General features: G+C 65.0%; 52 protein-coding genes, 2 tRNA genes and 1 pseudogene (1 of these 55 running past the window's edge). 27 read left to right on the top strand and 28 right to left on the bottom strand.

All coding sequences use genetic code 11. The features are described 5' to 3' along the window. Positions 1-1,699: the 3' portion of an IlvD/Edd family dehydratase gene (locus V6M50_RS12835; protein ID WP_443030510.1), read on the top strand. The gene continues 101 nt to the left of window position 1, outside the view; the window shows 1,699 of its 1,800 coding nt (coding positions 102-1,800); its start codon lies beyond the left edge, outside the window; it ends in the stop codon at positions 1,697-1,699. Positions 1,700-1,770: 71 nt separating this feature from the next. Here the strand turns inward: V6M50_RS12835 and V6M50_RS12840 are convergent, their stop codons facing one another. After that, a complete protein-coding gene (locus V6M50_RS12840; protein ID WP_332818962.1) occupies positions 1,771-2,529 on the bottom strand; it encodes a FadR/GntR family transcriptional regulator in 759 nt (252 codons plus the stop codon). A 126-nt stretch (positions 2,530-2,655) separates the two neighbouring features. Between V6M50_RS12840 and V6M50_RS12845 the strand changes: the two genes are divergently transcribed. After that, positions 2,656-5,433 carry a DUF5695 domain-containing protein gene (locus tag V6M50_RS12845; protein WP_332818963.1) on the top strand — a complete coding sequence of 926 codons (2,778 nt, stop codon included), beginning with the start codon at positions 2,656-2,658 and terminating at the stop codon, positions 5,431-5,433. 28 nt (positions 5,434-5,461) lie between these two features. Then, on the top strand, positions 5,462-7,351 hold the full coding sequence (locus tag V6M50_RS12850; RefSeq protein ID WP_332818964.1) for an Svx/AvrXca family virulence/avirulence protein: 1,890 nt from the start codon (positions 5,462-5,464) through the stop codon (positions 7,349-7,351). A 108-nt stretch (positions 7,352-7,459) separates the two neighbouring features. Here V6M50_RS12850 and V6M50_RS12855 read toward each other — a convergent pair whose 3' ends face one another. From V6M50_RS12855 to traA, 3 genes are all read right to left on the bottom strand, one after another. Continuing rightward, positions 7,460-10,126: a TonB-dependent receptor gene (locus tag V6M50_RS12855; protein WP_332818965.1), complete on the bottom strand. Its 2,667-nt coding sequence runs from the start codon at positions 10,124-10,126 to the stop codon at positions 7,460-7,462. Positions 10,127-10,449: 323 nt separating this feature from the next. Next, entirely contained in the window at positions 10,450-10,902 is a 453-nt protein-coding gene (locus V6M50_RS12860; RefSeq protein WP_332818966.1) for a hypothetical protein, read from the bottom strand. A 10-nt stretch (positions 10,903-10,912) separates the two neighbouring features. Continuing rightward, positions 10,913-13,825 (bottom strand): Ti-type conjugative transfer relaxase TraA, encoded by a 2,913-nt coding sequence (traA, locus tag V6M50_RS12865; RefSeq protein ID WP_332818967.1) that lies wholly within the window; start codon positions 13,823-13,825, stop codon positions 10,913-10,915. 172 nt (positions 13,826-13,997) lie between these two features. Between traA and V6M50_RS12870 the strand changes: the two genes are divergently transcribed. Together V6M50_RS12870 and V6M50_RS12875 are read left to right on the top strand one after the other, a co-directional pair. Beyond that, positions 13,998-14,321: a conjugal transfer protein TraD gene (locus tag V6M50_RS12870; RefSeq protein WP_332818968.1), complete on the top strand. Its 324-nt coding sequence runs from the start codon at positions 13,998-14,000 to the stop codon at positions 14,319-14,321. Between the two features lie 16 nt (positions 14,322-14,337). Beyond that, positions 14,338-14,550, top strand: coding sequence for a conjugal transfer protein TraD (locus V6M50_RS12875; RefSeq protein ID WP_332818969.1), 213 nt, complete (start codon positions 14,338-14,340; stop codon positions 14,548-14,550). 236 nt (positions 14,551-14,786) lie between these two features. Here the strand turns inward: V6M50_RS12875 and V6M50_RS12880 are convergent, their stop codons facing one another. From V6M50_RS12880 to V6M50_RS12895, 4 genes are all read right to left on the bottom strand, one after another. Continuing rightward, complete coding sequence (locus tag V6M50_RS12880) at positions 14,787-15,227, bottom strand: MucR family transcriptional regulator (RefSeq protein ID WP_332818970.1); 441 nt, start codon at positions 15,225-15,227, stop codon at positions 14,787-14,789. 12 nt (positions 15,228-15,239) lie between these two features. Beyond that, positions 15,240-16,169, bottom strand: coding sequence for a HEPN domain-containing protein (locus V6M50_RS12885; RefSeq protein ID WP_332819060.1), 930 nt, complete (start codon positions 16,167-16,169; stop codon positions 15,240-15,242). 62 nt (positions 16,170-16,231) lie between these two features. Further along, positions 16,232-16,486 carry a sigma factor-like helix-turn-helix DNA-binding protein gene (locus V6M50_RS12890; RefSeq protein ID WP_332818971.1) on the bottom strand — a complete coding sequence of 85 codons (255 nt, stop codon included), beginning with the start codon at positions 16,484-16,486 and terminating at the stop codon, positions 16,232-16,234. Continuing rightward, the gene (locus V6M50_RS12895; protein WP_332818972.1) at positions 16,483-17,376 is read right to left on the bottom strand and encodes an ArdC family protein; all 894 of its coding nucleotides are present in this window, start codon (positions 17,374-17,376) and stop codon (positions 16,483-16,485) included. Before V6M50_RS12895 ends, V6M50_RS12890 begins: the two co-directional genes overlap by 4 nt. A gap of 569 nt (positions 17,377-17,945) precedes the next feature. On the opposite strand from V6M50_RS12895, the gene V6M50_RS12900 reads away from it, so the two are divergent. Next, on the top strand, positions 17,946-18,167 hold the full coding sequence (locus V6M50_RS12900) for a helix-turn-helix transcriptional regulator (RefSeq protein WP_332818973.1): 222 nt from the start codon (positions 17,946-17,948) through the stop codon (positions 18,165-18,167). Positions 18,168-18,224: 57 nt separating this feature from the next. On the opposite strand, the gene V6M50_RS12905 is transcribed toward V6M50_RS12900, so the two are convergent. The 3 genes from V6M50_RS12905 to V6M50_RS12915 form a co-directional block, all read right to left on the bottom strand. After that, a complete protein-coding gene (locus V6M50_RS12905; RefSeq protein ID WP_332818974.1) occupies positions 18,225-18,548 on the bottom strand; it encodes a DUF736 domain-containing protein in 324 nt (107 codons plus the stop codon). Positions 18,549-18,936: 388 nt separating this feature from the next. Further along, on the bottom strand, positions 18,937-20,130 hold the full coding sequence (locus V6M50_RS12910; RefSeq protein WP_332818975.1) for a tyrosine-type recombinase/integrase: 1,194 nt from the start codon (positions 20,128-20,130) through the stop codon (positions 18,937-18,939). Positions 20,131-20,327: 197 nt separating this feature from the next. Beyond that, a tRNA-Tyr gene (locus V6M50_RS12915) sits at positions 20,328-20,414 on the bottom strand. A gap of 79 nt (positions 20,415-20,493) precedes the next feature. Here V6M50_RS12915 and rlmB point away from each other — a divergent pair. Further along, positions 20,494-21,264 carry a 23S rRNA (guanosine(2251)-2'-O)-methyltransferase RlmB gene (gene rlmB, locus V6M50_RS12920; RefSeq protein ID WP_332818976.1) on the top strand — a complete coding sequence of 257 codons (771 nt, stop codon included), beginning with the start codon at positions 20,494-20,496 and terminating at the stop codon, positions 21,262-21,264. A gap of 132 nt (positions 21,265-21,396) precedes the next feature. Here rlmB and V6M50_RS12925 read toward each other — a convergent pair whose 3' ends face one another. Beyond that, on the bottom strand, positions 21,397-21,714 hold the full coding sequence (locus tag V6M50_RS12925) for a 2Fe-2S iron-sulfur cluster-binding protein (RefSeq protein ID WP_332818977.1): 318 nt from the start codon (positions 21,712-21,714) through the stop codon (positions 21,397-21,399). A 101-nt stretch (positions 21,715-21,815) separates the two neighbouring features. Between V6M50_RS12925 and V6M50_RS12930 the strand changes: the two genes are divergently transcribed. Continuing rightward, complete coding sequence (locus V6M50_RS12930; protein ID WP_332818978.1) at positions 21,816-22,433, top strand: DNA-3-methyladenine glycosylase family protein; 618 nt, start codon at positions 21,816-21,818, stop codon at positions 22,431-22,433. Between the two features lie 142 nt (positions 22,434-22,575). On the opposite strand, the gene tig is transcribed toward V6M50_RS12930, so the two are convergent. Together tig and V6M50_RS12940 are read right to left on the bottom strand one after the other, a co-directional pair. Further along, a complete protein-coding gene (gene tig / locus V6M50_RS12935) occupies positions 22,576-24,165 on the bottom strand; it encodes a trigger factor (RefSeq protein WP_332818979.1) in 1,590 nt (529 codons plus the stop codon). Between the two features lie 99 nt (positions 24,166-24,264). Beyond that, positions 24,265-24,349 (bottom strand) — tRNA-Leu (locus V6M50_RS12940). Positions 24,350-24,530: 181 nt separating this feature from the next. Between V6M50_RS12940 and V6M50_RS12945 the strand changes: the two genes are divergently transcribed. Together V6M50_RS12945 and V6M50_RS12950 are read left to right on the top strand one after the other, a co-directional pair. Continuing rightward, a complete protein-coding gene (locus V6M50_RS12945; RefSeq protein WP_332818980.1) occupies positions 24,531-24,728 on the top strand; it encodes a hypothetical protein in 198 nt (65 codons plus the stop codon). A 114-nt stretch (positions 24,729-24,842) separates the two neighbouring features. Continuing rightward, positions 24,843-25,109, top strand: a complete 267-nt coding sequence (locus tag V6M50_RS12950; protein WP_332818981.1) for a hypothetical protein — start codon at positions 24,843-24,845, stop codon at positions 25,107-25,109. A 136-nt stretch (positions 25,110-25,245) separates the two neighbouring features. Here the strand turns inward: V6M50_RS12950 and V6M50_RS12955 are convergent, their stop codons facing one another. The 6 genes and pseudogenes from V6M50_RS12955 to V6M50_RS20335 all read right to left on the bottom strand — a co-directional run. Then, the gene (locus V6M50_RS12955) at positions 25,246-25,749 is read right to left on the bottom strand and encodes a hypothetical protein (RefSeq protein ID WP_332818982.1); all 504 of its coding nucleotides are present in this window, start codon (positions 25,747-25,749) and stop codon (positions 25,246-25,248) included. A 72-nt stretch (positions 25,750-25,821) separates the two neighbouring features. Continuing rightward, positions 25,822-27,288, bottom strand: coding sequence for an Asp-tRNA(Asn)/Glu-tRNA(Gln) amidotransferase subunit GatB (gatB, locus tag V6M50_RS12960; RefSeq protein ID WP_332818983.1), 1,467 nt, complete (start codon positions 27,286-27,288; stop codon positions 25,822-25,824). 1 nt (position 27,289) lies between these two features. Beyond that, positions 27,290-28,771: an Asp-tRNA(Asn)/Glu-tRNA(Gln) amidotransferase subunit GatA gene (gatA, locus tag V6M50_RS12965; RefSeq protein WP_332818984.1), complete on the bottom strand. Its 1,482-nt coding sequence runs from the start codon at positions 28,769-28,771 to the stop codon at positions 27,290-27,292. A gap of 124 nt (positions 28,772-28,895) precedes the next feature. After that, a complete protein-coding gene (gene gatC, locus V6M50_RS12970; RefSeq protein ID WP_332818985.1) occupies positions 28,896-29,198 on the bottom strand; it encodes an Asp-tRNA(Asn)/Glu-tRNA(Gln) amidotransferase subunit GatC in 303 nt (100 codons plus the stop codon). A 182-nt stretch (positions 29,199-29,380) separates the two neighbouring features. Beyond that, on the bottom strand, positions 29,381-31,144 hold the full coding sequence (locus V6M50_RS12975; protein ID WP_332818986.1) for a DUF4153 domain-containing protein: 1,764 nt from the start codon (positions 31,142-31,144) through the stop codon (positions 29,381-29,383). Between the two features lie 68 nt (positions 31,145-31,212). Next, positions 31,213-31,266, bottom strand: a pseudogene (locus tag V6M50_RS20335) (hypothetical protein); the annotation flags it as partial. Positions 31,267-31,330: 64 nt separating this feature from the next. Here V6M50_RS20335 and V6M50_RS12980 point away from each other — a divergent pair. From V6M50_RS12980 to V6M50_RS12995, 4 genes are all read left to right on the top strand, one after another. Further along, positions 31,331-32,614, top strand: coding sequence for a DUF3089 domain-containing protein (locus V6M50_RS12980; RefSeq protein ID WP_332818987.1), 1,284 nt, complete (start codon positions 31,331-31,333; stop codon positions 32,612-32,614). A gap of 88 nt (positions 32,615-32,702) precedes the next feature. Further along, positions 32,703-33,161, top strand: a complete 459-nt coding sequence (ruvX, locus tag V6M50_RS12985) for a Holliday junction resolvase RuvX (protein ID WP_332818988.1) — start codon at positions 32,703-32,705, stop codon at positions 33,159-33,161. A gap of 174 nt (positions 33,162-33,335) precedes the next feature. Beyond that, positions 33,336-34,331: an aspartate carbamoyltransferase catalytic subunit gene (locus V6M50_RS12990; RefSeq protein ID WP_332818989.1), complete on the top strand. Its 996-nt coding sequence runs from the start codon at positions 33,336-33,338 to the stop codon at positions 34,329-34,331. After that, the gene (locus tag V6M50_RS12995; RefSeq protein WP_332818990.1) at positions 34,322-35,536 is read left to right on the top strand and encodes a dihydroorotase; all 1,215 of its coding nucleotides are present in this window, start codon (positions 34,322-34,324) and stop codon (positions 35,534-35,536) included. The genes V6M50_RS12990 and V6M50_RS12995 overlap by 10 nt, the downstream gene beginning before the upstream one ends. An 8-nt stretch (positions 35,537-35,544) precedes the next feature. Here the strand turns inward: V6M50_RS12995 and V6M50_RS13000 are convergent, their stop codons facing one another. The 4 genes from V6M50_RS13000 to V6M50_RS13015 all read right to left on the bottom strand — a co-directional run bounded on the left by V6M50_RS13000 (position 35,545) and on the right by V6M50_RS13015 (position 39,971). Next, positions 35,545-36,846 (bottom strand): Hsp70 family protein, encoded by a 1,302-nt coding sequence (locus V6M50_RS13000; RefSeq protein WP_332818991.1) that lies wholly within the window; start codon positions 36,844-36,846, stop codon positions 35,545-35,547. Between the two features lie 256 nt (positions 36,847-37,102). Beyond that, positions 37,103-38,506: an SPOR domain-containing protein gene (locus tag V6M50_RS13005; protein ID WP_332818992.1), complete on the bottom strand. Its 1,404-nt coding sequence runs from the start codon at positions 38,504-38,506 to the stop codon at positions 37,103-37,105. A 23-nt stretch (positions 38,507-38,529) separates the two neighbouring features. After that, positions 38,530-39,231 carry a hypothetical protein gene (locus tag V6M50_RS13010; protein ID WP_332818993.1) on the bottom strand — a complete coding sequence of 234 codons (702 nt, stop codon included), beginning with the start codon at positions 39,229-39,231 and terminating at the stop codon, positions 38,530-38,532. 17 nt (positions 39,232-39,248) lie between these two features. Next, positions 39,249-39,971, bottom strand: a complete 723-nt coding sequence (locus V6M50_RS13015; protein WP_088443538.1) for a ParA family protein — start codon at positions 39,969-39,971, stop codon at positions 39,249-39,251. A 244-nt stretch (positions 39,972-40,215) separates the two neighbouring features. Between V6M50_RS13015 and V6M50_RS13020 the strand changes: the two genes are divergently transcribed. Further along, positions 40,216-41,499 (top strand): SPOR domain-containing protein, encoded by a 1,284-nt coding sequence (locus tag V6M50_RS13020; protein WP_332818994.1) that lies wholly within the window; start codon positions 40,216-40,218, stop codon positions 41,497-41,499. Between the two features lie 13 nt (positions 41,500-41,512). Here V6M50_RS13020 and V6M50_RS13025 read toward each other — a convergent pair whose 3' ends face one another. Further along, positions 41,513-42,616 (bottom strand): TonB family protein, encoded by a 1,104-nt coding sequence (locus tag V6M50_RS13025; RefSeq protein WP_332818995.1) that lies wholly within the window; start codon positions 42,614-42,616, stop codon positions 41,513-41,515. Between the two features lie 79 nt (positions 42,617-42,695). Continuing rightward, the gene (gene bla, locus V6M50_RS13030; RefSeq protein ID WP_332818996.1) at positions 42,696-43,574 is read right to left on the bottom strand and encodes a subclass B3 metallo-beta-lactamase; all 879 of its coding nucleotides are present in this window, start codon (positions 43,572-43,574) and stop codon (positions 42,696-42,698) included. Positions 43,575-43,668: 94 nt separating this feature from the next. Between bla and V6M50_RS13035 the strand changes: the two genes are divergently transcribed. Further along, positions 43,669-44,550 carry a LysR family transcriptional regulator gene (locus tag V6M50_RS13035; RefSeq protein ID WP_332818997.1) on the top strand — a complete coding sequence of 294 codons (882 nt, stop codon included), beginning with the start codon at positions 43,669-43,671 and terminating at the stop codon, positions 44,548-44,550. A gap of 313 nt (positions 44,551-44,863) precedes the next feature. Here the strand turns inward: V6M50_RS13035 and V6M50_RS13040 are convergent, their stop codons facing one another. After that, positions 44,864-45,214, bottom strand: coding sequence for a DUF2200 domain-containing protein (locus tag V6M50_RS13040; protein WP_332818998.1), 351 nt, complete (start codon positions 45,212-45,214; stop codon positions 44,864-44,866). Between the two features lie 317 nt (positions 45,215-45,531). Further along, complete coding sequence (serB, locus tag V6M50_RS13045; RefSeq protein WP_332818999.1) at positions 45,532-46,416, bottom strand: phosphoserine phosphatase SerB; 885 nt, start codon at positions 46,414-46,416, stop codon at positions 45,532-45,534. Between serB and miaA the strand changes: the two genes are divergently transcribed. The 11 genes from miaA (at position 46,415) to V6M50_RS13100 (ending at position 56,495) form a co-directional block, all read left to right on the top strand. Next, complete coding sequence (gene miaA, locus V6M50_RS13050) at positions 46,415-47,389, top strand: tRNA (adenosine(37)-N6)-dimethylallyltransferase MiaA (RefSeq protein ID WP_332819000.1); 975 nt, start codon at positions 46,415-46,417, stop codon at positions 47,387-47,389. The two genes, serB and miaA, sit on opposite strands and share 2 nt — an antisense overlap. Positions 47,390-47,477: 88 nt before the next feature. Further along, entirely contained in the window at positions 47,478-49,232 is a 1,755-nt protein-coding gene (gene ilvB, locus V6M50_RS13055) for a biosynthetic-type acetolactate synthase large subunit (RefSeq protein WP_332819001.1), read from the top strand. 4 nt (positions 49,233-49,236) lie between these two features. After that, positions 49,237-49,752, top strand: coding sequence for an acetolactate synthase small subunit (gene ilvN, locus V6M50_RS13060; protein ID WP_332819002.1), 516 nt, complete (start codon positions 49,237-49,239; stop codon positions 49,750-49,752). Positions 49,753-49,856: 104 nt separating this feature from the next. Beyond that, a complete protein-coding gene (gene ilvC / locus V6M50_RS13065; protein WP_332819003.1) occupies positions 49,857-50,891 on the top strand; it encodes a ketol-acid reductoisomerase in 1,035 nt (344 codons plus the stop codon). A gap of 138 nt (positions 50,892-51,029) precedes the next feature. After that, on the top strand, positions 51,030-52,181 hold the full coding sequence (locus tag V6M50_RS13070; protein ID WP_332819004.1) for an 8-amino-7-oxononanoate synthase: 1,152 nt from the start codon (positions 51,030-51,032) through the stop codon (positions 52,179-52,181). Continuing rightward, positions 52,178-52,786, top strand: a complete 609-nt coding sequence (gene bioD, locus V6M50_RS13075; protein ID WP_332819005.1) for a dethiobiotin synthase — start codon at positions 52,178-52,180, stop codon at positions 52,784-52,786. The genes V6M50_RS13070 and bioD overlap by 4 nt, the downstream gene beginning before the upstream one ends. A gap of 121 nt (positions 52,787-52,907) precedes the next feature. Beyond that, complete coding sequence (locus V6M50_RS13080) at positions 52,908-54,188, top strand: adenosylmethionine--8-amino-7-oxononanoate transaminase (RefSeq protein ID WP_332819006.1); 1,281 nt, start codon at positions 52,908-52,910, stop codon at positions 54,186-54,188. A gap of 55 nt (positions 54,189-54,243) precedes the next feature. Beyond that, positions 54,244-54,645, top strand: coding sequence for a hypothetical protein (locus V6M50_RS13085; protein ID WP_332819007.1), 402 nt, complete (start codon positions 54,244-54,246; stop codon positions 54,643-54,645). A gap of 97 nt (positions 54,646-54,742) precedes the next feature. Continuing rightward, complete coding sequence (locus V6M50_RS13090) at positions 54,743-55,384, top strand: YceI family protein (RefSeq protein WP_332819008.1); 642 nt, start codon at positions 54,743-54,745, stop codon at positions 55,382-55,384. 85 nt (positions 55,385-55,469) lie between these two features. Then, a complete protein-coding gene (locus V6M50_RS13095) occupies positions 55,470-55,826 on the top strand; it encodes a hypothetical protein (RefSeq protein ID WP_332819009.1) in 357 nt (118 codons plus the stop codon). 171 nt (positions 55,827-55,997) lie between these two features. Next, entirely contained in the window at positions 55,998-56,495 is a 498-nt protein-coding gene (locus tag V6M50_RS13100) for a rhodanese-like domain-containing protein (protein WP_332819010.1), read from the top strand. The last annotated feature ends 140 nt before the right edge of the window (positions 56,496-56,635 follow it).

Consider the following 56,635-nt stretch of genomic DNA (forward strand, 5'->3'; position numbering starts at 1 on the left):
CTTCGGGCTCAGCCTCGAAGAGTTACGCTCGGGCAAACCGATCATCGGCATCGCGCAAACCGGATCGGACCTGTCGCCGTGCAACCGGCACCATCTGATACTCGCTGAGCGCGTGCGCGAGGGAATTCGCGAAGCCGGAGGGATCGCGCTGGAATTCCCCGTCCACCCGATTCAGGAGACGGGCAAACGCCCCACCGCCGGACTCGACCGCAATTTGGCGTATTTGGGCCTCGTCGAAGCGCTCTATGGCTATCCGCTCGACGCCGTGGTGCTGACAACGGGATGCGACAAGACGACGCCGGCCTGCCTGATGGCCGCGGCGACGGTGAACCTGCCCGCCATCGCGCTATCGGTCGGCCCGATGCTCAACGGATGGCACAAGGGAGAGCGGACTGGATCGGGCACCATCGTGTGGAAGGGCCGCCAGATGCTGGCGGCGGGCGAAATCGACGAGGAGGGCTTTATCAAGCTCGTCGCCTCGTCGGCGCCGTCGACCGGTTATTGCAACACCATGGGCACCGCGACGACGATGAACTCGCTGGCCGAGGCGCTGGGTATGATGCTCCCCGGATCGGCGGCGATTCCGGCGCCCTATCGCGATCGTCAGGAAGTCGCTTACCGCACGGGCAAGCGCATCGTCGAAATGGTCGCCGAGGACCTGAAGCCCTCGGACATCATGACGCGAGAGGCCTTCCTGAATGCGATCGTCGTCAACAGTGCGATCGGAGGATCGACCAATGCGCCGATTCATCTGGCCGCGATCGCCCGGCATATCGGCGCCGAGCTGACCATGAACGATTGGCAGGACCATGGGCACAAGATCCCGCTGCTCGTCAATTTGCAGCCCGCCGGAGAATATCTGGGCGAGGATTATTATCGCGCAGGCGGCGTGCCGGCGGTGATCGCGCAACTGATCGGCCAGGGCCTGATTCACGAAAACACAATGACGGTGAATGGTCGCACCATCGGCGAAAATTGCCGAGGCGCCGAAATCGAAGACGAAAAGGTTATTCGCCGGTTCGAACAGCCGCTGATCGAGGACGCCGGCTTCATCGTGCTCAAGGGCAATTTGTTCGATGTCGCGATCATGAAGACGAGCGTCATCAGCGACGAGTTTCGCACTCGCTATCTGTCAAACCCCGAGGACCCTGACGCCTTTGAGGGCTCGGCCATGGTGTTCGACGGGCCCGAGGATTATCATCGCCGCATCGACGACCCCGCACTCGGCATTACCGACAACACCGTGCTGTTCATGCGCGGCGCCGGTCCGATCGGATATCCCGGGGCGGCGGAAGTCGTGAACATGCGCCCGCCGGCCTATTTGATCCGCGAAGGCATCAGCGCCCTGCCCTGCATCGGCGACGGCCGCCAATCGGGCACGTCGGGTTCCCCGTCGATCCTGAACGCATCACCTGAAGCAGCGGCGGGCGGTGGCCTCGCCATCCTGCGCACCGGCGACCGGGTGCGGATCGACCTACGCAACGGAACCGCCGATATGCTGATCGACGCCGGGGAGATTGCGCAGCGCCGGCAGAATCTCGCGGATGCGGGCGGTTTCGCCTATCCAGCATCACAGACGCCGTGGCAGGAAATCCAGCGCCAGCTGGTCGGGCAGATGGACAGCGGCGCCATTCTTGAGGGCGCGGAGAAATATCAGCGCATCGCCCAGACCGCCGGACTGCCTCGCGACAATCATTGATATCGCTCCGCCAGCGCTGCAGCGCAATCAATCGACGGGATTATCGATGCGAATTCAGCTCCCCGTCTCTGTCAATCGGGCTGCAAAGAAATTTCCGTATCAATGAGAGCGAGGCGAATGAGTTCCGCCATTGCCGCGTGGGCGGCGCGCGGATCGCTCGCAGCCACCGCGTCGAACAGCGCGCGGTGATCGGGGATCGGGTCGCGTGGCAGCTCGCGCTTCCGCTGCTTGTAGATGGTGGTCCAGGCGATCGCGGCCATGATCGAGCTGGCCAGCGCAATCACGGCATCGTTCCGGCTCGCCTCAAGCATGACCATGTGGAATTGCTGGTCGGCGAGGCGTCCGGCTTCGGTCGCCAGCCCGTGATGCGCCATGGCCTCAAGCGCATCATGCATTGCCTGCACCTGCTCTTCGGTACGGCGCTCGGCTGCCAGTTCGGCGGCGTTGGGTTCGACGATCATCCGCAATTCGAACAGGTCGTGCAGAAATTTCAAGCTTGGCTCCGCCTCGAACTGCCAGGCGAGCAGGTCGGGATCGAGGAGGCTCCACTGGCGCCGCAGACTGACTCGTGTGCCGGCCTTCGGACGGCTGTCCACCAACCCCTTCGCCGACAAGGTGCGGAACGCCTCGCGCAAGGCAGAACGCGAAATGCCAATCTGTTCGGCATATTCGATTTCGCCGGGGAAAAGATGCCCCTCGGGCAGTTCGCCGGTCAGGATCTGAACAGCCAATTGCTGCGCCAGCGAGCCCCGAAGCCGCTTGCCATTGCCCTGCTGGATGAGCGCCCCCGCGCCTGGCTTAAGGGAAAAGTTCTTGATCTGTCTGTTCATAGTCACTTCTTCTAGCTCCCCGCGCATCCTGTCCAGCATCATTTTTGCGATAAAGTCCTACAATATACTGTATATTGTTTGGAAAAATGCCGCTATCCTGCCCTTCAGACGAAGCGGAGAGAAGCAATGAACCAAAATGCAGTGACAAAATGGCGCCGCGGCAAGGCGGCATTTTCGACGGCGCTGCTCGCGAGCGGGGCTATTGCGCTGGTCGCGGCGACCCCCGTGCTGGTGGCGCAAGAGCCGCCAAAACCGCAGTACAAGCCAATCGCGACGAGCGAATATCGGGTCGGCGATCTTGTCGTCGCACTGCGTGCCGACACGCAGACGCTGGCGCGGCTCTCGCCGGGGACCGAACCCGGATTCAGCTTTGTTCCCACCGCGCGCGAGGCCGAACGGGCCGGCGACGGCTATAACCATATCGGCGACCTCAACCTGCGCGTGCGGGCGTCCGGCGGCGAATGGCGCGATTTCGCGTCGGCGCACGCGCGCCGCGCCATACGCCCGTTGCCCGCTGGCGGAGCGGCGATCGCGGCTGCCGATATCACCGCGAGCATGGGCAGTGACGCGCCGTTCACCGTCGAGCGGCGGTGGTTCGACCAGAAGGGCCAGCTGGCCCTATCCTTCCGCATCGCGAACAAGTCCGATCAGCCGCTGGAAATCGGCGTGCTCGGCATGCCGATGGTCTTCGACAACATCATCACCGACCGCAATCTCGATCAGGCGCACAGCGAAGCCAGCTTCGTCGACCCCAATATCGGCCGCGACGCCGGATATCTGCAAGTGACGCGCCTGAACGGCAAGGGTCCTGCGCTGCTCGTCTTGCCGCAAAAAAACAGCCCGCTCGAAGCCTATCAGCCGCTCAAAAATCCGCGAGAAGCCGAGGTCGGCTCGATCTTTACGGACAAAAGTCAGCGCGGACAGACCTCCGAGGGTTTTTACGACTGGACCGTCCATTCGGCAGGCTATGCCGATCGCGAATGGAAAAAGGCCGGTGAGCAATGGAATGCGCCGACAAGCCGCACGCTACAGCCGGGCGAAAGCATCGACGTCGGGGTCCGCTTTGCCCAAGCGCCATCCATCCGCGCGATCGAGCCGACATTGATCGCGAACAAGCGCCCCGTCGCCGTCGGCATTCCGGGCTATGTCGTTCCGATGGATCAGCAGGCGAGCCTGTTCGTCAAGGCGCCCAGCCGCATCACATCCATCGAAAGCTATCCCGCGGGCGCGATCGAGGCGGTGCGGGCAAGCGACGCCAAGGATTGGACGCGGTTGTCGGTCCGCGGGCGGCAATGGGGCCGAGTGCGGCTGACGCTCGGCTATGCCAATGGTGAGAAGCAGACGGTCAGCTATTTCGTGACCAAGCCGCTCGAACAGACGATGGCCGATCTGGGCCGCTTTTCCACAACGCGTCAATGGTATGAAGGCAAAGACGATCCTTTCGGCCGGTCGCCAGCCATCCTGACCTATGACAATGAGGCGAAAAAGATCGTCGACGTCGAACCGCGCGCATGGATCGCGGGGATGAGCGACGAGGGCGGCGGCGGCAGCTGGGTTGCGGCGACGATGAAGCAGCTCGACAATCCCGATCCCGCCGAAGTTGCCAAGATCGAGCGATTGGTGAACGAAACCGTCGTCGGCCGCCTGCAAGTCGCCGAAGGCCCGCACGAAGGCGCGGTGAAGAAGAGCCTCTTCTACTACGATCCGGCAAAATTTCCGGGCGCCTATGGCGGGTTCGACGCCGACGACTGGAAATCCTGGACGGCCTGGAACGAAAAGGCCGCCGGGGATCTGGGCCGCGCTTATAATTACCCCCATGTCGCGATCGGGCATTGGGTCCTCTATCGCACCGCGCGCAATCACCCGAGCCTCGTCAAGCGTCACGATTGGCGCTGGTATCTGGGCAAAGCCTATCAGACGACCGTCGCGATGATGCGCGATGCCCCCTATTATGCGGAATTCGGGCTGATGGAGGGCGACGTCTTCGTCGACATATTGAAGGATCTGAAGCGCGAGGGGCTGACCGCCGAGGCGACCGAGATGGAGCGGCTGATGAAAGGCCGCGCCGACCATTGGCGCACGCTCCAATATCCCTTCGGGTCGGAAATGCCCTGGGATTCGACCGGGCAGCCCGAGGTTTATGCCTGGATGCGCTATTTCGGCTACGAACCGCAGGCCGACGTCACGCGCGAGGTCATCTTGGGCTATGACCCGACCATCCCGAGCTGGGCCTATAACGGCAACGCCCGCCGCTATTGGGATTTCCTTTATGGCGGGAAATATTCGCGGATCGAACGGCAGATCCACCATTATGGATCGACGCTCAACGCGGTGCCGCTGTTCGATGCCTTCCGGCGCAACCCCGCCGACCTTCACCTGCTGCGCGTCGCCTATGGCGGCATGATGGGGGGCATCACCAACATCGATCAGGACGGTTTTTCCTCGGCCGCCTTCCATGCCTGGCCCGACATGATGAAATGGGATCCCTATAGCGGCGATTACGGGATGGGTTTTTACGGCCATGCGATCGCGGCGGCGACCTATGTCGTCGACGACCCGACGCTCGGCTGGCTGGGCTTCGGCGGCGACGTCGGTGCGGCGAAGGGCAAGATATCGATCACGCCAAGGGACGGCGCACGCGCGCGCCTGTTCATCGCACCCGCCGGCCAGTGGATCACGATGGAAGCAGGCAAAATCGCCAGTGCGACCTACGCCCCGGCGACCGGGCGGATCGAATTGACGCTCGACCCCGCCGACGCGCACACGCCGCACGCGCGCCTGTTCGTCGAGGCCACGACCCCGACAGCGCGGCAAATGACCGTGATCGGTGCGAATACGGAACGCGGCGGCTTCACCGTCCCGCTCGGTACGAAGCCCGTCACCGTCACATTGACCCCGCGCTGATCGCCTTCGCGGCGGAAGGGAACCATTGATGGCCGACATTCGCGCAATCCAAGCGCTGTGGCTCTTCGCGCTCGCCGGGTGCAGCGGGGGTCCGGGTGTCGGCCCCGTGACCCCGCCCGCCTCGAACCCGGCAGCACCATCCGCTCGCGCCGGCGAGACTATGTGCATCGCCGGCGCTTGGTCCGTGGCGGTGACCGACCCGAACGACAAGGTCAACGGCGCGCTGCCCGTGCGTTATGAAACGACGCATTTTGCATTCCGCTGGCAGGGCGATCTCGTGCCGATGGCCGATGCCCGCACCGCCGGCGAGCATCTGGAGTTCGTCTGGGGCGAATTCATCGATCGGATCGGCTTTCCCGAACCCGATTGCCGCGATACCGAAAAGCGGAAGGCCAATATTTATGTGGCGGCAGATTATGGGCTGTCGGGCGGGGCCGACGAGCTTGGTCAGATGGGGATGTGGATCGGCCCCGGCGGCGTGCGCGATCGCTTCGGTCTCGCGCACGAATTCGCCCACGCGTTGCAGGCAAAAACCGGCGCCTATCGCGCCTCGCCCTATTCGCAATGGCTTTGGGAAAGCCACGCGAACTGGATGGCGCTTCAACTGCCCGAGTTTAGAAGCAACACCCATTGTTCGGTTCTGTCGGTCAATTATCCGCACCTCTATTACGGCTCGTCGCGGGTCCGCTACTGCAACTGGCAGTTCCTCGAATATATCAAGAACCGCTTCGGCTATCCGGCGGTCAATGCGCTGTGGTCGGACGCGCCGAAGGACATGGATGCCGAAGGGACGAGCGCCGATCCTATCGCGGTGCTGATGCGCAGCCGCGGCTGGACGCTCGCGCAGCTCAACGACGCCTTCGGCGACTGGGCGATGCGCAACGCCAGCTGGGACTATGTCAATCCCGACGGCACCGATCAGGGCGCGGTCTATCGCCGCGAATATGGCGGCTATGAGGCCCAAGCCGGCGACCGGCTGCGACGCACGACGATTCTCGATCCGATTGACCTCGACCGGCGCCGCTTTGCGGTACCCGCGGCGTGGGCGCCGCAGCGCTGGGGTTATAATATCGTCCGCCTGCACCCCGACGCCGACGCGAGCAGCGTGACCGTCACGTTCCGCGGCGTCACCCAAGACGCATCGGCGACGGCGGCGCTGCCGGGACTGGCCAATGAACCGGCGGCGATCCCCCCTCCCTCCTCCGGCTGGCGCTGGGGGATCGTGGCGGTCGGCGGATCCGGCCGCGCACGTTATTCGCCGCTTGAGCGCGGTGCCGACGGACAGGCGACGCTGCCGCTGCTGCACGGCGACCAGGGCCTCTACCTGATCGTTATGGGCGCCCCCGACAGCTTTCACCATATCGGCGCCGAGCAGCCCTATTATTCGATCTACCGCTATCCCTGGATGGCCGCATTCGAAGGCGCACTGCCCGAGGGATTCCAGCCGGGCGCTTCGGCGCCGGCATCGGGCGGTCATCGCCATCCGAACGGCGGCGGCTGGGTTGCGGCGGGTGCGACGGTGGACCCAACCGCCTATGTCGGCCCCTGGGCGCGCGTTCTGTCGGGGTCCGTACGCGACCATGCCCGCGTAGAGGATCATGCCGTCGTCGATGGCGGCCAGCTCCTCGGCAATGCCCGCGTCAGTGGCCTGTCGGTGATCCGCGGCAACACGATCGTCAAGGAGCGCGCGCGCGTCGACACCGCATTCGTCGGCCTTGGCGAGTTTGAACGGGATATCGTCCTGTCGGGCACCGCCCAGAATGTCGGCGACGTCGAACAGCGCGGCGCGTCGTTCACAAAGGGTGTCTATTATGGCTTCGTCGATCAGGCGGCGGCGGACGATCCCGCGCGCGGCGCCAGGCTGGCGGCGTCCGTCGCCGAAATCACGGCAAAGCCGGTCTATATCTGGCGGCCGTAACGGCGGCGATCTCGACCGGATCGAACGGCGCCCAACCTCTTCAAAACGGCAAATGGCCGCGACATGGACATGTCGCGGCCACTACAACCAATCGAAGACGCGCCGCGATCAGAAGCGGAAACGAACGCTGCCCTGCACGGTACGCCCAAGCGTGCGAACGCCAAGCGGCAGCAGGTTTTCCTTCCCGAAATAGCGATAGACGTCGTGTCCGAGGATATTGCCGCCCTCGAGCGAGAGCGTCATCCACTTCACCGGCGTGTAGTTGATCGCCGCGTCGAGGCGGTAGGTATCGTCATTATACCAGGAGTAGTCGGGATTCTGCGTCCAGACGAACAGGCGATAGGATGAGCGGTAATTGAGCGCGACGCGGGCGCTGAACTTTGGCGTGTCATAAAAGAGCGCCGCATTCGCCGTCCATTTCGACGTGTTGGGCGAATCGAACGCACCAGGGAATTCCTCGGGATAGGGATATTCGACCCGCGCCTTCAGGACATGGCTGGCGTTGAGGCTGATCCCGAAATTCTTCGCAAAACCGGGAAGGAAATCGAAAAAGCTCTGAACCGACCCTTCGATGCCCGCGAAGGTGCCATCACCCGCGTTGCGCAATTGCTCGACAAAGCCTGTCTCGCCTGGAAATCCGTACATGTCGAGCGGCTGGTCACCCTCGCGGCTATAATAGAAGAAGTTCGTCGCCTTCTTGTAATAGCCTGCCAGCGAAACCAGCCCGCCGCGGCCGAAATAATATTCGGCGCTGATGTCGAACGCGCGTTCGCGCTGCGCCTCCAACGCCGGATTGCCCGCAAAGATGATTTTCGGATCGGCCCGCGTTTCGGCGAAATAGAAGGGACGCGTGTCATAGAAGCTCGGGCGCTGGACATTCGTCGTGTACGACAAGCGCAGTTGCAGCTTCGGCGTAAAATGGAGCAGCGCGGTAAAGCTCGGCAGGATGTCGGTATAATTGCCGCGGCCCGGCGATTCCTCGACGATGTCCTGGAAACCGTTCGATGCGTCGCCGGGACGGAAGTTGAAGCTGTTCGAACTGCCCCATGTATTGACGTAACGCACGCCCGCCGACCCGTCGATCGGGAAGCCCAGCGCATCGAAGCCATAGTTGAGCTGGCCATAGAAGGCGAAATTATTCTCGGTCGACCGGAAGGTCTGACCGCGATCGCTCGGCGGGAATTCGCTTGAGAAACGTTCGGCGTTGCCAGGATCATATTGCTGAATATAGCCGCGTATGGCGTCGATGTTCCGGAGGGCACTGGCCCCGGGAATACGGTACCAGGTCAGGCTGTCGATACCACCGATGGTCGGTCCGGTCAGGCTGGCGTCACCGCCGCCGGGAAAATCGGTGAGCGGCGTTCGCGCCCCGCCGATGCGAGGGAAACCGTCGCGATAGCCATAATAGCGACTCGTCAGGCGGCGGTTGTAACGAAAGCCCACTTGGAGGTTGCGCAGGAAATGCGCGTCGCTGAGTCGCAGCGTCAGGTCTGCTTGCGCTGCGAATTCCTTATTCTTCGACCCGCCCCGATTGTCCTGGAAACGGTCGACGACATATGAGCTGACATCGTCAAGATCGACGCCGTTGAAGGTGATCGCCGGCACCCCGCCCTTGTACTGGTCCGACATGAAGTCGACGCTCGCCGAGGTCAGCGCGCCGGGACGCAAAATCTGTTCGACGAAATAATTGCCTTCGTTGCTCCAGTTATACTGGACGCTGGCATTGATCTGGGCGCGATCGCCGCGCCAGTGCGTCTCGAAATTGGTCGTGTAAAGGTTCGAGTGGAACGAATTGTAGAGCGAGTCGATCCCCCCGGCAATCCCGTTCGGGTTGGAGACGGTGAGCGACTTTACTGTCGTGCCGTCGGGCATGAGCACGACGTCGCTGTAGCTGCCCGCCGGCATGAAGGGCATGTCCTGCACATACAGCCGTTCGACCGAGCGCTTTTCGCGCGATCCGAGATAGCCGCCTTCCAGCACGAAATCGAGATTGTCGCTCGGCTTCCACTGGAGCACCGCGTTGATCGATGGACGCGTCACATGACCTTCCTCAAGGCCATATTGGGCGCGATAGGGGATCACCACCGTCGAACCGTCGATCGTCGTGTCGAAGGGCGATTCACTCTCGATAAAATTTTCGTCGTAGAAATTTTTGGCCCACGACGCATTGATCAGAAAGCCGATCTCTCCATCGCCTGCGTTCATCCGGTTGGCGACGAGCAGGCTGCCATAGGGGCTCGTCTTCTTGGCGATGTCGTCATACACGCCGCGCGCACTGCCCGCGATCGTCCAGCCACGATTGAGGTCCATCGGGCGGCGCAGTTCGACGTTGACGGTGCCCGCGATCCCGCCCTCGACCTGGTCCGCCGTGCGCGTCTTGTAGACGTCGACCTGCTTCAGCAGTTCGGCCGGAATGTCGGCGAGATTGAGCGAGCGACCATCGCCAAGATTGGTCTGATTGCCGTTGATCGTAGTCTGGATTTCGGAAAGGCCGCGGATCGTGACGTCCTGCCCTTGCCCACGCGCGCGGTCGATCTGCACACCGGTCACGCGCGATAGCGCGTCGGGCACATTATTGTCGGGGAGCTTGCCGACGTCTTCGGCGACCACCGAGTCGACGATCTGTTTCGACTTGCGTTTGGTGTCGTTGGCTGCCTCGACACTGCCCCGGATGCCAACGACGATGATCGTCGCATCATCGGGCGTTTCGATCTCGTCCGCAACGGCATCCGATTCCTGCGCCGCCACATCCGTCGGCAGGCACCCAATCGTCATTGCCCCAAACGCCGCCGAACACAGGATCGCCGATTTAATCCGCATAGCCCTACCCTCCCATTTTTGTTTCGATTCGTTAACTCCTACAATATATCGTATACTGTCCGTCATTAAACTGCAAGCCAGCTTGTCTGCGCGAGTACGATTCCTTTTCGACGCAGCGGACGACTGGCTTTCGGGAAGCAGGCGGGTCAGCGCAACGCGCATTCGGGATGAACTTGGTGCGTGACCGCGGCTAACAACTTACGTCCGTGGCACCGAACGGCGGCTTTCGGGCGGGCACGTCTCAAACGGCTACGACCGAGATCAGGCGCAAACCTGCCTCAACCGAACGCCCGCATGATGAGCACGACAAGCGAAGCTCCTACCGCCGCGCCGCCGCCCGCAAAATAATAGTAGCGCATCTGCTGTGCCTCTGCGCCATCGGCCTGCCGGACCAGTTCGCGGAGCTGAGCGTAAATCGTCACGACATTCTGGTGGGCCTGCTGCACGAGCCGACGGTCCTCATCCCGCGCTTGCACGCTACACCGAACCATCTCGGCGGCAAAATCCGTCGGCGTTGTTGCAAGTGCGGGCTTTCCTTCGATCTCGGTCAGACGGCGATCGAGACCGCCAAGATATTCGACGATGCGGCGAAGCTCGTCGGTATAGTCCGGCATCTTCTCTCGCGCGGCGGTCAGTCCTTCAAGTGCGGTCTGCAGGAGGGCGATTTGACCGCGCAGCGCGTTGAACGCTTCTGCGGGATCGGCGGATTGCGGAAGTATATTTTCAGCCATGGGTTCGGGTCTAGAGCGACAATCCTCTGTCGCGCGAGCGGCCGAGCCATTGCTGGAGGTCATGCGACAGCGATCCTGTCGCAGAAGGTTTCAGGCCCAGCTCGGCGCGTCGAACTCGAAGCAGCGACTCGAGCTGCGGGTCGCGTTGCAGGCTCTTCGCCATTTCGGCAAGACTGGCGCGGACCTTGTTCGATGCCCCGATGTCAGCGCCTTGCCGCAGCTTGCGATAGCGGTCCGCCTCCCTCGACCAATGCTCGACGAACGCATCGGCGCGCTGCGCGATCTCGATACGGGCGCCGCGCTGACGCTCCATCGCCTTGATCGCATCGGCGGTTCGTCCTTTCGAGGCTTCGATCACCAGGCGCTCGTCTGCCAGGAGAGCGGCACGCAGATCCGCCGCGGCGCCGGGCCGCAGTCCATTCAGTTCGCGCGCGGCATCCTGATAAGCCTTCTGCTCGTGCATGAGCGGCTCGCGGTTCGCGCGCGCGACCTCGATCAACTTGCCCGCCGCGCGCGCGAAGCGCTCGATCGCCTTGTCGATCGGCGGACGCGTAGGAGTTGGATCGAGTGCTCGAGCATCGATGCGGATGTTGCTGAAGGTCGGTCGGCGCAGTTCGGGCGGCGGCGCATTGACGCGACCGTCAAGAGCAATCGGGCGCGTCAGCTTCAGGCCATCGAAAATGCTGCGCTTGGGCGTTGCGGTTGGCGCCGTGGGCGCTACCCGATAATCGCTCGCCATATCCTTGCCGCGTTCGCGCGACGCAGCGCGGACAAGCTTGTTCTGGCTCGCAAAATCGTCGCGTCCATAGTATAAATCGACCCGCTCGCGGTGCCTGGATAGCGCGACGTAGGTCGAGTGGCTGTCTACCCCCGGTGTCGCGAGCACCTGCACCCGGTCGACGGTCATGCCTTGGGCTTTGTGAATGGTCGCGGCATAGCCGTGATCGACATGGGCATAGTCCTTCAGGTCGAACGCGACAGCGCGCCCGTCGTCGAGCATCACCGCCATGCGGAACTGGTTCGCGCTCTGGACCGTGCCGAGCGAACCATTCTTTACGCCCATGCCGCGCTCGTTCTTGAGGAACATGATGCGGTCGCCTGATGCAAAGTCGCGTGCGCCGCGTTCGGCCCCGATCCGTGTGTCAGGGCCGAGCGCGCCGCTCGCGCGCATCCGTTCGCGCGCCACCGCGTTGAGCAGGCCGACTTCATCATTGGTGTGCGTGAGGATGATCCGGCTCGCATTTGGGTGCTGCTGACGATCGCGATCCCAGGCATCGACGAGCTCGGCGCGCGTAGCTTCGCGCGTGTCGGCGGCATGAACCTGCCCGGCCTCGGCATAACGCCCGATCGCCTCGCCGGTTCGCCCGGTGGCGAGTTCGCGCGTGGCATCGCGCTGCCATTCTTCATGCTGCCGACGGATGGATGTGATCTCGACTGCGCCGTGGCGCTCGGCGGCGGCGCGGAACGCCGCGCCCGCCTCGATCGCCTGCAACTGTTCGGGATCGCCGACCAGCACCACCTTGGCGCCCTGCTTCTCCGCTTCGGTCACGACACGCTCAAGCTGACGTGTCCCGATCATACCGGCCTCGTCGATGACGAGCACATGTTTGTTGGTGAGCCGCTCACGGTCATTGGCCCATTGATGTTCGAGGCTGGCGAGCGTCCGCGAGGTGATGCCCGAGCCATGTTCCAAGCCCTCGGCGGCGATGCCCGACAGCGCGGCGCCCTGCACCTGATAGCCTGCCGCCTCCCACGCCTCACGCGCAACGCCGAGCATCGCGCTCTTGCCGGTTCCGGCATAGCCAATGACGTTGCTGACACCGCGCGCCGACGTGACATGTTCAAGCGCGCCACGCTGCTCGGTCGACAGATCGAGGCCGCGGCCGCTAGCGCGCGCTAAAGCAAGCTCGCGATACCGGTCGGCGACACCATGGTTGCGGCGCGCGTCGAGCGTCGCGGTCGTGCGTTCGAGCCGCTGCTCGGTCTCGATCATCGCGCGCGACGTGAACCGGTCTTCCCCGCGACCGTCTTTGCCCAGCTCGACCAAATCGGGCAATGTCTTCACGGCCGCCATCACCGCATCGAACTGCTCCTTGCCGTCGCTGTTCCGGTGAACGAACATGGCAAGGTCGCGGTTCGTAAAGGTCGCCTGCCGGTGCGTGATCGCGTCGAGCGCGATCGATGGATTGGCGATGATCTTCTCGCCGTTCGTTCGCGCGATCTCGATATGCTCGCCGTGCCGGTCGGCATCGAGCCCTTCGGCCGCCATGCGCGAGGCCGCGGGGCCGATCTTGTTCTGCGGTTCGAGGTCAACGCCCTGCGCTTCCAGGGTGCGATGATCGACGCGTGCGTCGATGTCGAGCGATGCCAGGCGTTCATTGACATGATCGGCCCACGCCTCGCGCCAATGGGTCAGCAGCTCGGTGCGGTTCCAGTCGCGCACCTTGGCGCCGAACTCGGCCGATCCATCCTCGCCGATGCGGATCTCGCGCATCGTCAGCATGACATGCGCGTGCGGCTTCGCAAGCCCGTCGGCGCCAATGTCCCAATGGACATTGAGGTCAGCGACCATACCGCGCGCGACGAACTCACGTTTGACGAAGTCGCGCGCGAGCGCGATCCCCTGCCCTTCGGTCATCTCGCGCGGGATCGCGAACTCGATTTCGCGGGCGAGCTGGGCATCCTTGCGGACCTCCGCCGCCTCGACATCATTCCAGAGCTTCTCGCGGTCTTGCCATTCCTCGGGCGCGCCTTCGGGCAGCAGCACTTCGCTGTGAACGACACCCGCCTTGTTCGAGAAGTCGTGGCTGCGGCCGAGGCGCTCGTCGTGCAGCCGATCGGCCGAACGATAGGCCGCAGCCGCGACCGCGCTGCTGCCGGCAGCGCGCGAAATGACTTTTGCCGAGAAATGATACAGCGCCATAGCGCCGTACCATTTACAGCAAAACGAGCACGTCGGCACGACGTATAAGCGCGCCCTCACACGATTTCATCGCGCTCGGGATCGCAACATCTCAAGGGATTTCAGCTGCTTGAACGGCGATGAGGCTCGGCATAGCTGGTTCGTCCGACCCTCACCAACGGAAGGACAGACAATGCGCAAACCCCGTGATTTCGATGCCGAACTCCAGGCGCTGACCGACAAGACCAAGGCGCTCAAGACGAAAAAACAAGGCCAGCTCGGCGAGCTGGTGATCGCAACAGGCGCCGACGCGCTGTCGATCGAGGAGCTGGCGGGCGCGCTGATCGAAGCCGCTGGATCGGACGGGGCGCGGAAGGAGGCGTGGCGCAAAAGCGGCGCAGCCTTCTTTCGCAATGACGGCGCCCGTGCTCGCAAAGGCGCTGGCCGCAACGCGAGCAGCGCATCGGCGATCCGTGCAGGCGCGGAACCGTCTTCAGGCGAAGCGGGCGCGGCATGACACGCGGGCGTGGCAGGTGAAGCGTCGCGAGCGGACGCGCCAGCTGATCGAGCTCGGCGGACTTGTCGCCAAGGCGGATCTGATAGAGCTGACGGGTGATGATCGCGCGGCCATTCTCGGGCTGCTCGTCGAGGCAGCCGCTACGCTACGCGGCGAACGACGCGAGGAACAGTTGATGTTATGGCGCCGCCGGGGGCGGCGCGCCTTCGACCCGGAAAATTGCCGATAGCATCAGACTGTCAATCGAGCGTTGCTTCGTCCTCCGAAGTGGCATCGACGCCGCTCTGGGCGGACGGCTGATCAACCGGCTTAAAGTCGACCGCACCCGATTCAGCTCCAGGAGCTTCGGCTGGCTCGGGTCCAGCCGAACAACCCGACGCGAGCAGCAGAAGTGTCGCCGCCGCCATCATCTTAAGCGTCACGCGCAGTCCCCATCATTGATGTCGGAGAGATTCCCCGTCAAAACTATTTAGCCTTGGCGCGGCCGCGCGCGGCGGGCTTGCGACCGCCGCCGCGGCCCTTGGTGCCGAGACCGATCTGCTTGGCAAGTTCGCGGCGCTTCTCGGTGTAGTTCGGCGCGGTCATCGGATATTCTTTCGGCAGATTCCATTTCGCGCGATACTCGTCGGGCGTCATGCCGAAATTGGTCATCAGATAGCGGCGCATCATCGTGAGCTTTTTGCCGTCTTCGAGGCAGACGATGTAGTCGGGCTTCACCGACGCGCGCACCGACACGGCGGGCTGCTGCGGTTCGGGTTCCGGCTCGGCGTTCGCGGAAAGACCGGCGAGCGCCTCGTGCACCGATCGGATGACCAGCGGGATATCCGATATGGCGACGCTGTTGTTGCTGACATGGGCAGCAACAATATCGGCGGTCAGCGTGACCAGCATTTCGGTATCTTCCATGGTGTCCTTTCCCTATCCCGCGTCGCGCGCGGTGTTTTCGAGTTCGGCAATGCGCTCATTGCAGATGGTTTCGACGATGGCGGCAAGTTGCTCAACGCGATCGCCAAGCCACGCGAGTTCTTCCTCGGTGATCTTATAATGCTTCGAGTAGCGCGCCTTTACATATGCGTCTTTGAGCTTTTCGAAACGGGCGCGATCGGGGCGATCTTCGCGCGGCCAAGCGTCAATCAGGCGCGGATCGATCTGCTCTGCCTGCGTCCTCAGAAAGCCGAGATTGTGAACGTGGGGCGAGTAAAACCGACAGACCAAGAGGACGCAATTATAAAGGCTCTCTACGGCTTGGTGATATTCGAAAGCCGCGTGCTTCGGTAACTCCTCGACAATTGCATATCGCGCCAACTTTTCGCGACCGCGCGCAGCTGGCAGCCATTCCTCAAAATACTCCCGCGCCATATCGAGCGCGGCATGCGGCATCATCGGCTTCGGCTCGGCCAGCTCGCTGTCATGGTCCTGATAGAGCGCGATGCCATCGCGCGCGACGTCCATGAAGAAATAGCGCCCGCCGAGCAGCCCGTTGTTCACTTCCTGCAAACTGTGAACGATGAAATTGACCGGCGTGCGAAGCGTCTTGGTCACGCCAAACTCACGGATCAGTCGGTCGTCGAGCTTCGCCCAATATTCGACGCGATCGGTAAGCCGCTTGTCGCTGACAATGATGAGCAGGTCATAGTCTGACTGATAGCCCTTGGCGGTGTGGGGTTCGTCGACCCAGCCGCCGCGCGCGTAGCTGCCGTAGAGAATGATCTTCGATATCCGCCCCTTCTTCTTCCAGCCCTGGGTGGCGAGCGCCAGCGCATCCTCGAACTCCTCGAAGATGATCTGCACGACGCGCTCTAGCTCGCGCTGTTTGTGCGGGGGAAGATGATCGATGTCGCTGCGCATGTCGGGTTCAACCTTAGAAAGGCGTTCGACCGGATGGCAAGCGCCATCCGGTCGAACCCAAATTATAGCCACGGCCAGACCAGCAATGGAAAGCGTGCGTGAAGGCAACGCGACCATATGCGAAGCGCGCGGGCAAAGTCGGCGGTGACCTGATCGACGGTGATGCCGTGCCGCGCCGCGAGTTCCTCGTAGGGCGTTTGATCGAAGCGGATCGACAGAAAGATGTCGGCCTGCAGCTTGGTCATCTTGCCGAGCGCGATCACCATCCGACGCTCGGCATCCGCAATGGTCACGGTCGAAAGATCGCGGCGCCTCATTGATCCTCTCCTGCGAACGCGAGCAGATAATCGCTCGCCTTGCTGGCCTGACTGGCGGCGCGGAAGATTGCTTTCTCATCACCGCGCAGCACCGAGAGCCACGACGCGATATAATCCGAATGCCGAACGGTCGGAGCGATACCAAGCGATGCGCAGGTAAAGGCAGCCGCCATCTCGGCGACTAGCTCTTCCTTGGCGTAGGATTCCGAGCCGAACTGGCCCTTCTGGTCGCGGTCCAACCGGCTGCCATGGCCGGTCCAATGCCCCAGCTCGTGCAGCGCGGTGCGATACCAGTTGATCGGCTCATGAAAGGCTGCCTGTGGAGGCACCTGCACAAAGTCATGACTGGGGCTGTAGAAAGCCTCGCCGCCGCTAATCTGGACCCGCGCACCGCTCGCCGCGATCAACGCGTCGGCCTCGGCGATGGTGAGCACCGGATCGGGGCTCACCATCGGCGCGATATAATCGTCGGGCAGTCCCTCGCACTGATCGACATTGAACACGATAAAGCGTTTCAGGAACGCAACCTGCCGCGCCGAGCGATCTTCGCTGCGCGCCTGTTCCTGCTCCGCCTTCGGCGTAAAGCGGTCGGCATAACAGATAACCGTGCCCTTCTCCCCGCGCCGGACATTACCGCCCGCCGCTTCGGCTTGCCGGTAGGTGAGCCAACGCTGCGAGGCGTAACCCTTGGCAACGACCTCGGCCCAAAGGATCAGCACATTGATCCCCGAATAGCGCCGGGCCGTACCGGCGTTCTGCGGCATGGTGCAGCCGCATGCGGCACTATCCCATGGCTGCACCCATGGCAGCCGCCCTTCCTCCAGCTCGGCGATGATCCGGCTCGTGACCTCGGCATAAAGGCTATGCCGTTCGACTTTCCGCTGTTTCATATCCCTTCTCCTTCCAACCGCGGCCCGGCCCGGAAGGGGCGCAGGGGGGCGGCAGGAAGGAGCCGGCAGACCCGCATCATCGGGCGGGCTGCATCCGCAGGATCGCAATGAAATGGAGAACCCGCGTAACGCGGGTTGCGGCCCGGCCGGGCGGGGCTAGAGGCGAGTGACGCCCCCCTGTGCCCCTCCCGTGCCGGGAGCCTGTCACGCCGCCGCGAAGCGGCGACCACCGGCGCACCCGAGGCGCGATCTCGACCCGCGAATCGAACAACGATCGCGCCAGAAGTGGCGCGGCAGTCCGGGCGCGACCGTCGCAGACGGTCTCACTCGCAAGATCGATCTCAATATTTTTCAGTGAATCCAAATATTTTTTGAGGCAGCGGAGCCGAGTCGTTCAGAAAGTCAACTACGGTTGTGAAGCATCCCAACGCAATCTGATGAATCCCACGACATCAAGCTTCGGGTATTCAGCAAGGCTGCCGGTCTCACGATATTGACGGCTGCCATTTCTTTCACATCATCGGTCTCGCTAGCGCCAAGGAGGAACCAGACATTCAAAAGGACATGACATGACATTCAACACGATCGATCCATTTCTTCGCCTACCTCGGGTACTGGCGTGCACCGGCCTCAGCCGTGCGACGCTGTACCGCAAAATCGCCGCCGGAACCTTCCCGCCGCAGCATAAGCTCGCCGAACGCTGCTGCGGATGGCGCGCATCCGAAGTCGATGCATGGCTCCGCAACCCGATGACCTTCACCATCGAGGACCTCGAACGCGAGGACGCCTGATCGGAGCGGCCGAAGAGCCCCGCGCCGCCAGAGCGGCGCGAGGCCTGGATGCCCACCTCAATCGGCGGGATTCCAGATGAGGGCGTAAGCGTCTTCGCTGTCCTGCCCGGCGGCGCGGCCGAGGTTGGCGTAGATGCGGCGCGGCCCGAACTCGGGGGCAGCGAGCGTCAGCGACACGAAGGGCTTGCCCGATGCCTCGCCGATACAGACCCAGCCGGCGCCGATCTCGACGCCTTCGGAATAGACCCGGTAATCGGGCTGGACGTCGCCGTTCTTCGAGGGGTTGGTGCGGATCTCGATCGCGGCGCGGATCGAGAGGGTCTTGAGCTGGCCCACGAAGCCTTTTTCGATGGTGCCGTTCACAAAGCCGATAGCTGCCATTGGTCGTCTCCTTGAATGTGCCGCGGGACCATCCCTGCGGCATGGGCGGACCAGAGACCGGCGCATGAGGCACTTCGCGAACCCGAAGGGCCGCAGCAAAGCGGAGGAGTGCGGCGGTGCGATTATTTGGAGCGCAGCGATCGCGAGTAGCCGGCGCAGCCGGCGGGGAAATAATCGCACCGCCGCACTTTCACGGGGCGCCGCGCCGGTCTAGGTCAACTCGCCCGTCGCCCGGGATGGTCCTGCAGAACAGGGGGGCGACCCCCGCGCTATTGCCCGGAACGATCAATTATCGCAATTTGAGTGAGGTGAGCGATCAGTACGGGGCTTGCCGCCGCCAGTGCGCGCTCATTTGAGGCCGCGCTCATTGTTCCCCGCCGGGACGATATTATTCCGTTTCGGGAACGCCGCCAGCACAATAGCTCCCCCACGCCTCCATCAATTTGACACGCGCGCCGGGCTGATCCTGTGTGCCAAGATAGGTTGTACGCCGATAGGCGGCCTGCACTGCGTCAGGTGTCTTGTGAGCCAGCGCCGCCTCCACCACGGCATCGGCAAAATCTTCGTTGGCTGCCCAATCGGTGAACGTTGAACGAAAACCGTGGACATGGAACGGCTCCTTCATGTCGCGCAGCACCTTTAGCAGCGTCATATCGGACATCGGCTTGCCGATCGCTCCTGGGAAAACCACGTCGACCCCAGAAAGCCGGAAGGCGCTTGCTTTCGTCAGCACAGCCAACGCCGCACCGGACAGCGGAACAACATGAGCCTTGCCCCGCTTCATATGGTCACTGGGTATCGTCCACAGCCGCCCCTCAAAATCAAACTCGTCCCACGTCGCGAGCCGGACCTCCTGGCTGCGCACGCCGGTCAGGATGAGCAGTTCGAGCGCCAGCCTGCCAAATGCCGGCTTTCGCCGCAAAGCTGCGAGGAAGGCGGGCAGCGCGCTATAGGGCATGGCCTTGCGATTCTCCCGCGACTTCACTTGGCGAGGCAATCCGCGTCCCGCTTTCAAGCTGCCATTTCCCGACGGAGCTTCGCTCGAGCGCCAGCCTTTCGCGTGAGCATAGTCCAGGACAACGCAGATCCGGTTGCGCACCTGACGCGCCGTTTCGGGAATTTCCTGCCAGATCGGTAACAGAACGTCGATGATATCGGGCGCTGTAATCCCACCAGTCGGGACATTGCCCAATTTTGGAAAGGCGTGGCTTTCGAGGCTGGCGAGCCATTGGCGCGCATAGATGGCGCTTTTCCAACCTGCGGCATTTTCTCTATGATATTGGCGCGCCGCTTCGCGAAATGTGACCTTCGCGGCAGCTTCACTCTTCCTCTCCGCCAGCACATCACGCCGGTCGATCTTGACTGCCTTGCGCAGTTCGCTGGCTTTCTGGCGAGCCTCCACGAGCGGAAGCAATTTGGCGCTGCCCAAGCCAATGTCTTGGCGCTTACCATCGCGCTGCAGACGCAGAAGCCAATAAGCCCCGCCCCGCTTGTCGACCTTCAGAAACAGCCCGTCGCCGTCCTGATAGGTGCCAGGATTCGCCAAAGCTGCCTTGATCGCCAAAGCTGTGAGCTTTTTCATAGCGTTAACCCATATTTTTACCCCCACACTTGGGAGGCCGATTCTTGAGGGTCAAAAAATTTACCCCCACATTCCCCCCACAGTTTTTGCTGAGCTGCAGTGAAACAGCATGGGATGCAGGGGATCGAACCAAGCGATAATACGCTAGGTTTTCCGCCATTTCTAGAGCTTTTGAGGGATGCCCTCGGACCGGAGGGTGGTGGACAGGGCTGGATTCGAACCAGCGTACGGGAAACCCGGGCAGATTTACAGTCTGCTGCCTTTAACCACTCGGCCACCTGTCCATGGGGTCCGCTTTGGGAAGCGGTCCAATGGCGAAACGAGGCTTGCCTGTCAATGGCAGTCGTGGGAAAGGCGCGCGCTATGAGACAAATTTCCCGTCACCGCCGTCCGCAGGGCCCAGGCCAGCGCGGCCAGGCCATCCGTTTCTGGGGCCGCCACGCCGTGCTCGCCGCGCTCGCCAACCCCGAACGCACCGTCAAGCGTATCTGGGGCACGCGCGAAGCGCTGGGTCAGCTCGACCTGCCGCCTGTCATTCCGATCTCCTACGCCGAGGTCACCGACCTCGCGCGACTCGTCGCCCGCGATGCGCCGCACCAGGGTCTGGTGATCGAGGTCGATCCGCTCGAAGGCGTCTATCTTGGCGACCTGTTGCAGCAGGAGGTCGACACCGACAGCAAGCGGCCGCTGGTCGTCCTCGACCAGGTCACCGATCCGCATAATATCGGCGCGGTGCTGCGCTCGGCCGCGGCGTTCGATGCGGCCGCGATCATCACGCAGGACCGCCACAGCCCGCCCGAAAGCGGCGTCATCGCGCGCTCGGCATCGGGCGCGCTCGAAATCGTGCCGTGGGTGCGCGTCGTCAACCTGTCGCGCGCATTGGAGGAAATCGCCGAGGCGCAATATTGGCGCATCGGCCTGATGGGCGACACCGAAACGACGCTCGGCTCGACCCTCGACGGCAGCCGCGTCGCGCTGGTACTCGGGTCCGAGGGCGACGGGATGCGTCACAATGTCATGGAACATTGCGACGTGCTGGCCAAGCTGCCGATCTCGCCGCGCATGGAAAGCCTGAATATTTCGAACGCCGCGGCGATCGCGCTTTATGCGGTGGCGACGGCTGGCAAAGGCTAAACGCAAAATCCGCATCCCCGAGCGAAGACGAGGGGCTCGTTCGAGCGGAGCGAGAACCCGACATGCCTCGACTGCGCTCGGCTTGGCCCCTCGTCTTCGCTCGGGGATGCGGTTATTTGGGCTTTGGGAGGCTCAATCCTCCGCCGCGATCCGCACCTTCAGCCCGTCGAGCGCGTCGCTGAAAGGAATCTGGCACGACAGGCGCGAACCTTCGTCGCGGTCGGTCGTCGAATCAAGCAGGTCGTTCTCGTCCTCGCTCATCGCGGGCAGCTGGTCGGTCGCGCCGGCTTCGACATGAACATGGCAGGTCGCGCACGAACAGCAACCGCCGCACAGCGCGAGCAGCTCGTCGAACCCGGCGTCGCGGATATTTTCCATCACGGTCAGGCTGGTGTCGCCCTCGATCTCATGTTCAATCCCGTCGCGCGTCACGACAATCAGCTTCGCCATGCTAGTCCCCATATCTTCTGTGTCGCTGGCCCTATGTCTCGCGTTGCGCGGCAAATCAAGCGTTGCTATTGGCTACCAAGGGAACAAAAGGAGAATATGAGATGGGCCTCAGCCAGCAGCAGCTGAACGGTGGAATCGACGCGCTGGCGGCGCTCGATCCCAATTTTGCGCGCGCGCTCGGCCATGCGGGTTATCCCGAACCGCGCATCCGCGCCCCCGGCTATACCACCCTGCTCCGCACCATCGTCGGCCAGCAGGTCAGCGTCGCCGCCGCCAACTCGATCTGGAACAAGCTTGAGGCGCAATTCGGCGAAGGCTGCCCCGCCGAGGTGATGGCGGCGGCCGAGTTCGACACGCTGCGCGCGTGCGGCCTGTCGGGCCAGAAACAGGGCTATGCCAAAAGCCTCGCGCAGCTCATCCTCGACGGCGAACTCAAATTCGACGCCCTCCCCGCCGATGACGAGGAAGCGATCGCGCTGCTCACCAAGGTCAAGGGCATCGGCCGCTGGTCGGCCGAAATCTACCTGCTCTTTGCCGAGGGCCGCCCCGACATCTGGCCCGCAGGCGACCTCGCGGTGCAGGAAGCCGTCGGCCGCATCCTACAGCTCGGCGCGCGCCCCAGCGAGAAGCAGGCGCGCGAGCTGGCGGAGGCCTGGCGCCCCCATCGCGGCGCCGCGGCGATCTTCAGCTGGCATTGCTATAATATGGATGTGATCTGAGAGGGTGAACCGCCGAACCCTCCCTCGCTTCGTCATTCCCGCGAAAGCGGGAATGACGAAAGTTTGAGTTCGCAGCGCCCCAAACAAAAAGGCCGGGTGGAGCATCCTCCACCCGGCCTTTTTGTTGATCGTCAGCCGAAGCTTATTTCTTCGCCGCGGCCTTCTTGGCCGGAGCCTTCGCTGCGGGCTTGTCTTCGGCGGCCTTCGCCGGAGCAGCCTTCTTCGCCGCAGCCGGCTTTTCCTCAGCCTTCTTCGCCGGCGCCTTCTTGGCGGGAGCTTCGGCGGCTTCTTCCTTCACGTCGGCCTTCTTGGCCGCGGGCTTCTTCGCCGCCGCCTTCTTGGCCGGCTTGTGGTCGTGATCATGATCATGGCCACAGCCCGGACCGTGGACATGGCCGCTGTCGTCGTCGGCTTCGATCGCGGCTTCGATCTCTTCGCGCGTCACGTCGCGGTCGCTGATTTCGGCCTTTTCGAACAGGAAGTCGACGACCTTGTCCTCATACAGCGGGGCGCGGAGCTGCGCGGCGGCGAGCGCGTCCTGCTGGACATATTCGACGAAGCGCTGGCGATCTTCGGGGCGGTACTGCTGTGCCGCCTGCGCGATCAGCCGCTGCATTTCCTGGTTCGACACCTGGACGCCATGCGCCTGGCCGATTTCCGACAGGAGCAGGCCGAGGCGGACGCGGCGCACCGCGATCGCGTGATAATCGTCACGGTCGTTCTCGAGCTCGGCCTTCGCCGCTTCGGGATCTTCTTCGTGGCTGACTTCATGCTCGAGCTGCTGCCAGATCTGGGCGAACTCGGCCTCGACCATCGTCGGCGGCACGTCGAAATCATGCGCCGCGGCGAGCTGGTCGAGCAGCTTGCGCTTCATATAGGTGCGCGTCAGGCCGTTATGTTCCTGCTCGACCTGATCCTTCATCAGCTCTTTCAGCTTGTCGAGGCTTTCGAGGCCGAGCGATTTCGCGAATTCGTCGTCGATCTTCGACGCCGCCGGGACCTTCACTTCCTTCACCGTGACGGCGAATTCGGCCTTGGCCGCCTTCAGATCCTCGACCGGGTAATCGTCGGGGAAGGTCACCTTGATGGTCTTGTCGTCGCCGACCTTGGCACCGATCAGCTGGTCTTCGAAGCCCGGGATCAGCTGGCCCGAACCGATTTCGACCGCCATGTCCTCGCCGGTGCCGCCGTCAAAGGCGACGCCGTCGACGCTGCCGGCGAAGTCGATGATGACCTGATCGCCAGCGGCCGCCTTCTTGGTCTTCGGTGCCTCTTCGAAGCGCTTCATCTGCGCGGCGAATTCCTCGATCTTGGCCATCACGGCCTTGTCGTCGGCGGGAACGGTCAGGCGCTCGAGCTTGAGGCCTTCGATCGACGGGGTTGCAATGTCGGGCAGGACTTCGAGCGCGACGGTCAGTTCGGCATCCTTGCCGGTTTCATAGCCGTCGGCGAGCGTCACCGCGGGCTGCAGCGCCGGGCGAAGCTTTTCCTTCGCCATCAGGTCGCGAACGCCGGCGTCGATCGCCTTGTTCAGCGCGTCGGCCGACAGCGCCGGGCCGTGCATCTTGCGGATCAGGTTCGGCGGCACCTTGCCGGGGCGGAAACCGGGCATACGCACCGTCGGGGCAATGCTCTTCACCTCGTCGTCGACGCGCGCGTCGATGTCCTTGGCGGTGATGGTCACGCGATATTCGCGCTTCAGGCCTTCGTTCAGCGTTTCGACGGTCTTCATTGCCTTGGTCTTATCCTTGCTCAAAATCTCGTATCGATGAACCCCGGCCAGATGGCGGAGTTCCCCTATCCCGGCCCCATCCCGTCAGAGCGTGCGAACTGGTGCGGGCGAAGGGACTCGAACCCCCACATCTTGCGATACTGGTACCTAAAACCAGCGCGTCTACCAATTCCGCCACGCCCGCTCAGAGCTTCGGCCGGGTGCACGGATAGGCGCGAGATGCCGCGCACGCCCGTGCGGGCCGCGCGGGGCTATAGCAGACGCGCCGCCAAGGGCAAGGGCAGAAAGCCCCAATACTCTAGGCGCATTTGGCGGACCGGAACGTGCATCGCGCCCGTTCGTTGGTTAATCCAAGGAGAGACACAATGACGAATGCTACCGACCCGCTTCCCAAGCCGAAGCCCGACACGATCGAACCGCAGGCGCCGCCCGAACGGCCGGTGCAGCCGACCCCACTCGAAGACCCCGCGGGCCAGCCCTCCGAAATCCCCGGCAGCCCCGGCGGCGGCGACATCGACGAGCCCGGCCGCGGGCCGGATGAGGTGCCGCCGCAGCAGGTATGACACGCCATCCCCCTCGTCGTCATTCCCGCGAAAGCGGGAGTGACGACGTTTAGCTTGCTAACCACTTGACCCGCCCCCGCCCCGCCCGCCACCATCGCGGCGGGGAGAGACGATATGAAAAGACTGACGGCCGCGATCGCGCTGCTTCTGGCCACCACAGCCGCCAACGCACAGGATATAGTTCAGGCCCTCATCCGCGACCATATCGCGCGCATCACGACAAGACCCGGCAGCTGGACGACCGTCTGGCAGTTCGATCAGGAGGTGCTCGCCGAAAAACGCTATATCACCCGCGCCGAGCTCGACGCCGTCGCGCCCGACCGGCCGCGGAAAATACGCTCTCCGCAGGCAGCCGCGCATCCGCGAAAGTTGCCCCATTGACCTTGAAGGGTGTCGTTCCGTCCGGATTGCTCATCGCCAGGAGCTCGAGCGCGACCACTTTTCCTGCCGGCGCATCGAAGGACAGGCGAGCATCAGCCACAGCGTGAGCAGCGCGCGCAGCATCCGCCCGCGCGCGTCAGCCGGTGCAGAAGGCGACAAAGCGCTTGATCACCTGCTTGCCGCTCGCGCTCCCCGCCATGTCCATCGTCCCGCGATCGTCGGTCATGCGCAGCCAGCCATTGGCCGCAAAGGTGCGGATGAAGGCCGATCCGCCGGCAATTTCTTCGGACGAGAAATAGGGCATCACATCCGCGTCGGTGGTCGTGCCGTTCAACCGCAGTTTCTGATCGCCCGAAACCAGCTCGATCGCCTTGAGATCTGGCGAATTGCCCGAGATGCCGGCAAAGATGCGGTTGCCACCTTCTTCGCAGGTAAAGTTCAGCGGCTGGTCGTCGGTGTCGGTGACCTCATAGGCCAGGATCGCGCTTTGCGTGCGCTCTTCGTCGCTGACGCGCATCGCCCAGTCGTACCCGTCGTTCATTGCGGGCGCGTTCGCCGCATTCGCCGCGCCGCTCAGCGCCAGCGCACCGCCAACCAAAACCAGAACCCGCTTCATCATCATCCTGTCCTTCGTCATCATTTCCGCATTGATTTCAATGCCTATGACATCGAAGCGCCTGAATTTGCTGTGAACTGGATCACTCGGCGCTGGTCAACCGAGCGCCTTCTTCAGCAGTTCGTTGACAACCTGCGGGTTCGCCTTGCCCTGCATCGCCTTCATCGTCTGCCCGACGAAGAAGCCGAACAAGGCTTCCTTGCCGCCCTTATACTGCTCGACCTTGTCGGCATTGGCGGCGAGGATCTTGGCGATCTCGGCTTCGATCGCGCCGGTGTCGCTCGTCTGTTTGAGGCCGTCGCGCTCGACGATCACCCCCGCACCGTCGCCGCTTTCGAGCATCTTTTCGAACACCGCCTTGGCGATCGTCCCCGAAATCGTGCCATCGGCGACGAGGCCGAGCAGTTCGGCGGCGTGCTCGGGCGATACCGGCGAATCCGAAATGTCGCGGCCCATGCGGTTCAATGCCCCGAACAGCTCGCTCGTCACCCAGTTCGCCGCCGCAACCGGCTTCGCGCCCGCGTCGAGCAGCGTGTCGAACCAGCGTGCCGCCTCGACCTCGGCGGTGAGCACATCGGCGTTATACGGCGAAATCCCCGCCGCCAGATAGCGCACGCGCTTGGCGTCGGGCAGTTCGGGCAAGCTTGCGCGGCATTCCGCCAGAAACGCATCGTCGAGTTCGAGCGGAAGCAGGTCGGGATCGGGGAAGTAGCGGTAGTCGTGCGCATCTTCCTTCGACCGCATCGAGCGCGTCTCGCCCCGGTCGGGATCGTAAAGCCGCGTTTCCTGCACCACCGTGCCGCCGCTTTCGATCAGTTCGACCTGGCGCTTCGCCTCGCCCTCGATCACCGCCATCACGAAGCGCACCGAATTGACATTCTTCGTCTCGGTGCGCGTCCCGAACTCATCGCCGGGCTTGCGCACGCTGACATTGACGTCGGCGCGCATCGAGCCTTCCTCCATATTGCCGTCGCACGATCCGACATAGCGCAGGATCGAGCGCAGCTTGCGCACATAGGCCCCCGCTTCGGCGGGCGAGCGCATGTCGGGGCGCGACACGATCTCCATCAGCGCGACGCCCGACCGGTTGAGGTCGACGTACGACATCGTCGGATGCTGGTCGTGCATCAGCTTGCCGGCGTCCTGCTCGACATGGATACGCTCGACCCCGATCGCCTTGTCGGCGGGGATTCCGGCCTTCTCATCGGCTGCGATCGTTAGCGAACCTTCGCCGACAAGCGGATGATAAAGCTGCGAAATCTGGTAGCCCTGCGGCAGGTCGGCATAGAAATAATTCTTGCGGTCGAAGCGCGACCAGCGGTTGATCTGCGCCTCGATCGCCATGCCGGTGCGCACCGCCTGGCGGATGCACTCGCGGTTCGGCACCGGCAGCATGCCCGGCATCGCGGCGTCGACGAGCGACACCTGCGTGTTCGGCTCGGCCCCGAACGCCGTCGCAGCGCCCGAAAACAGCTTGGCGTTGGTCGTGATCTGGGCATGGACCTCGAGGCCGATCACGACCTCCCACTCGCCGGTTTCGCCCTTGATGCGATAGTCGCTCATCTTACCACCACTTCTCGGCACGAGCATTGAAGCCCGCCCGCTCTTCAATTGCCAGACCGGCGTTGAGCACGCCCTGCTCGTCGAATGCCTTGCCGATGATCTGCAGCCCCAGCGGCAGCCCTTCGCGGTTGAGCGCCGCGGGAACCGACATCGCGGGCAATCCCGCGAGGCTCGCGGGCACCGCGAACACGTCGTTCAAATACATCGCCAGCGGATCAGCCATCTTCTCGCCCAGCCCGAACGCCGCCGACGGCGCGGTCGGCGCAAGGATCACGTCGCACACCCCGAACGCCGCCTCGAAATCGCGCGCGATCAGCGTCCGCACCTTCTGCGCCTGCGTGTAATAGGCGTCGTAAAAGCCCGCCGACAGCACATAGGTGCCGATCATGATCCGGCGCTTGACCTCGGGCCCGAAGCCGTCGGCGCGCGTCGCGGCATACATGTCCTGCAGCCCCGCACCCTGCGGCAGGTCGCGCAAGCCATAACGCACGCCGTCATAGCGCGCGAGGTTCGACGACGCCTCGGCGGGCGCGATGATATAATAGGCGGGCAGCGCGTACTTCGTGTGCGGCAGGCTGATCTCGACGACCTCGGCCCCCGCATCCTTCAGCATCGCAATGCCGGCATCCCACATCGCGTCGATGTCGGGATCGATGCCCTCAAGCCGATATTCCTTGGGAATACCGATCGCCTTGCCCTTGAGATCACTCGACAAAGCTGCTTCCCAATTGGGCACGGCCATATCGAGGCTCGTCGCATCCTTCGGATCGAAACCCGCCATATTTTCGAGCATGATCGCGCAATCCTTGACGTCGCGCGCCATCGGCCCCGCCTGATCGAGCGAGCTCGCGAACGCCACGATGCCCCAGCGCGAACAGCGGCCATAGGTCGGCTTGATCCCCGAAATGCCCGTGAACGCCGCGGGCTGGCGGATCGAGCCGCCGGTATCGGTCCCGGTCGCCGCGGGGCACAGCCGCGCCGCGATCGCGGTCGAGCTGCCGCCCGACGATCCGCCCGGCGCGAGCGCGGCATTGCCGCCATCGTTGCGCTTCCACGGGCTGATCACATTGCCGAAATAGCTCGTCTCGTTCGACGACCCCATCGCGAACTGGTCGAGGTTCAGCTTGCCCAGCATCCCCGCGCCCGCATCCCACAGCTTCGCCGACACCGTCGATTCATAACGCGGTACGAAACCTTCGAGCATATGGCTCGCTGCGGTCGTCTGCACGCCGTTCGTCGCGAACAGATCCTTCATCCCAATCGGCACGCCCGAAAGCGGCTTCAGCGTCCCCGCCGCGCGATCGGCATCGGCCGCCTTCGCTGCCGCGAGCGCATGCTCGGGCGTCTCGACGATAAACGCATTGAGCGCCTTCGCCCCCGCGACATTGGCGCTGAACGCCTCAGCCACTTCGACGGCGCTGAAATCGCCCGCGCGGTGCCCGTTGCGGATCTGCGCGACGGTCAGGTTGGTCAGTTCGGTCATCTCGTTTCTCACCGTTCCCCGGCGAAAGCCGGGGCCCAGAGCGTCAAAGCGCCCGGGTTTTTGTTTCTGGATCCCGGATCGGTCGCGGCTGTGCCGCTGTCCGGGATGATCGAATAATGTCCCATCATTCGATCACCTTGGGCACGCCAAAGAAGCCGTGCATCGCCGCCGGCGCATTCGCCAGCACATCGTCGCGGCGGCCGCCGCCGGTCAGCGGGTCGGCATCGACGACATCGTCGCGCAGCCGCAGACTGTTGGGGATCACCGCGGTCATCGGCTCGACCCCGGCCACATCGACCTCGCCGAGTTGCTCGACCCAGCCCAAGATGCCGTTCAATTCGCCTTCCATCGCGGCGGCTTCGGCATCGCTGATCGCGATGCGCGCCAGCGACGCGATTTTCCTTACTGTTGCCTGATCGATTGCCATTCTTATCGCCTTTGCGGGAGAAGCTGCGCCGCTAGCATCCCCGCCGGATCGCTTCAAGGCGCCGCTAGCGGGACTGCGCCAAAAACCCTCGTCATCGCCGCGAAAGCGGGGACCCAGCGAGCAACCGCTGCTGCTGGGTTCCCGCTTTCACGGGAATGACGACGAAATAGATATCGCGGCGCCTACTCGAAAGTCCCCGATTCCGGCACGCCATTGATCAAGATGCGGCGTTGCTGCACCGTTTCAACCGTCACCGTCGCCTTCGACAGGTCGACTTCGGGCCGCGCCGGCCGCGTATCGCGCGCCAGATCGCCTTGCACCCAGCGCCCATCCTTGTTCCGCGTCACGAAATCGAAGTTCGTCGCATCGCCCGGCTCGTTCTGCCCCAGCACCCCGATCCGGTCCTCGCCCAGCCACACCGCGACGCACGCCTTCGCGCGGCTGCACATATAGCTGCCCGAAATCCGATCGAGCGCTTCGGCGGGCAATGCCCGCTCCGCCGGGACGACGCGCAGCCGCTCGGCAAAAGGTTTGAGCAATGTCGGTCCCTCGGGGCCCGTCAAATCCCACCGATTCTTCGCCTCCAGCGCGGCCTTTGCTGCATCGGCCCGCGCCTTTTGCGGCGAACGTACCAGCTCTTTGAGCGCGGCGCGGCCGCTCGGTCCGAAATCATAAGCCATTGCCGCCCAGTCGAACTTCTCCACCGGCGTCGCCCCCGACTTCAGCCGCGCCAGCTGGTCGCGCGCCGAAATCGCGCCGAAATCGAGGATCGGCAGCGCAAGGAACAGCGCGAGCAACGCCAGTCCGATCGCGAGCTTCTGCTGCAACGGCCGCAGCATATCGTCGAAATCGCGCCGCCCCTTCACCACCGCCCACACTCCCGCGACGCCATAAGCGAGCGCGATGATCGCCGCGATCACGCCCCAGATGCGTTCGGGGGTCCAGCCATATTGGCCGATACGCAACTGCATCGAATAAAAGGCGATCCCCGCGAGCGGCAGCACCGCAACCGCGAGCACCGGCGCCGCCCAGCGCAGCATCGGATTCGTCGCGCGGTCGTCGGCGCCATTGCCGATCACCGCATTGGCGAGCAGCACCGCAAACGCCGCCGCCGCCATCATCAACGCCGCGGTCGAAAAGCCCGAATCCCAGAGCTTCTGCAGCCCCGTTCCCGCGAGCGAGAGCAGGAAGATCACCAGCGCCGCCGCGAGCACCGGCGCCAGCACCGCAAGCACGATCATTACCAGCCGCTGGAGCGTCGAAACCAATTTGTCGCGCTCGCGCAGCAGCCCGACCGCGCCGCCGAACGCCGCACCCGCGAGCATCCAGCCGAACCATTCGTCGTTGAGCAGATCCTGGATCAGGTCGATCCCGATCAGGTGGAACATCTGCCCGATCAGCACGATCAGCAGGAATGTGATCCCGACGAACGCGAGGCTCGCCGCGCCGATCACCGCATCGGTCCACGCGTGGCTGTGCAATCGCTCGTACGGCATCTGCCACAGCTTCCAGAAGCGCCAGTCGGGCGCGACGTCGCGCCGCGTCTGGAACAGCGGCGTCGCGACGAGCACCGCGAGCATCCCCGACCAGAAGGGCCATTCGACGGGGTTCCCCCGAATATTATACGCCGCGGTCTGCCACGCGATCAGCCCCAGGATCACGCCCCAACCCAGCGCAAAACCGAACGCCCAGTGCCAGCGGCGAAGCTCGACCCCCAGCACGAACACCACGGCCGCAACCGCAACCGCGGTCGCCAGCGCGCTGCGCCAATCGGGCAGCGCATCGTCGTAATGATGATCGATCAGCAGGTGAAAGCTCAGCCCCGCAACGGCGCAGATCGCCGCCATGATCCAGGGGCGCAGCGGCCAGGGCGGATCGCTGTTGTCGAGGCGCTGCGAGGTTTTGGGCGAATCGGGGGCGGAGCCGGTTGCGACTGGTTCGGTCATACATCGAACCTAACCTCTATTTTCGTCATCCTGAACTTGTTTCAGGATCCATGGCCCAAGGCCGCGAGTTAAGACCATGGATACTGAAACAGCGAGGCCATCGCCGCAGCCGGCACGACGAGTTATTTGTCGGGACGCACGCGAGCGGCTAGAGAGGCCCCAATTCCCCTCCCCCATGGAGCCCCAATGGCCCGCAAATTCGTCTATTTCATCGCCGCCATCATCATCCTGATCCTCGCCGCCGGAATCGCCTATCAGCTGTTCCCCGGCTGGATCGCGCGCGTCGCCTTCGTCCCCAGCGCCGAATTCAAGCAACAGGTCGCGGTCGCGCCGAACGCCTATGACGACCCCAAGATGTGGTTCGCGCGGCCGGGGATGGAAAACGACCCGTCGACGTGGCGCCCGATGCCCGAGGGCACCCCCGCGCCCCCGCCCGACAGCGCCGAAGCGCAGGCGGGCGACCAGCTCATCCCGCCCGCCAACGCCGCCGCCCCCGCCACGCCAAAGGGCGACGCCGCGGTCTTCTTCGTCCACCCGACCAGCTATTACAGCCGCTCGAGCTGGAACGCCCCGCTCGAGGACCGCGATTCGGACCACCGCGCCAATTTGTTCGTCCAGGGCATGGCAAGCGCCTTTGCCGACGCCGGTGAAATCTGGGCGCCGCGCTACCGCCAGGCGACGCTCGGCGCCTTCCTCGCCCAGGACCGGGTGACCGCGGGCAAGGCGATCGACGCGGCGTATCAGGACGTCGACGAAGCCTTCGACGCCTTCCTCGCCGCGATCCCCAGGAACAAGCCGATCATCCTCGCCGGCCACAGCCAGGGCGCGCTCCACCTCACCACCCTGCTCAAGAACCGCATCGCCGGCACCCCGCTCGCCAAGCGCATCGTCGCGGCCTATGTGATCGGCTGGCCCATCAGCCTCGACACCGACATCGCCGCGCTCGGCCTGCCCGCCTGCCAGACCCCCGAGCAAAAATCCTGTATCCTCGGCTGGGCGACCTTCGCCGATCCCGCCGATCCCGCGATGGTCACCACCGCCTACGACGGCACGATCGGCTTCGACGGCCGCCCGCGCGCCGAAACGCGGATGCTCTGCACCAACCCGCTCACCGGTATCCCCGATACCGCGGCGGCGCCCGCGGCCAATCTCGGCACGCTCAAACCGACCGAGGGCTTCAAGAGCGGCTCGCTGATCGCGGGCAAGATCGGCGCCAAATGCGACGACACGCGCGGCTTCCTGATGATCGGCGACGCCGGGATCGCGAAGGATTATGTCGTCGCGGGCTATGTGCTGCCCGGTAACAATTATCATGTCTACGACATCACCCTGTTCTGGGCGAACGTCCACGCCGATGCGCTGCGCCGGCTCGCGACCTATGAAGGCAAGCCGTCGCCGGTTCCGCCGCTGGCGCCGCCCCTCACGCCGCCAACCGCGCCCACTCCCCCACCTTCGTCATCCCGGACTTGATCCGGGATCCATGGCCTGACACTGCGGCGTCGGGCCATGGATGCTGAAACAAGTTCAGCATGACGAATTTAGGCGATAAAGGCGGCGCATGATCACTACCGCCGCCCCCGAATTCGCCGCCAACTTCCCAAACGGCGGCCGCCTCGCCGGGCTCGATGTCGGGACCAAGACGATCGGCGTCGCGACCTGCGACGTGAACTGGAGCTTCGCGACCCCCGACAAGACGATCAAGCGCACCAAATTCTCGGCCGATTTCGATGTCCTGAAGACCGTCCTTGCCGCGCATTCGATCGTCGGCCTCGTCGTCGGGCTCCCCCTCAACATGGACGGCACCGACAGCCCGCGCACCCAGAGCACCCGCGCCTTCGCGCGCAACCTCGCGCCGCTCGGCCTGCCACTGCTGCTTTGGGACGAGCGCTGGTCGACCGCCGCGGTCGAGCGCGCGATGATCGCCGCCGACGTCAGCCGCGCCAAACGCGCGGCACGCGTCGACAGCGCCGCCGCGGCGTTCATCCTGCAAGGCGCAATCGACGCGTTGACGCGCTGACCGCTTGCCACATCAGCCGTTCGGCTGAGCTTGTCGAAGCCTCGTCTCGAAGCACCTCACCCCAAGTCCTTCGAGACGCCATTTCGTCAAGCTCAATGGCTCCTCAGGACCCACGGGCGATTGTTGCTTCGATACTTGCGATTTTCGCAACTCCTGCGTAGACGCTCGGCTTTAATGACTAGCACAACCCTCCGACCCGCCAGCGACTATCCGCCCGGCGGCGATGCCTTTCGCCATCGCCATCTGATCGGCATCGCCCAGCTGACCCCGTGGGAGATCAGCTATGTCCTCGACGCCGCCGAACAATGGGTCGACCTGAACCGCAGCGGCGCCGCAAAGCACGATGACAGGCTCGCCGGCCTCACGATCATCAACGCCTTTTTCGAAAACTCGACGCGCACTTTGCTGTCGTTCGAAATCGCCGGAAAACGCCTCGGCGCCGACGTCGTCAACATGCACGCCGCGCAGTCGAGCGTGAAGAAGGGCGAAACGCTCATCGACACCGCGATGACGCTCAATGCGATGCGCGCCGACGCGATGGTGATCCGCCATGGCAGCTCGGGCGCGGTCCAGCTCATCGCCGACAAGGTCGACTGCCCCGTCCTCAACGCCGGCGACGGCCGCCACGAACACCCGACGCAGGCGCTGCTCGACGCGCTCACCATCCGCCGCCGCTTGGGCAAGGTCGAGGGCCTCACCATCGCCATTTGCGGCGACGTCCTCCACAGCCGCGTCGCGCGCTCGAACATCCTCGCGCTCACCTTGCTCGGCAACGAGGTGCGCGTCGTCGCGCCGCCGACGCTCACCCCGCCCGCGATCGAGCGGATGCACGTCACCACCTTCACCGACATGGACGAAGGCATCAAGGACGCCGATGTCGTGATGATGCTTCGCCTCCAGAACGAGCGCATGGACGGCGCCTATCTCCCCAGCGCGCGCGAATATCACGCGCTCTACGGCCTCACGCCCAAACGCATCGAAAATGCCAGGCCCGATGCCATCGTCATGCACCCCGGCCCGATGAACCGCGGGGTCGAAATCGACAGCAGCGTCGCCGATGATCCGCACCGCTCGACGATCACCGAGCAGGTCGAAATGGGAGTCGCCGTCCGCATGGCCTGCCTCGACATCCTGACCCGACGCAAACGGGGAGTGACGGGATGGAACTGAAGCCCCTTCACCTCGCGAACGTGCGCCTGTTGGGCGGCGATGTCGGCGGCTTGCTGGCCGTCGACGGCCGCATTGCCGAAATCGATCCGGTCGAGGTTCCGGGCAGCGCCGAGACGATCGACGCCAAAGGCCAGTGGCTCGCGCCCGGGATCATCGACCTCGGCGTTTTCGCGACCGACAAGCCCGCCTTCCACTTCGGCGGCATCACGCGCGCCGCTCTGATGCCCGACGCAGGGCCGCTCGATAACCCGGGCCTCGTCGAACGCGCCGCGAAGGGCGGCAAGCCCGACCTCTGGGTCCACCCCATCGCCGCCGCCACCAAAGGTCTCGAAGGCCGCGAGCTCGCCGAAATCGGCCTGATGCGCGGCGCGGGCGCGCGCGCCGTCGCCACCGGCCGCGCGCGCATAGCCGATGCCGGCGTGATGCGCCGCATCCTCGCTTACGCCGCCGCGCTCGGCCTCACCGTGATCGCGCACGCCGAGGACGAAGGCCTCACCGCCGGCGCGGTCGCGACCGACGGCGAGATGGCAACCCGCCTCGGCCTCGCCTCCGCCCCCGCGATCGCCGAAGCAATGGCGATCGCGCGCGACCTGATGCTCGTCGAAGAGACCGGCGCGCCGATCCATTTCCGCCAGGTCACCACCGCGCGCGGGCTCGAGCTGATCCGCGCCGCCAAGGCCAAGGGCCTGCCCGTCACCTGCGGCATCACCCCCGCGCATCTCTTCCTCTCCGACACCGCGATCGGCGATTTCCGCACCTTCGCGCGCCTGTCGCCCCCGCTGCGTTCCGAAGACGACCGCCACGCCTGCCTCGCGGGCATAGCCGACGGCACGATCGACGTACTTGCGTCGGGCCACGACCCGCGCGGCCCCGAGGACAAGCGCCTCCCCTTCGCCGAGGCGCAGCCCGGCATGGCCGGCGCCGAGACCTTGCTCGCAATGGGCCTCCAGCTTGTCCGCGACCGCCATATCGGCCCCGCCCGCCTCTTCGACCTGCTCGCCGCGAACCCGGCAAAGCTGCTCGGCGTCGACGCCGGCCGCCTCGAACCCGGAACCGAAGCCGATCTCATCCTGATCGACGAGGGCACCCCCTGGCAAGTCGACGCGAAGAAGATGGCGGCTTACGCGGGCAACACCCCCTTCGACGGCATGCCAGTCCAGGGCCGCGCTACCGCGATCTGGAAGGGTGGATTGCGGATACGGTAGGGCCGCGATCAGGCGGCCCATTCGGCCGGATCGGACTCCTCGCCGATCAGCGCCAAACCATGCGCGATCGATGTCAGCTCGCCGCCCGTGGCGATGCGCTCGGCGCCGAAACGCCGGTCGAAAAGCGCGCGGATCGCGGGGATCAGTGACGATCCGCCGGTCAGGAACACGCGGTCGATGTCCCGCGGCGCGATGCCCGCCCTCGCGAGCGCCGCATCCATCGCGGCCTCGATGCGACGCAGGTCGTCGGCGATCCACTGCTCGAAATCGGCGCGGCGCACCGCGGCATTGATCTCCACCCCATCGCCCGAGAAGTGAAATTCGGCCTGCTCGCTGCTCGACAGCGCGCGCTTGAGCCGTCCGACCGCGTCATAGAGCGGAAAGCCCTGCTCATGCTCGATCAGCGCGATCATCCGGCCGATCGGCTCCGGGTCGACCGCGTCGCGCTGCAGCCGCTGCAGTTCGCCCAGCGTCCGCCGGTTGCGCATCAGCGCGAGCCGCGACCAGTCGGCGAAGTCGGCGAAATAGCCGCCCGGAATCTCGAGCAGCTTGTCGAACGATCGGTAGCTCCCGCCCTTGCCGAGCAAAGGCAGCACCAGCCGGTCGACGATGCGGTAATCGAAGCGGTCGCCCGCGATGCCGATCCCCGACGAGGCGAGCGGGACGCAGCGGCGTGGGCTCCCCGGCGCGGCGACGCGGACGATCGAAAAGTCGGTGGTGCCGCCGCCGAAGTCGGCGACGAGGATCGTCGCGGGTTCGGTCAGCCGCGCGGCATAGCTGTGCGCGGCGCCGAGCGGCTCGTGCACATAATAGATTTCGGTACCGAAGGCCTCGAGCATCAGGTCGTAACGCTGGCGCGCGAGCGCGGCATCGGGCCGTGCGCCGGCATATTCGACCGGCCGCCCGACGATGACGCGGCGCGGGCGCGTGTCGAGCCGGCCGCCGGCGTGCGCGACCAGCCGCTGGAGGAACAGCCGCCCCATATCCTCGAACCGGTACGGCTTGTTGAAGATCAGCGCGCGCTCGAACGACGGGCTCGCGGCGACACTCTTGAACGACTGGACGAAACGGCTGTCGAGCGGCGACTGGAGATATTCGGTGATCGCCCACGGCCCCGCTTCGTGCGCGACCCCCTGCCACGCGCGCTCCTCCTCCCAGAAGCACAGCGCCGACCGGAACACCGCCCCGGTCGCCGCGTCGCCCGCAAATTCGACCAACTCGGACCCGCCCTCGCCGTCCGCCAGCGCAACAACGGTGTTGGTGGTACCGAAATCGAGGCCGAGCGCGCTCGCAGTCGCGTTGCTGGTCATGACGTGCTCCTGAAGGCTGGCCGAGGTCCACCTGGGGGGGTGCCGCGGGGGCGGGCCTATTGCATGTGCCGCATCGAGGAGCAAGACGATCTATGCGCGCGCCGGATGACGCACGCAGGGATGAGATGTCGGCTTTTGGGTGGTGAGCGGACGTCCCTCTATCGGTCGAAGGCGGTCCCAGAAACCCGCCACCCCAAAACGGAAAGAGGCGCGGTCCCCCGACCGCGCCCCTCCCCTTGTTCCGGAGAAAGCCCTTTTAGCGCGAGGCGAGCCACATCGGACTGGCCTTCGCCGCCCACTGGATGCTCTCGCTGCCGCCCATCGCGCGGATGAAGCAGGTCTGGCCGTGCGCCTTCAGCTCGTTGCACAGGCTCGACGCATCGGCGCGCGTCGCAAGGCCGTTGACCGTCAGGCGATAGAAGGTGCGGCCCTTGACCGTCGCGGCATGGCTCGACGCCGGGAAATTCGCCAGCATAGCGCTCCGCTTTTTCAAGCCGCCCCATTTTTCCTTGGCGATGCCGAGGCTGTCATAGGCGCCGAGCTGGACCGCCCAGCCGGCCGGCTTCTTGCTGTCGAACGCCTTGGGAACGATCTTGGTCGCGAGTTCGAGCGCCTGCTGCTGCATCGGACGCAGCCGTTCGCTGTTCTCGCCCGCCACGCGCGGCGCGGCGCGATAAGGGGCGGCGTCGGCCATGATGACCTCGCTCGCGGGCTTCGGCTGCGGCAGTTCGGTGACCGGCACCACGCCATCGGCGTTGCGTTCGGGCATCGGCAGTTCGACGCTGCGAATGGCGCTGCCCGCATCGGCGAGCACTGGGGCGAGCACCGGCGGCGGCGGGGCATAGGCCTCGACCGGCGCGGGGTCGGCGCTCGCCAGCTCCACGGCGGGTTCGGCCGCGGCCATCTGCGTGTCGCCAAAATTGCTGAGCGCGAGGCGAACCGGCATGCCGGCATCCTGCTGCGCCTTGGTGCCGATCAGGCTTGCGACGCGAAATTGCCCGTTCGGCTGTTCGGCCAGCTTCGACCATTCGGCCATCCGGCCCTCGAGCTTCGCGGGCGACAGATCCTGCGAAGCGAGGATGCGCGCCTGCGCCCAGCGGCCCGACAGGGCAAAGGCGAGTGCGAGATTCTGGCGCGTGCGCGCACCGGCACCGGGTGCCCGCGCGGCTTCGCTCAGGACATAGATCGCGCCTTCGCTGTCGCCCGCGAGCGCCAGCGCCAGCCCGGTATCCGAAGCCGGCACCGTATCGCGATACTTCTGGAGCAGCATCACCGCTTCGGCGTTCTTGCCCTGCGCGATCTGCGCGAGCGTCAGCGCGATGATCGTGTTGCTGTCGGCCGTACCCAGTTCCAGCGCCTCGGTCAGCGCCGCGGTGGCCGACGCGAAACGACCGTCGTTCAGATAGGCCTGACCGAGCAGCGCGCGATAGCTGCCGTCGCGCGGGCTCGCGGCGACCGCCGCTTCGGCGAGGCCGACCGCCTTGCTGACCTTGCCGGCTTCGAGCGCGACGCGCGCCTGGTCGGCCGACTTGGCGGCGACCGCGGGCTTTCCGGCGACGCGCGACGGCGCGTCGGCCATCTTGCCCATGCCGCTACATCCCGTGGCAGCGCTCAGGACAAAGCCCGAAACGGCCAGTTTCATCAGCATCTTGCGGTTCATGACTGGGTCCCCCTTGATTGCGCTTAGCGCTGCATCGTCTGGCGCGTCGGGCGTGCCGCCGGCAGGCGGCTCGCCATCGCGTCGATTTCGGGCAGCGACGACAGATATTCGTCGAGCAGGTCGGTCAGGATCACTTGCGACGACCGGTTCGTCACCGCGCTCGCCAGCCGCAGGCGCAGATGGCGTTCGGCGTCGAGCCGCAGCGTGAAGGCCGCCTTTTCGCGGGCCCGGAGCGCGCGCGGCGCCTTTTCCTTCTTCGGCGCCGGCGCGGGACGCACCATATCCTTGGGTGCTTCGGGACGCGCCTCGACCTTGCGCGCCACTGCGGCCACGCGTTCGATCAGCGATTCCTGCTGGCGGACGACCTCGGGAATTTCCGGGGCTTCGGCCTCGAATTCGTCGGCGCCATAGTCGTCGGTCAAGCCGGTCGGTTCGGGGGTCAGTTCGTGGCCCATGCTGTCGTCGACCGCATGTTCGGCCTCGACATTATGCGCCAGAACCGATCCGGTCAGCAGCGGCTTCAGGTCGACCATGTGCGCCGGTTCGCCCGACTGGTCGGGATCGACGTCATAGCCCATGTCGTTCCAGCCGAGGTCGTCATAACCACCGGGGTTGAGCGGCGCGGGGCCGCTGCCCAGCGGCTGGCGACGCATTGCGGGACGCGCGCCACCCTTGCGGGCCAGAAGTCCGGCGCTCAGCGATGCGAGGGGTTTGGGTTCGCCCATGGTTCCTGCGCTCCCCGTCACTGGCCAGCGATGCGGCGGCCGAAGCCACCACCCATCGGGCGGACCGCGCCATAATTGCCCTGCGTCGGAATCGGCGCGGCAAAGATGGTACGGCGGAAATTCTTTTCGAGCCGGTCGCTCATATAGGTCCACAGCTGGCGTATCTCTTCGGCCGATCGCCCGTTCGGATCGACCTCCATCACCGTGCGGCCGTCGATCATCGACGCGGCATAATCGGTGCGATGATGCAGCGTGATCGGGGCGACGGTGCCATGCTGCGACAGCGCGACCGCGGCCTCGCTGGTAATCTTGGCTTTCGGGGTCGCGCCGTTGACGACGAACACCAGCGGCTTGCCCGCGCGTTCGCAAAGGTCGACGGTGGCGCCGACGGCGCGCAGGTCATGCGGGCTCGGCCGGGTCGGGACGACGATCAGCTCGGCGACCGAAATCACGCTCTGGATCGCCATGGTGATCGCCGGGGGCGTGTCGATGACCGCGAGTTTGAAGCCCTGCTGGCGCAGGATTTCGAGGTCGGAGGCAAGCCGCGCAACGGTCGTTTGCGCAAAGGCCGGAAGATCGGTCTCGCGCTCGTTCCACCAGTCGGCGAGCGAGCCTTGCGGATCGATGTCGATCAGGACGACGGGCCCTGCACCGGCAAGCTGTGCCTGCACCGCCAGGTGTCCCGACAATGTCGTTTTACCCGACCCGCCCTTTTGTGAAGCCAATGCCAAAACGCGCACAGCTGTCCCCCTGATAAATCCACGAATTGGCGGTGGAATGCCATGCGGGGCGCTAAAATTGGGTTAACGATGATAAAAAGAAGGTGAACACCTTCCTCGCCATCATGGTAAACAAGCGCCTAAGATGGACTTGTCCCATAACGGATCAAATTTGGAGTCTCGCGCGTGTCGCTAACGCCGTGTTAGCCATTTCGCCCTAAGAAGCGTCCGGGGACTGCAGCGATGCAAGTCATTGGAGAATAAGATGCGTTCATTCCGCACCGCCATTTCGCTGGCCCTGCCGCTGATCGCGGCATCGATGCTGGCCGCGCCGGCGTACGCAGACGTCAAGGATGGCGTCGATGCCTGGCAAAAGGGCGACTATCAAGGCGCGGTCGCGCAGTGGCGGCCGCTCGCGCTCGCCGGCGACGCCGATGCGCAGTTCAACCTCGGCCAGGCCTACAAACTCGGCCGCGGCGTCCCCGCCGACCTTGCGCAGGCCGAAAGCTGGTATCGCCGCGCCGCGAAACAGGGGCATCTGCAGGCGGAGGATAACCTCGGCCTCATCCTCTTCACCGCGAACCGCCGCGACGAAGCGATGCCCTACATCACCCGCTCGGCCGAACGCGGCGAACCGCGCGCGCAATATGTTCTCGGCACCGCGCTCTTCAACGGCGACCTAGCAGCCCAGGACTGGCCGCGCGCCTATGCGCTGACCAAGCGCGCGAGCGACGCCGGGCTTGGCATCGCCTCGGCGCGCCTTGCCCAGCTCGACAATCTCATCCCGCTCGACCAGCGCCAGCACGGCCTTGCGATGATCCCCGAAATCGAAAAGGACGAACAGCGCGCGCGCCTCGCCGCGGTGGGCGCCGCCGCGCCGCCCCCGCCCAAACCGGCCGCCGCCTCGCCGGTGAAGGTCGCCAGCCTGCCCCCGTCGGCGCCCGGCACCCGCTATACGCCGCCGCCGGTCCTCGCGACGCCCGCTCCGCCGCCGCCCGCACCGCGCGCGTCGGTGCCGCAGCCCATCCGCAGCGTGACAGTTCCGCCTTCGCCCGCCGCCAGCGCGGCCGCCGCCGCTGCGGCCGAAGCCACCGCCAATGCTGCGGCTGCCTCAGCGACTGCACAACCGGGCACGACTTACGCGCCGCCGCCCGAAAGCGGTACCCTCGCGCGCGCGCGCGAACCGAGGAAGCCCGTCGCGGTCGAACCGCCTCCGGCCAGCCCGACACCCGTCGCGCCCAAGTCCACGCCCGTCAAAGCAGCACCGGCGCCCGTCACCGCCGCACCAGCCCCCGTCCGCGTTCACAACGGCGCGACCAGTCCCTGGCGCGCGCAGCTTGGCGCCTTCGGCGTCGAGGCGAACGCCCGCAAGCTGTGGCTCGATCTCGAAAAGAAAAATCCCGCCTTCACCAAGCGCCAGCCCTATCTGGTCAAGAACGGCAAGCTCACCCGCCTCCAGGCCGGCGGCTTCGCGAACAAGGGCGAAGCCGAAAGCTTCTGCGCAAGTGTCCGCAAGGGCGGCCAGGCTTGTCTGGTGGTCGACAAATAGGAGGCAGCCGCGCTCAATCGGTCGCGGGGCGCTCATCCTCCTCGACCGCCTGATCGCCGGCCGGCATCATGAATTTCACCGTTTCGACGCATCCCGACGCGCCCTGCGCCGAAGGAGCGACGCGGCCGCTGCGCACGATAAACGTCGCCTGCTGCCCGAAATCGGCCGACGGCTGCGCGTCCAGCACCTTCACATTGCTGACCTCGCCCCACGGCGCGATGTCGAAGGAGACGATCGCCCACCCTTCGATGCCGCGCTTGCGATAGGCAGGCGGATAATAGGTCGTCGGCCGCGTCGCCCATTCGACCTTTGCCGGGCAGACGGCGTTTGCGGGCCGCATCTGCTCCTCGGCGGGCCGCCCCGGCGCCGCAAGCTTCCCCGCGGCGCGCCAATAGGGATAGAGGCACCCGGTCCGCGCGCCGCCAGTGAAGCGTGATGCGCGCACCGCCTCGACCGCGGCCGCGTCCAGTTCGGCATTGCCCGTGCCGTGTGCGATCCGGGCATCGATCGGACGCCCTTCGGCGTCGGTGTCATAAGCGACCAGCGACCAGTCCCGCGCGCCCGGCGTCGACCTTACCTTCGAAAAATCGGGATAGGCGCGCAGCAGCGTCGACGGGCGCGGCTTGTCGCGGCAATTGCCGGGGGTGCCGAAACGGTCCCATCCTTCCTGTGGCAGCTTCTGGCCGGTGGGATGGATCGAATAGGCGACGAGATCGGCGATCGGCGCGCTTCGCAGCGGATCGAATTTCGGCGCATAGCTTATCTGGCAATTCTCGCGCTTCGCGCCCGCCGGAAAACGGCTCGCCGCCAGCGCCGGGCCGACATCCTGCCCAAAGGGCGTGGGCTCGCCATTTTCGCGCACGATCGAACGCGTCCGGCCCGTCGCATCGATTGCGAAGCGATACGACATCGCCTTGCTCCGCTGTGGGTCCAGCACCGCCATTTCGACCGCCGGGCGCCGCACCGCGGTGCCGTCAACCGCAACCCCGTCGCAGCGCATCTCGCCGGGGTTCCACGACAGCATCTGCTGCGACGCGCGCCGGCTCGGAACGACTGGCGGCGCCGGCGGCACGGTCACGACCGGCAGGAAGGAGAAAAGCAACGCCGCGTCCAACATGATCGAGCCCCCGCAATGTCGCGCCGAGACTAGCGACATTGCAGGGGCTTACAAGATTGAAAAGCAACAGGATTGAACGCTACTTCGCCCCCACCCGCTCGTCGGCGAGCCGCTTGGCGAGCAATTTGCGCGAGCGGTCGGCATAGGCGCGGCACGCCCCGGGCTTGTCGTTATAGCGGCCCGCACCGGCATTGTCGGGGTGCGCCGAGATCAGCACATTGCATTTCAGCGCGTCCATCCGCTTGTAACTCGCCTCGAAACCCTTGACGATCGCGGCGCTCGACGGCGCGGTGTAGCGGTACCCGTCGGCCGACACCGGATTGAGGCTCGATGCGAAGACGATCGCCTTGCACGCCTTCCCCTCGCCTTCACCTGCGCACGCCTGCCAGCTCCAGCTCATGCTGCCCATCGTATGCCCCGGCGTCGCATGCGCGGTGATCGCCGCCTTGCCCAGCTTCAGCACCTCGCCGTCCTTCATCACGCGCAGGCGCGTCACGGCGGGCCAGCTGCCGCCATAGGCGAGCTGGGGGTCGTCGGCGGCATGCTTGCCCGACCGCAGCCCTTCGGCGCCGCGCGCGCTCGCGACCACCGTCGCGCCGGTGTCGCGCGCCAGCGCGGCAAGCCCGCCCGCATGGTCGAAATGCGGCTCGGTGCTCAGAATAAATTTGATGTCTTTGGGATCGAACCCCAGCTTGCGGACATTGTCGAGGATCGCCGGCGCCGCCTGCGGCAATGCGCCGTCGACCAGCACCAGCCCCTCGCCCGTGTCGATCAGCGCGACGCTTAGTCCGCCAAAGCCGACGAGATAGGTCTTCCCGAAGATTTTCTCGGGCACCGCGGGCGCCAGCCATTCGGCCGAGCGCGATGTCGCGATGGGCTGGGTCAGCGGATCGACCGCCGGAATCGGCGCCCCGCTCGCAGCGGCAAACCATGCAAACAGGCTGATTGCTTCAATCATTTTCGTCTCCCTTCGACCCCGGGATGCCAATCCGGCGCGCGCTTCACAAAGCATCATTTCTCGACAGAGCCATGAAAATACCTCATGTCGAGCCATGGACCGCGCCCAGCTTCCCCTGAACGCCCTGCGCGCTTTCGAGGCGGCCGCGCGCCACCTCAATTTCACCCGCGCGGCGATCGAGCTTCACGTCAGCCAGGGTGCGGTCAGCCACCAAGTCGCACAGCTCGAACGACGCCTCGGCACCCGTCTGTTTAACCGCCTGCCGCGCGGGCTCGCTCTCACCGACGAGGGTCATGCGCTCGTCCCCGTCGTCGCCGAAGCGTTCGACCGCGTCGCCGCGACGCTCGACCAATATGCGGGCGGCCGTTTCCGCGAGGCGCTGAAGGTCGGCGTCGTCGGCACCTTCGCGACCGGCTGGCTGCTCCCGCGCCTCGACGCCTTCGCACGCGCCCATCCGTCGATCGACCTGCGTATCTCGACCAACAACAACCGCGTCGATCTCGCCGGCGAAGCGCTCGACTATGCGATCCGCTTCGGCGACGGCGCGTGGCACGGTACCCACGCCGAACCGTTGCTCGCCGCCCCGATGGCGCCGCTCTGCGCCCCCGCCATCGCCGCGCGGCTCAAATCGCCCGCCGACCTTGTCCATGAACGCCTGCTGCGCTCGTACCGCGCCGACGAATGGGCGCTGTGGTTCGGCGCCGCGGGCGTGCCCGTCCCGGTCCTCCGCGGCCCCATTTTCGACAGCTCGGCGCTGATGACCTCGGCCGCCGCCGCGGGCTTTGGCGTCGCGCTCGCGCCGCCCGCGATGTTCATCCGCGAACTGGCATCGGAACTGCTTGTCCAGCCCTTCGCGATCCCGATCGACGCCGGCCGCTATTGGCTCACCCGCCTGATGTCGCGGCCCGAAACCGAGACGATGCGGCGCTTTCGAAACTGGCTGATGGAAGAGATCGTGGCGTCGAAAACCCCATAAAATCGGCAAAACATGGCCCGCGCCGCGCCATCCCGGCCCTCAATCCCGGTTTTTGCTGCCAGTGCTAATGCTGTTAACATGGACAGGAACTGCACGGCCACGCGCTCTTGGAGCGGCGCGCGTCAAATCTGCGCCATCTCCAAATCCGTTCGTGCTGAGCTTGTCGAAGCACCGCTCTTCATTCTGCAACGTTCAAAGAAAGAACAGCCCCCTTCGACTGACTTGTCAGTCGCTCAGGGTTGAACGAGGCACGTGACTCGTTCAACGCTTCGACAAGCTCAGGGCGCACGGTTCATATTAAACGCACGATGATCTAGCTTCGCAGGATCTTCTCCATCGCCTTCCCCTTGGCGAGTTCGTCGATCAGCTTGTCGAGATATCGCAGTTCGCGCATCAGCGGCTCTTCGATATTCTCGACCCGGATGCCGCAGATCATGCCCGTGATCAGCGTCCGCGACGGGTTGAGCGCGGGCGCCGCAGCAAAGAAATCCTCGAAAGTTGTGCGCTTCGCCAGCTCAGCCTCGAGCTGCTGCTGACTATATCCCGTCAGCCAGCGAATAATCTCGTCGACCTCGGCCTTGGTGCGCCCCTTCTTCTCCGCCTTGGCGATATAGTGCGGATAAACGCTCGCGACGCTGATCGAATAGATACGATGTTTCGTCATACGATCCTCACTCATTACGCGCCACTACAAACGCTATCGCACGACGCAGGGCTGTCGATCGACTTCATCGCAGGCCGGATAGGCGAAGTTGGCATAAAAAGCGCCCACGCAAAGGATGGCGCATAGGGGCGCCAGGAACAGCCAAGGCGCCACATGAAACCAGAATAGCCAAGGCCTTCCACTGCGGCTTATCGGGACCCGCCCTGAGCTGCGAAGGAAAAAGCTGGCGGGCTGAGCATCGCCCGAGCACAAGCTTTTCCAGACCGCCAGAGACGCAATCCAAGCCGCCAAGGCCAGAACGATCGCGGCAACGATCATCACCCCAGCACCCAGCTCCGCCGCGGATAGCCCTGTGCCCAGAGCAGCGCGGTCAGGTCGTGATGCCGGATCACCGCCGCCGCCGCCTCGGCCGCCGCGGGGTGCGGATAATAGCCGATCCCCAGCCCCGCGCTCGTGATCATCGGGATGTCGTTCGCGCCGTCGCCGACCGCCAGCGTGTCGGCGAGCGGCAAGCCGTGCTTCGCCGCTTCGGCCTTCAGCGTCTCCAGTTTCGCGTCGCTGTCGACGATCGGTTCGAGCACCTTGCCGGTCAGCTTGCCACCCCGGATCTCCAGCTCGTTCGCCAGCACCTTGTCGAACCCGATCGCCTCGCCGACCGGTCCGGCAAAGGGCATGAACCCGCCCGACACCAGCACCGAATGCGCGCCATGCGCCTTCATCGTCTGCACCAGCGTCCGTGCCCCGCGCGTCAGCTTCACCCGCTCCATCCGGCAATCGACCAGCGTCGATTCGGGCATTCCCGCGAGCAATCCGACCCGCTCGATCAGCGCCGCGCGAAAATCGAGTTCGCCGCGCATCGCGCGCTCGGTGATCGCCGCGATTTCGGGCTTCAGCCCGGCATAGTCGGCGAGTTCGTCGATGCACTCGACGGTGATCATCGTCGAATCCATGTCCGCAATGATCAGCTTCTTGGTCCGGTCGCCAAGCGGCTGGACGATCGTGTCAAGTGCGCCATGATCCATCAGCGCCAGTTCCTTGCGCGCGCTGACCAGGCTGCCGTGGAAGACAATATCGGCGGCATCGCCCTCGTCCAGCCAGTGCGGCGCGCCGACATCGTGCCCCGTCGCATCGAGCCGGTCGATGGCTTCGCGCACCACCTCGCCCGTCAGCTTCCCGGCTGCTATCAGCGTCGCTACGAACATGGCTACTCCTTCTTCATCCTTCCGGCGCCAACCGTCACAGGCCAGCCCGCCTCTCGCACTTATTGCTGGCCCCACCGCCAGCGGCAAGAGTGCATTGGCGGTAATGCTCGCAAAAACGCTCGGAAACGGGATTGTCGTCAACGCCGACGCGAGCCAGGTCTATGCCGACCTCGCCATCCTCTCGGCGCGCCCATCCGAAGACGAGATGGAAGGCATCCCGCACCATCTCTTCGGCCATATCGACGGTGCCGAGGCGCACAACGCCGCGCGCTGGGCCGACGAAGCCCGCGCGGTGATCGCCGCCGCGCATGACGCCGGCGACGTCCCGATCCTCGTCGGCGGCACCGGCCTCTATCTGCGCACACTGCTTTACGGCATCGCCCCGGTGCCCGAAATCGATCCGGAGGTGCGCAGTTCGGTTCGCGCAATGGCGGTGGATGCGGCGCACCAGGCGCTGGTGAAGCTCGACCCCGACGCCGCGCACCGCCTCCACCCATCGGACACGACGCGCGTCGCTCGCGCGCTCGAAGTCATCCTCGCAACCGGTCGCCCGCTATCGCGGTGGCAACAGACGCGTGAAGGCGGGATCATCGACGACGTCGCCGTCACCCCGCTGATCCTTCTGCCCCCGCGCGACTGGCTGCGCGATCGCTGCGACCGGCGCCTCGTTCAGATGTTCGAAAATGGCGCGGTCGAAGAGGTGGAAGCGTTGCTCACGCGCCAGATCGATCCGCACATGCCCGCGATGCGCGCGATCGGCGTCCAGCCGATCGCACAATATCTCGCTGGCGGCATCGACCGCGCCGAGGCGCTCACCCTCGCCCAAGCGGCGACCCGCCAATATGCAAAGCGCCAATTTACGTGGTTCCGGCATCAGCCACCTTCCGGTTGGCCGACTCATTCCGAATCACTAAACATCGAATCTGTCAAGGAATTAGCAACAATATTACGTGATAGACTGTTGACAGGATAGAATCATGCACCTATTGCCCGCAACCCTGTTGCAGCGCACAAGCGCGTCCGCTGGCGTGCGTGCACAGGTTTAAGAAAGGGGTTTCGTCGTGACGGAAATGAGTGGTGCCGACATGGTGGTTCAGGCGCTGGTCGACCTCGGGGTCGATACGGTGTTCGGCTATCCGGGCGGCGCGGTCCTTCCCATCTATGACGCGCTCTACAAGCACCCGACGATCCAGCACATCCTCGTCCGCCACGAACAGGCGGCCACCCACGCGGCCGAGGGTTACGCACGCGCGACCGGCAAGCCCGGCGTCGTGCTCGTCACCTCGGGCCCCGGCGCGACCAACGCCGTCACCGGCATCACCGACGCGCTGATGGATTCGATCCCGATGGTCGTCCTGACCGGCCAGGTGTCGACCGCGCTGATCGGCACCGACGCCTTCCAGGAATGCGACACCGTCGGCATCACCCGCCACTGCACCAAGCATAATTATCTGGTGATGGACCCCGAACGCCTCGGCCCGATCATGCACGAGGCTTTCTATATCGCGACCCACGGCCGCCCCGGCCCGGTCGTGATCGACATCCCGAAGAATGTGCAGGTCGCGACCGGCAATTATGTGATCCCCAAAAAGATCGCGCACAAAAGCTATCGTCCGCAGGTCGAACCCGATGCCGACGCGATCGCCGCGGCCGTCGCGATGATCGCCGCGGCCGAGCGCCCGGTCTTCTACACCGGCGGCGGCGTGATCAACGCCGGCCCCGATGCCAGCGCCGCGCTGCGCCAGCTCGTCGCACTCACCGGCGCGCCGATCACCTCGACCTTGATGGGCCTCGGCGCCTTCCCGGCCGACGATCCGAAGTGGCTCGGCATGCTCGGCATGCACGGCACTTACGAAGCGAACATGGCAATGAACCGCGCCGACCTGATCATCGCGGTCGGCGCGCGCTTCGACGACCGCGTCACCGGCCGCCTCGACGCCTTCGCGCCCGATGCGAAGAAGATCCACATCGACATCGACCGCAGCTCGATCAACAAGATCGTTCCCGTCGACCTTGCCGTCGTCGGCGATGCCGGGCGCGCGCTCGACGCGATCATCGCGGGCTGGCAGGACGCGGGCCATGCGCCACGTGACCTTGGCGAATGGTGGCGCCGCGTCGACGGCTGGCGCGCAACGCGCTGCCTCGACTTCCCCGAGAAGAAGGAAGCCGGCGCCGAAATCATGCCGCAGCGCGCGGTCAAGGCGCTGTTCGACGCGACGCGCGGGATGGACCCGATCATCACGACCGAAGTCGGCCAGCACCAGATGTGGGCGGCGCAGCATTTCGGCTTCTCGGCCCCCAACCGCTGGCTCACCAGCGGCGGGCTCGGCACGATGGGCTACGGCTTCCCCGCCGCGGTCGGCGCGCAGATCGCCAAGCCCGACCGCCTCGTCATCTGCATCGCGGGCGAAGCCAGCCTGCAGATGAACATCCAGGAAATGGGCACGGTCGCGCAATACCGCCTGCCGGTGAAGATCTTCATCCTCAACAATGAATGGATGGGGATGGTTCGCCAGTGGCAGGAACTGACCTACGAGAGCCGCTATTCGAACAGCTATTCGGACAGCCTCCCCGATTTCGTGAAGCTCGCCGACGCCTATGGCTGGACGGGCCTGCGCATCGACACGCTCGGCGAGCTCGAGGACGGTATCAAGAAGATGATCGAGACCCCGGGTCCGGTGATCGTCGACTGCCGCGTCGCGCAACTCGCCAACTGCTTCCCGATGATCCCGTCGGGCGCCGCGCACACCGAAATGCTCCTCCAGCCGAGCGACGTCACCGGCACGATGGACGACGAAGCCAAGGCACTGGTCTAAACCTATGAAAATCAAAACCGAAGCGGGCGAGCGCCATGTGCTCGCCGTCACCGTCGATAACGAGGCGGGCATCCTCGCCAAGATTACCGGCCTCTTCTCGGCGCGCGGCTATAATATCGAAAGCCTGACCGTGGCGGACATCAGCGCCGACCACGCGCTGTCGCGCATCACCATCGTCACCTCGGGGCCGCCCGCGGTGATCGACCAGATCATCGCGCAGCTCGACCGGCTCGTCCCCGTCCACAAGGTCACCGATTTGACCGACCAGGGCGCGCATGTCGAACGCGAGATCGCGCTGGTCAAGGTCGCGGGCACCGGCGACAAGCGGATCGAGGCGCTGCGCCTCGCCGACGTCTTCCGCGCCAAGGTGGTCGACACGACGATCACCAGCTTCATCTTCGAAATCACCGGCGCCAGCGAAAAGGTCGACCGCTTCATCGCGCTCATGCGCGAATGCGGATTGGTCGAAGTCGGCCGCACCGGCGTCGTCGCCATCGCCCGCGGGCCGGAGGCGGTTTAGGAACTAGGGAACAACGTTCAACTCTCGTCACCCCGGACTTGATCCGGGGTCCATGGATGCCGGATCAAGCCCGGCATGACGAAAAACTAGCAGGGAAGAATGACATGCAAGTCTATTACGATCGCGACGCCGACCAGGATCTGATCAAGGGCAAGAAGGTCGCCGTCGTCGGCTATGGCAGCCAGGGTCACGCGCACGCGCAGAACCTGCGCGACAGCGGCGTCACCGAAGTCGCGATCGCGCTCCGCCCCGGCTCGGCGACCGCGAAAAAGGCCGAAGCCGCGGGCTTCAAGGTCCTGTCGAACAAGGAAGCCGCAGCGTGGGCCGACGTCATCATGGTCGCCGCGCCCGATGAGCATCAGGCAAAAATCTACGCCGACGACCTCGGCCCGAACATGAAGCCCGGCGCCGCGCTCGCCTTTGCGCACGGCCTCAACATCCACTTCGGCCTGATCGACGCGCGACCCGACATCGACGTCTTCATGGTCGCGCCCAAGGGCCCCGGCCACACGGTGCGCAGCGAATATCAAAAGGGCGGCGGCGTCCCCTGCCTGATCGCGGTCGCGCAGGAAGCGACCGGCAACAGCGGCAACGGCTACGCGAAAGCACTCGCCCTCTCCTACGCCTCGGCCGTCGGCGGCGGGCGCAGCGGCGTCATCGAAACCACCTTCAAGGAAGAGTGCGAAACCGACCTCTTCGGCGAACAGGCGGTGCTCTGCGGCGGCATCACCCACCTGATCCAGGCCGGGTTCGAAACGCTGGTCGAAGCGGGCTACGCCCCCGAAATGGCCTATTTCGAGTGCCTTCACGAAACCAAGCTGATCGTCGACCTCCTCTATGAAGGCGGCATCGCGAACATGCGCTATTCGATCTCGAACACCGCCGAATATGGCGACATCAAGACCGGCCCGCGCATCATCACCGAGGAAACGAAGAAGGAAATGAAGCGCGTCCTCGCCGACATCCAGTCGGGCCGCTTCGTCAAGGATTTCGTCCTCGACAACCAGGCCGGCCAGCCCGAACTGAAGGCCAGCCGCAAGGCCGCCGCGGCGCACCCGATCGAACAGGTCGGCGGCGAACTGCGCGCAATGATGCCGTGGATCGCCAAGAACCAGCTGGTCGACAAGGCGAAGAATTAGCCCCTGCCGCGCCCCTCTTCACCCGTTCGTGCTGAGGAGGGGCTGAGCCTGTCGAAGCCCCGTCTCGAAGCACCCTGGGCGCACGGTCCTTCGAGACGCCCCTTCGACGGGCTCAGGGGCTCCTCAGGACAAACAGCATTGAGCGACCGCAAAAACCCCTCCCCCTTCTTCACCGCCCACCGCAAGGATCTTGCCGCGCTGGCGGGCGAAGACCGCCTGCGCGCCCTCGCGCCACGCGCCGGCCGCGATTTCGCCTCGAACGACTATCTTGGCCTCGCCACATCCGACGCGCTGCGCGCCGCGCTCACCGCGGGCATCGAACGCGGCCTCCCCGCGGGCTCGGGCGGCTCGCGTTTGCTCCGCGGCAACCACGAAGAACATGAAGCGCTCGAAGCCCACGCCGCGCGCCATTATGGCAGCGAAGCCGCGCTCTTCTTCGCGACCGGATTTGCCGCCAACGCCGCACTGTTCGCGACGCTGCCACAGCGCGGCGACCTAATCGTCCACGACGAATATATCCACGCGAGCGCGCACGACGGCATGAAGCTCGGCCGCGCGGGCAGCATCGCCGCCGCGCATAACGATGCACAGGCGTTCGACGACATCATCACCCGCTGGCGCGCCGGCGGCGGTGCCGGGACCCCGTGGATCGCGGTCGAGAGCGTCTACAGCATGGATGGCGACCGCGCCCCGCTCGCCGATCTTGCCGCCATCGCCGATCGCCACGACGCGGTGCTCGTGGTCGACGAGGCGCACGCCACCGGCGTCTTCGGCCCCGGCGGCGCGGGACTCGCGCACGATCTTGCCGACCGCGACAATCTCATCACCCTCCACACCTGCGGCAAGGCCTTGGGCGCCGAAGGCGCGCTGCTCTGTGCCCCCGCGGTCGCCCGCGACTTCATCGTCAACCGCGGCCGCCCCTTCATCTTTTCGACCGCGCCCTCGCCGCTGATGGCGTGGCTCGTGCGCCAGGCGATCGAGATCGCCGCGAACGAGCCCGAGCGTCAGGCGCGCCTCCACGGCCTCGTCCGCCACGCCGCCGAACGCCTCGTCTCGCTCGGCATCGCCGCCAGCGGCACCCAGATCCTGCCCGTCGTTATCGGCGAGAACGACCGTACGATGCGCATCGCCGCGAACCTGCGCGAAGCAGGCTTCGACATCCGCGGAATCCGTCCGCCCACCGTGCCGCAGGGCACCGCGCGCCTCCGCATCGCGATCACGCTCAACACCGACGAAGCCGACATCGATGCGATGGCCGACGCGCTCGCCGCCGCGATGACCGCGGCGTGACCCGCTTTGTCGTCACCGGCACCGACACCGGCATCGGCAAGACGGTCTTTTCCGCCGCGCTCGCGGGCGCGCGTGGCGTCCCCTATTGGAAACCGGTGCAGGCGGGGCTGGAAGATGAAACCGACAGCGAAACCGTCGCGCGCCTTGCGGGCGTGACGGTGGTCCCCGAAGCCTATCGCCTCGCTACGCCCGCCTCGCCGCACCTCGCCGCCGACATCGACGGCGTGCGCATCGATCCGGGCCAGCTGAAGCCCCCCGCCGGCGACGTCATCATCGAGGGCGCGGGCGGCGCGCTCGTCCCGCTCACCGCCGATTTCCTCTTCGCCGACCTGTTCAACCGCTGGCAGATCCCGGTGATCGTCTGCGCGCGCACCGCACTCGGCACGATCAACCACAGCCTGCTCACGATCGAAGCCTTGCGCGCGCGCGGCGTCCCGATCCACGGCCTCGCCTTCCTCGGCGATCCCGTCCCCGACAGCGAGGCGATCATCCCGCAGATCAGCGGTGTCCGCCGGTTGGGCCGCCTGCCGATCATCGATCCGCTGACGAGCAAAAACCTTGCCGCAGCGTTCAGCGCGAACTTCGATCTATCGGATTTCTGCTAGCCACATTGTGCTCCCCGGCGGAAGCCGGGGCCCATAGCAACGTCTTGCTGGACCCCGGCTTTCGCCGGGGAGCACTGGGTTCCCGCTTTCGCGGGAATGACGAAAGTGTATGAAGCGCGCGATGAGCAGCAGCGCAAATTCCCCCGTCTGGCACCCCTTCACCCAGCACGGCCTCGGCGAACCGATCCCGCTGATCGCCCGCGGCGAAGGCGCGCGCCTCTACGCCCCCGACGGCAACCACTGGATCGACGCCATCTCCAGCTGGTGGGTCACCACCCACGGCCACGCGCACCCGCGCATCATGGCCGCGATCCGCGACCAGTCCGAAAAGCTCGACCAGCTCATCTTCGCCGGCTGGACACACGAACCCGCTGAAAGCCTCGCCGCCGAACTGATCCGCATCACCCCCGCCCCGCTCACCCGCGTCTTCTTCTCGGACTCGGGCTCGACCAGCGTCGAGGTCGCATTGAAAATGGCGCTCGGCTACTGGGCCAACATCGGCGCGCCGCGCAGCCGCATCCTCGTCCTCGAACACAGCTATCACGGTGACACGATCGGCGCGATGTCGGTCGGCGAACGCGGTGTGTTCAACAAACCCTACGAACCCCTGCTGTTCGACGTCGACACCATCCCCTTCCCCCACGAAGGCCTCGAACAGGCGACCCTCGACGCGCTCGAAGCCGCCTGCGCTGCCCAAAAAACGGGCAGCGTACCCGCCGCCTTCATCGTCGAACCGCTCATCCTCGGCGCCGGCGGCATGCTGATCTACCCCGCGTGGGTGCTCGCCGAAATGCGCAGCATCTGCGCCCGCCATGGCGTGCTCTTCATCGCCGACGAGGTGATGACCGGCTGGGGCCGCACCGGCACGCGCTTCGCGTGCGACCAGGCGGGCGTCATCCCCGACATCCTCTGCCTGTCGAAAGGCCTCACCGGCGGCGCGCTGCCGCTCGCGGTGACGCTGTGCATCGAACCGATCTTCGCCGCGCATTTCTCGGCCGACCGGGCCAAAACCTTCTATCATTCGTCGAGCTACACCGCGAACCCGATCGCCTGCGCCGCCGCCAACGCCAACCTCGAAATCTGGCGCGATGAGCCGGTGCAACAACGCATCGACATGCTCGCCGATGCGCAGGCAGCGCACCTCTCGATTCTCGCGACCGACCCGCGCGTCGCCAATCCCCGCCGCCTCGGCACCATCGCCGCGCTCGACGTCGTCGTCCCCGACGGCGGCTATCTCTCGAACCTCGCCCCGCGCCTTATCGCTTTCTATCGCGACCATGGGGTCTTGCTGCGCCCGCTCGGCAACACCATCTATGTGATGCCGCCTTATTGTATCACCGCCGACGAACTCGCCGCGGTCTGGCGCGCGATTTCAGCCTCGCTCGACCAGTCATTCGGCTGAGGTTCATCTTCGCGGCATAGACGGATCACAGGGGCTGGCGCGGAGGAATGCGATTTTGATACGGCCCACGCTCATCCTGTTCCCGCTGCTCGTCGCGCTTTCCGCGCCCGCGCTCGCGCAGGACGAGGATCTCGCGCAATCGGGCCAGCCGCCGCAACGCACCTCGGTTCTCTACACCTATGGCGACGAGCCCTGCCCCGAACCGCAGGACGACGAGATCATCGTCTGCGCGCAGCAGCCCGAATCCGAACGCTACCGCGTCCCCAAGGAACTGCGCGAAGAACTGAAGGAGGACGAGGCCGTCGGCGGCGGCAGCTGGGCCTCGGCGGTCGAAGGTTATGACAATATCGCGCGCGCCACCCGCCCGAACAGCTGTTCGCCGGTGGGCAGCTACGGTTTCACCGGCTGCACCGCCGCCGCGCTGCGCCAATGGTTCGAGGCGCGCCGCGCCCCCTGACGACGCGGGAAACGAAACGCAGGGTTTCCATGGCGCATGATTGACGGCGACGGCCTCGTTCGCCTAGCCTGAGCCTCCCCCAACAGGAGACCTCCTCATGCGCCGCATTGCTCCCTTCATCGCCCTCGCGCTCGCCGTCGTCGCGGTTCCCGTCGTTATCGCCCAAAGCCCCTCCAGCGCACCCGGCGCGCCCGACAAAACGCGCGTCACCGCTGGCACTTACGCCGCCGACGCCGGCCACACGATGGTCGTCTGGGAAGTCGATCATCTGGGCTTCAGCAAATATTCCGGCATCTTCGGCGACGTCACCGGCACGCTCGTCCTCGATCCGAAGAATCCGGCGGCGTCGAAGGTCGATGTGACGATCCCCGTCGCCAAGGTCACCACCGCCAGCGCGGGCCTCACCAGCCACCTGCTGCGCGCGGGCAAGGACGGCGGAAAGCCCGACTTCTTCGGCGCCGCGCCCGCCGACGCCAAATTCGTCTCGACCTCGGTCGTCGTCGATTCGGATGGCGACGAAGCAAAGGTCACGGGCAATTTGACGCTCAATGGGGTGACCAAGCCGGTGACCCTCGACGTCGATTTCCACGGCGCGGGCATGGGCATGACGAAGAAGGAAACCGTCGGCTTCAACGCCGAGACGACGATCAAGCGCAGCGACTTCGGCATCTCGATGGGCATTCCCTATGTCAGCGACGCGGTCGAACTCGAAATCCACGCCGCGTTCGAAAAACAATAGGCCCCACGCCAATCTGTCACACGCACCGGGTAAAACGGGGGCGGGACCTTTCGCGGGTCCCGCCCTTTTTCGCAGGAGCCGTGTGATGAGCGAACTGGTACGCGAAATTGTCGAAGTGAACGCCTTTATCGGCGGCGACGAGGAAAATCCGGTGCTGACGGTCGAGGCCGAGGGCCTGACACCCACCGCGGGCTGGAGCGAGGTCCGGCTCGAGCCGCATGTCTATATCACCCCGCCCGAGGACGGCATCCAGGATTTCGATCTCGTCGGCGACCGTCCGACGGGTTCGGCCGCCGACGCGCTGACGCCGGTCGAAGCCGCGTGGGAAGGCCCGCTCGAAGACTGGCTGATCGGCGTCCGCATCCACGCGGTCGACAATATGATCGAGGATGAGGTTTTCGAACCGTGGGACGAGGAAGACGACGAGAGCGAAGCCGCCTGAGTTCCAACTTCGTCATCCCCGCGGGGCCGAAGGCGGCGCGGGAATGACGATATGAACTTTCCCCTGCCTACGCCGGACCGCGTCATGCCTCGCGGTCCGGCGTCATTTTTTCGGTTCATCGCCCAGCCAGCCAGTGTCGCCTAGCCTCCCTCCATTCAAGGGAGGATCATCATGCGCACCCTGCTTCTCGCTCTCGCCCTCACCGCCGCCCCCGTGATGGCCCAGAACGCGGCGAACCCGAACCCCCAGATCGACTACCCCGGCTTCCAGGCGCTCACCGCTTCGGTCGCGCCAGAGCGCGCGACACGCCTCGTCGCCTTCGATCGTTTCAAGGCCGAGGCGGCGAAACCCGACGTCCTGCTCCTCGACGCCCGCTCAAAGGATGCCTTCGCGCGCGGCCATATCGACGGCGCGGTCAACCTGCCGCTCACCGATTTTACCGCGGAGAGCCTTGCCGCGGTGATCGGCGCCGACCCGAACCGCCCGATCCTCATCTATTGCAACAATAATTTCCGCAACGACGCGGCCCCGGTCCGCATGAAGGCCGCGCCGCTCGCGCTCAATATCCAGACTTTCATCAACCTCGTGGGCTATGGCTATCCCAATGTCCTCGAACTCGCCGACGTCGTCGATTTCAACGATCCGAAGGTGGGCTGGGTGAAAAACTAGCCTTCGTCATTCCCGCGAAAGCGGGAACCCAGCGAACCACCGTTGCGGGCTGGGTTCCCGCTTTCGCGGGAATGACGAAAGAGTAATAGCGGCGCAATTTTCGCATCCCCCCCTTGCCAAGCGCGACATTTTAAACCAAT

This window comes from Sphingopyxis sp. (genome assembly GCF_036675685.1).
GTDB lineage: Bacteria > Pseudomonadota > Alphaproteobacteria > Sphingomonadales > Sphingomonadaceae > Sphingopyxis.

Coding starts and splice junctions, on each gene's coding strand:
- V6M50_RS13040 (WP_332818998.1), bottom strand. CDS start 45,214: ATGACGAAACATCGTATCTATTCGATCAGCGTCGCGAGCGTTTATCCG.
- V6M50_RS13090 (WP_332819008.1), top strand. CDS start 54,743: ATGCGCCGCATTGCTCCCTTCATCGCCCTCGCGCTCGCCGTCGTCGCG.
- V6M50_RS12860 (WP_332818966.1), bottom strand. CDS start 10,902: ATGGCTGAAAATATACTTCCGCAATCCGCCGATCCCGCAGAAGCGTTC.
- V6M50_RS13035 (WP_332818997.1), top strand. CDS start 43,669: ATGGACCGCGCCCAGCTTCCCCTGAACGCCCTGCGCGCTTTCGAGGCG.
- bla (WP_332818996.1), bottom strand. CDS start 43,574: ATGATTGAAGCAATCAGCCTGTTTGCATGGTTTGCCGCTGCGAGCGGG.
- V6M50_RS13025 (WP_332818995.1), bottom strand. CDS start 42,616: ATGTTGGACGCGGCGTTGCTTTTCTCCTTCCTGCCGGTCGTGACCGTG.
- V6M50_RS13010 (WP_332818993.1), bottom strand. CDS start 39,231: ATGGGCGAACCCAAACCCCTCGCATCGCTGAGCGCCGGACTTCTGGCC.
- V6M50_RS12930 (WP_332818978.1), top strand. CDS start 21,816: ATGGGCCTCAGCCAGCAGCAGCTGAACGGTGGAATCGACGCGCTGGCG.
- tig (WP_332818979.1), bottom strand. CDS start 24,165: ATGAAGACCGTCGAAACGCTGAACGAAGGCCTGAAGCGCGAATATCGC.
- V6M50_RS12890 (WP_332818971.1), bottom strand. CDS start 16,486: ATGAGGCGCCGCGATCTTTCGACCGTGACCATTGCGGATGCCGAGCGT.
- gatC (WP_332818985.1), bottom strand. CDS start 29,198: ATGGCAATCGATCAGGCAACAGTAAGGAAAATCGCGTCGCTGGCGCGC.
- V6M50_RS13020 (WP_332818994.1), top strand. CDS start 40,216: ATGCGTTCATTCCGCACCGCCATTTCGCTGGCCCTGCCGCTGATCGCG.
- V6M50_RS13005 (WP_332818992.1), bottom strand. CDS start 38,506: ATGAACCGCAAGATGCTGATGAAACTGGCCGTTTCGGGCTTTGTCCTG.
- ruvX (WP_332818988.1), top strand. CDS start 32,703: ATGATCACTACCGCCGCCCCCGAATTCGCCGCCAACTTCCCAAACGGC.
- V6M50_RS12995 (WP_332818990.1), top strand. CDS start 34,322: ATGGAACTGAAGCCCCTTCACCTCGCGAACGTGCGCCTGTTGGGCGGC.
- V6M50_RS12945 (WP_332818980.1), top strand. CDS start 24,531: ATGACGAATGCTACCGACCCGCTTCCCAAGCCGAAGCCCGACACGATC.
- rlmB (WP_332818976.1), top strand. CDS start 20,494: ATGAGACAAATTTCCCGTCACCGCCGTCCGCAGGGCCCAGGCCAGCGC.
- V6M50_RS12840 (WP_332818962.1), bottom strand. CDS start 2,529: ATGAACAGACAGATCAAGAACTTTTCCCTTAAGCCAGGCGCGGGGGCG.
- V6M50_RS12925 (WP_332818977.1), bottom strand. CDS start 21,714: ATGGCGAAGCTGATTGTCGTGACGCGCGACGGGATTGAACATGAGATC.
- V6M50_RS12910 (WP_332818975.1), bottom strand. CDS start 20,130: ATGAAAAAGCTCACAGCTTTGGCGATCAAGGCAGCTTTGGCGAATCCT.
- V6M50_RS13095 (WP_332819009.1), top strand. CDS start 55,470: ATGAGCGAACTGGTACGCGAAATTGTCGAAGTGAACGCCTTTATCGGC.
- V6M50_RS12850 (WP_332818964.1), top strand. CDS start 5,462: ATGGCCGACATTCGCGCAATCCAAGCGCTGTGGCTCTTCGCGCTCGCC.
- V6M50_RS12955 (WP_332818982.1), bottom strand. CDS start 25,749: ATGATGACGAAGGACAGGATGATGATGAAGCGGGTTCTGGTTTTGGTT.
- V6M50_RS12980 (WP_332818987.1), top strand. CDS start 31,331: ATGGCCCGCAAATTCGTCTATTTCATCGCCGCCATCATCATCCTGATC.
- gatB (WP_332818983.1), bottom strand. CDS start 27,288: ATGAGCGACTATCGCATCAAGGGCGAAACCGGCGAGTGGGAGGTCGTG.
- V6M50_RS12900 (WP_332818973.1), top strand. CDS start 17,946: ATGACATTCAACACGATCGATCCATTTCTTCGCCTACCTCGGGTACTG.
- V6M50_RS12885 (WP_332819060.1), bottom strand. CDS start 16,169: ATGCGCAGCGACATCGATCATCTTCCCCCGCACAAACAGCGCGAGCTA.
- V6M50_RS12880 (WP_332818970.1), bottom strand. CDS start 15,227: ATGGAAGATACCGAAATGCTGGTCACGCTGACCGCCGATATTGTTGCT.
- miaA (WP_332819000.1), top strand. CDS start 46,415: ATGGCTACTCCTTCTTCATCCTTCCGGCGCCAACCGTCACAGGCCAGC.
- V6M50_RS13100 (WP_332819010.1), top strand. CDS start 55,998: ATGCGCACCCTGCTTCTCGCTCTCGCCCTCACCGCCGCCCCCGTGATG.
- V6M50_RS12895 (WP_332818972.1), bottom strand. CDS start 17,376: ATGAAACAGCGGAAAGTCGAACGGCATAGCCTTTATGCCGAGGTCACG.
- V6M50_RS13080 (WP_332819006.1), top strand. CDS start 52,908: ATGAGCAGCAGCGCAAATTCCCCCGTCTGGCACCCCTTCACCCAGCAC.
- V6M50_RS12975 (WP_332818986.1), bottom strand. CDS start 31,144: ATGACCGAACCAGTCGCAACCGGCTCCGCCCCCGATTCGCCCAAAACC.
- ilvN (WP_332819002.1), top strand. CDS start 49,237: ATGAAAATCAAAACCGAAGCGGGCGAGCGCCATGTGCTCGCCGTCACC.
- traA (WP_332818967.1), bottom strand. CDS start 13,825: ATGGCGCTGTATCATTTCTCGGCAAAAGTCATTTCGCGCGCTGCCGGC.
- gatA (WP_332818984.1), bottom strand. CDS start 28,771: ATGACCGAACTGACCAACCTGACCGTCGCGCAGATCCGCAACGGGCAC.
- V6M50_RS12870 (WP_332818968.1), top strand. CDS start 13,998: ATGCGCAAACCCCGTGATTTCGATGCCGAACTCCAGGCGCTGACCGAC.
- ilvC (WP_332819003.1), top strand. CDS start 49,857: ATGCAAGTCTATTACGATCGCGACGCCGACCAGGATCTGATCAAGGGC.
- V6M50_RS12845 (WP_332818963.1), top strand. CDS start 2,656: ATGAACCAAAATGCAGTGACAAAATGGCGCCGCGGCAAGGCGGCATTT.
- serB (WP_332818999.1), bottom strand. CDS start 46,416: ATGTTCGTAGCGACGCTGATAGCAGCCGGGAAGCTGACGGGCGAGGTG.
- V6M50_RS12990 (WP_332818989.1), top strand. CDS start 33,336: ATGACTAGCACAACCCTCCGACCCGCCAGCGACTATCCGCCCGGCGGC.
- V6M50_RS12905 (WP_332818974.1), bottom strand. CDS start 18,548: ATGGCAGCTATCGGCTTTGTGAACGGCACCATCGAAAAAGGCTTCGTG.
- V6M50_RS12950 (WP_332818981.1), top strand. CDS start 24,843: ATGAAAAGACTGACGGCCGCGATCGCGCTGCTTCTGGCCACCACAGCC.
- V6M50_RS13000 (WP_332818991.1), bottom strand. CDS start 36,846: ATGACCAGCAACGCGACTGCGAGCGCGCTCGGCCTCGATTTCGGTACC.
- V6M50_RS12855 (WP_332818965.1), bottom strand. CDS start 10,126: ATGACGATTGGGTGCCTGCCGACGGATGTGGCGGCGCAGGAATCGGAT.